Origin of the sequence: Streptomyces cinnamoneus (assembly GCF_014650495.1) — a bacterium.
Taxonomy (GTDB): domain Bacteria; phylum Actinomycetota; class Actinomycetes; order Streptomycetales; family Streptomycetaceae; genus Streptomyces; species Streptomyces cinnamoneus.
Genome location: NZ_BMVB01000003.1, coordinates 168,104 through 216,697, shown reverse-complemented (window position 1 = coordinate 216,697; position 48,594 = coordinate 168,104). Strand labels below are relative to the sequence as shown.

The following is a 48,594-nucleotide window of genomic DNA, read 5'->3' as shown; positions in this document are numbered from 1 at the left end:
GCTGTAACGGCCAGGGTTCGTGGTACAACCAACTGGCCCGTGACGGCGTATGGGCCTGCTCGGGCGCACCCATCCCGCCCGGCTACCGCACCACCAACCACGACCGTAACGGCTGCAACGGCCAGGGTGCGTGGTACCTCGTGCGCGCCTGACCGACGCTGATCGCGTCGGCCGGAGGCACCGTGCACCCCCGCGGCGCCTCCGGTGCGTGAACCGGGAAGCCACTGGGGGGGCGACGTCCCGCCGCGCCGCGCCCCACTCCCACATGCCGCGTATCTTGAGCCGGTGGATGCCGGGGGCGAGACCGGTGAAGGTCAGCTTGCCTTGGGCGTCGGTCTTGCCAGCGCCGGCTTCCTGGCCGGCCGCGTCGAGGAGGAATGCGGCGCCCGGGAGGACGGCGCCGGCCGGGTCCTTCTTGACGATGGAGACGCTGCCCGTGTCGGGCTCGGGCGTCTCGGTCGGAGCAGCGGAGGCGGAGGGCGTCGGCACGGGTGTCTGGGCCGTCGCGGCGCCGGGGCCCAGGCGAGGGGGGCGGTCACGGCCGCAGCACTCCAGCGGATCGCTGACGTCCCCGCCGCAGACGCCAAGCCCTGACTGAATACACCGGCCGACCACCCGCGTCCCGACCCACTCAAGGAGACGTGATGACAACCAACTCTGAGCCCCTGATCACGGACGAGGACGACGCATGCCCGTCCCGCCTCGGCGACCAGGTCGAGGACTGCGAAGCCTGCGGCGGCAGCGGAGACGACTGCATCATCTGCGGCGGTAACGGATGGACCGTCCCTGATCACTGCTGCGCGTGCGCCAGCTCCCCGTACTGCACCTGCTGCCCCACTGCTCCGCCACCTACATCGGCGCCTGCGAATGCCCCACCGAGGTGACCCTCGCCGACGGCACGACCAAGACCCTGCCGTCAGCGCAGGACATACCGGCCGACGCGTACCCAGCCGGGCGGCCAGTGCCGGCCGTGAGCGTTGACGAGGTCTCTGAATTGCTCGGCATCCGGCAGGTTGCCGAAGTTCTCGGTCCCGGTCCTGCGGTCGCGGCTCCCGCCCTCACGCCAGCGCACCTGAGAAAAACGGCGGGGCTGCCACAAGTGATGTGGCAGCCCCGCGTTGCATATTTCCGCTGGTCAGAGGCAGTGTGCCTGACTGACCGTCAGCAGGGGTGACAGGATTTGAACCTGCGACTAGCGGGTTTGGAGTCCGCTGCTCTGGCCGGGCTGAGCTACACCCCTTCGGCGTCGACAAGATCAGTTTGCCATGGCCGCGGGTGCCACGTCCACGGGATTTCCGCGACGGGTTCTTCCGCATCACGCGTCATGCGCCGCGCACCACGCGTCACGCGGAGTCTCGCCCCGGTGGCACCCGCGGGCCCGGTCCCGGATCGTGGGTGGCATGCGGGAGCGGGAGCGGCAGCGGTTCGACACGTGGGTGGCCGGGGACGCCTACGAGCGCTACATGGGCCGGTGGAGCCGCCTGGTGGCTCAGGAGTTCGTTCCGTGGCTCGGCTGCGGCGACGGGCTGCGGTGGCTGGACGTGGGCTGCGGTACGGGCGTGCTGACCGCGACGGTGGTCGCCCGGTGCCGGCCCCGGGCGGTGGTGGGCCTGGACCGTTCCGCCGGCTTCGTGGTCTCGGCCCGTGCCGCCGTCCGCGCACCGGCGTCCTTCGTGGTGGCCGACGCGCTGGCGCTGCCGGTGCGCGACGGCGGATGCGATGCGGCCGTCAGCGCGCTGGTGCTCAACTTCCTGCCGGCACCGGACGCGGCGACGGCCGAGGCGGTACGGGTGGTGCGACCGGGCGGGCTGGTCGCCGCGTACGTGTGGGACTACGCGCAGGGCATGCCGTTCCTGCGCCGTTTCTGGGATGCGGCGGCCGCCGTCGACCCGTCCGCCACCTCGCTGGACGAGGGCCGCCGGTTCCCGTTGTGCCGCCCGGGCCGGCTGCGGGCGCTGTGGGAGGGCGCGGGGCTCGCCGACGTGGTGGTCGCCCCGGTCGAGGTGCCCGCCGTCTTCGCCGGGTTCGCGGATCTGTGGGAGCCGTTCTTGTCCGGGCAGGGCCCGGCCCCCGGATACGTCGCCGCCCTCGCACCCGCCACCCGCGACCGTGTGCGGGACACGCTTCGCCAGATGCTGCCCGTGCAGCCGGACGGGTCGATCGCGCTGACCGCCCGCGCATGGGCGGTCAAGGGCAGGAGGCCGGCCCACCCGGACCCGGCTCTCTGACGCAGCCGTCCCGTCCACGGCATCAGCGGGGCCCTCGTCCTGTTCGCTCACCATGGTTCACGCCTTCGCGGGTGCCGGCGCTGCCGCCCTCGGGCCCCCTGCGGAGCCGTGCACCGGATCACCGCAGCGTGATCTCCTCGCCGACCGTCCGCTCGCGGGCGGCGGCGACGACCAAGGCCGCGGCCGCGGCGTCCTGCACGGCCACGCCGACCGACTTGTACAGGGTGATCTGCCCGGGCGAGGTGCGGCCGGGCTTCGTGCCGGAGACGAGTTCGCCCAGCTCGGCGTGGACGTGGTCGGCCGTGATGTGGCCGTCGCGGATCGGGACGAGCAGGTCGTTGCTGCCGGCGGGGAAGGGCGCGAGCGCGGCCTGTCGCGACTCGACGCAGACCAGGGCCTGGGCGATGGTGGCGTCGTCGATCTCGCGGCCGTCCGGGTTGTAGCCGACCGAAGTGACGTGCACTCCGGGAGTGAGCCAGGGGAGGCGGATGACGGGTTCGCGGCAGTGAGTGGTCGCGGCGGCGATGTCCGCGCCGTCGAGCGCCGCGGCGTAGGTGGGGGCCGCCCGTACGTCCGCGTCCAGGGCCTCGGACAGTTCGACGGCGAGGGCTGCGGCCTTGGCCGGGTCCCGGCCGGCCACGCGGATCTGCCGGATGGGGCGGACCCGGCTGATCGCGTGGGCGTGGGAGCGGGCCTGCGCGCCCGTGCCCAGGACCGCCAGCACGGTGGCGTCCTCGCGTGCCAGGAGCCGCGCGGACAGCGCCGAGCAGGCGGCGGTCCGCGCCGCGGTGATGGCCGTACCGTCCAGCAGGGCCGTGGGCTCGCCGGTGTCCGGGTCGAACACCATGATGACCGCCTGGTGGGTCGGCAGCGGGGTCCCGGCGTTGTGCGGGAAGAGGGAGACCAGCTTGCTCATGAGCACCGCGGCCGAGGGCACGTAGCCGGGCATGGCGGCCAGGAGCCCCTCCCGTTCGGGCACGAGCGCGGCGACGCGATCGGGAGCCGAGGCGCGGCCCGCGCTGAGGTCGGCCATCGCAGTGGCCAGGGCATCGATCAGCGCGTCCGTCTCAAGGAGGCCCTCGACCTGCGAGCGTCCGAGCACCAGCATCCGCCACACCCTTCTGGGAAGACTTCGTGAAGCGTCGCCCAGCGGCCTCGTTGCCCCGGTCGCGACACGCCGCCCCTCTTGGCACATCCATTCGTACACGACCCGGCGGATCAGCGTGAACGCCGGCGAGGGGACGCGGGGCCTGCCGGGCACACAAGCGGAACCGATGTACTGGACGATGAGGACTGGACGACGAGCCGCCTCCGGACGGGCTCACGGCGAGTCCGTCCGGCTGTACAGGGCCGCACCCACGGGGGAGGGGCCCCCGCTGACGTGCGCACGGACCGAGGCGAGGTAGTCGTCACGGATGACGTACCCGTCGCCGTCGGTGTCCAGCACGGCGAAAGCCGCTTCGATGTTGGTGACCGGATTACCCAGCGCCGTACGCAGGGCCGTGAACTCCGGCAGGTCCAGGGCGCCGTCCTCGTCGGTGTCGGCGAGGTCGAACAGCGCACTGAGCACGGGCCTGCAGACGGTGTCGAACGCCTCGGCGCCGGCCCATGCCGCGTACTCCTCGAAGGTCACTCCTCCGTCCCCGTTCGCGTCCATCGCCGCCCATGCCTTCTGCCCGGCCGCCCGTGCGCTGACGACGAGGGGATCGTCCTCGGCGCGTCCCGTCGCCAGGGCAACGCGTTCGGCGCGCGCGGAGTATTCCTCCTGCGAGATGACGCCGTCCCCGTCCGCGTCCAACATGGCGAAGACAAGTCGCTTTGCGGTGATGTCGTCCACCAGGGGTCCTTTCCATCGCGTTCGCAGGACCCATCGGGTCCGTCGGGTCCATCCGGTCCCTCGGGCCCCTCGGGTCCATCCGGTCCGTCGGGTTCGCGGCTGAGAGCCGTGTCCGCGCGTCCGGCTCTCCCTACCCGCGGTGCGCCCGGGCCCAAGGGGTGCCGGGACGGCTCGCGTTGCAGTGACGTGGTGCGCGGAGTGCGCCTCCCGCGCACACGTGGGATGCGCGCGGTCGGTCCGCTGCGAGAGCCGGGTGCCCGGGGAGGCGCCCGGGGTAGGCAGGGGCCGTGGCGGATCCGGACTGCTTGGAGGGCACATGATCGGCGGGCGCGGTGCGGCGGTGGCTCTGAGTTCCATGGCCTTGGTGGGAGCGTGCTGGGCGGGGGCTCCGGCCGGTCAGGCCGACGGGGGCAGGCAGAGAGACACCCCGGGCGTGCTGTGCGTGGGTGCCAGCGACAGCACCTACGACCCGCCCCTGACCCTCGTGCCCCGGCGGGCGCACATCACCGTGGACGCCCGCTACGTCTGCACCGTCGCTCCGGGCCGGACCCTGCCGGCCACCGGCTCGCTCGACGGGCAGTCCCCGGACGCGTCCTGCCTCACGCTGGGCGGAGCCCGCCTCACCGAGACCGTTCGCTATGCCGACGGCAAGAGATCACTGATCGTCTACGACAGCGGCACCACGCTCCGCGTCACCGACGTCCAGATCGTCAGGCTGACGGGCCACGTCACCGAGGGGCGCGGCAAGGGACAGCCGGCGCAGCGGACCGTTTTCGCGGGCTCCTCCCAGCTGCCCACGGAGTGTCTCTCCTCCGGTCTGCGCGGGAGCAGCGGCCGGGCGCAGCTGGAGGTCCACCCGTGACCGCGGCCTGCGTGGGAATCCCCACGGAGCCCATCGGCAGCATCCCCCGGCCCGCCGAGCTGCTCGACGCCACGGCGGCTCATGCAGCCGGCCGGATCGGCGACGACGAGCTGGCCGCCGCCCAGGACCGCGCGGTCCGCGACACCGTCCGCCGTCTGGAGGAGGTCGGTTCGCCGGTCGTCACCGACGGCGAGCAGTCCAAGCCCAGTTTCGCCACCTACCCGCTCGCCGGTGAGCTCCGGCTGGCACCCGACGGCGCCGTCATCCCCTTCGCCGACGGCCACCAGCGGCAGCTGCCCCGCCTGACGGCCGGACCGATGCGCTACGGCGTGCACGCCGACCGCTATCTGCGGGCCGCCCGTCGGCACGCGACCGTCCCCGTCAAGCAGGCCGTCATCGCCCCCTCGGCCCTCAGCCTGCTCTATCCGGCGGACGGCATCGACGGTTATCCCCGCGAAGCCTTCCTCGACGATCTCACCGCCGGCGCCGAGGCCGAGATCCGTGCTTGCCTGGATTCCGGCGCCCACGTGGTCCAGCTCGATTTCACCGAAGCCCGCCTCGCGCTGAAGCTGGACCCGTCAGGTGACCTGCTGGAGCAGTTCATCACGCTCAACAACCGCGTTCTGGAGCGCTTCACCGCCACCGAGCGGGCCAGGATCGGCGTGCACACCTGCCCGGGCGGCGACCAGGACTCCACCCACAGCCTCGACGTCGACTACGCCGGGCTGCTGCCCGGGTTGCTGCGGCTCGAAGCCGGGGCCTTCTACGTCCAGTTGGCCAGTGAGCCGGACCCGGAGAGGGTTCTCGGCATCCTCGCCGACCACCTGCCCGGGCAGGCCCGGGTCTTCGTCGGGGTCACCGACCCCCTCGACCCCCGCGTCGAGACCCCCGAAGAGGTCCGCGACCGGGTCCTGACCGCCGCCCGCCACCTGCCCCTGGACCGCCTGGGGACGTGCGACGACTGCGGCTTCTCGCCGTTCGCCGACGACACCTCCACCTCGCGCGACACCGCCTTCGCCAAGATCCGCGCCCGGATCGAGGGCACCGCCCTGGCTGCCCGGAAGCTGACCGGCTGACGGCACCGGTGCCGCGCACGCCGACGTCGCAGGGCGGTCCGGTTTCGCCGGGAGGCGACCGGACCGTCCCTGCCGGACCGGCGCGGGACGGGATCGCCGGGCCGGGATCGCCGGGGCGGGCCGGGCGGGGCGGCCACGTTCAGCAGAGCAGGGCCGGATTGGGCAGCAGCGCCCATTGGTCACCTCCCGGAGCCAGCCGCATCAAGGTGAGCGCCTTTGCCGGAAGCCGCTCCGTCATGAGGGCCCGCAGGTCGGGGGTCGGGGGCAGGCCCTGGGTGGCGGCCCGGAGGATCGTGCCCAGGGCCGAGGCGCTTCCGGCCAGCGGGCCCAGGGCGCCCGTGACCAGGCAGCCGAAGACCTTGCGGCGGAGAACGGCGGGATCGTCGTTGAGCAGTCGGCCGGTCAGCGGTGGCGGTGAGAGCGCGTGGCGGGCCAGCCGGACGGGGCTGATGCGGACGTCGGCGAGGTCGCGGTAGACGAGTCGCCGGGCCCGGCCCTCCCCGTCGAGGACGGCGAGGAGGTTCTGGCCGTGCGCCTCCAGGGCCACCCCCAGGCCGAGCAGGTCCAGGCAAACCTCCACGGCCAGGTGCGCGAACTCGATGATCCGGCTCTGCCGCTCGCCGGGCGCGAACGGGGCGAAGTACGCGGGCAGTTCCGCCACCGGCACCACCTGCTCCCTCGGCCCGGCGTGCACGTACGGAGACTGCCGTAACACCGCTGCCAAGTCCGGTGTGCCCGCTCCGGCCGCCGCCAGGGTCCGGGCGATGTGCAGCCGGCCACCGAGGCGTTCCGCGGCACGTTCGACGGCGTCGGAGGTGATCAGGGCGTTCTCCACCGAATAGGCGGAGATGTCCCGCACCGCGGAGGTGAGCTGGGTGCTCAACGCGGTTTTGACGTGCACGTTCCGGCCGAGGTCGAGCGTTCGCAGGGCCAGCAGCGGCTGGGCCTTGGGCCCGGGCAGCAGGGCCCGGCCGGTCAGGGTGTGCTCGGCCTGCCACGGGTGCACCGGAATCAGCGTGAGCCGGCCGTCGCGCAGGTCCGCCGGCCACGGGCCGCGCACCGTGGCGCCGGCCACCGGTGCCAGTCGCAGGCTCACCACCGGCCGGTGTTCCGGCGCGTACGCCAGCTGATCGGCGGCCGAGAAACCGGGCCGGGACCGGCAGGCGGGGTGATAGGGATGCCCGTCCGGCGACTGCTGTTCCCACTCCCATGGGGCCGCAGGCGGGCCCGCGGCACGAGGGGCGGTGCGGGAGAGCGCCATCGATGCGGTGCTGTGGTCGATCTCGGCGGCGACACGCTCGCCCCCCGGCACGGCCAGGGCCGTCAGCAACCGGGCCGGGTGATCGAACGGGCGGCCGTCCAGCTCGACGCAGGCGACCGCCGTCCCCGTCGCCCAGGGGTCCGACGGCGGACCGTGCAGGCACCGCCCGTCCGCCAACCGCAGCCTGACGCCGTCACGCCCGGCGAGACGGCTCACGACCCAGGGCAACGGCTCGTGAACGAGCCCCCGCCACAACCGCGCCAGCACCGCGGCCCGCGCCCCGGGCAGGCCGGCGACGTAGGCATCGGCCAACTCCGGGCGTATCTCGCCCAATTGCTCTGACAGCTCCCGTTCGGCGGCGGTACCGCACACGCGATTCCCCTCCATACGCCGGCACGTTCCGCACACACTCATGCCCGATACATACTGATGCCCGATGCATGACTTCGCCCGAGTCGCCGAACAACTGTCCATAACGCCTCTGCTCAACTGTCTGCTTCGCGAGGCCGCCGAACCGGCCTGGACCACGTCCACCGGCCACGCCGTCCACCGCCTGCGCGCCAGCGGCCGACTGCTCCGCGTGCGCACGGGCCACCGGCCCTCCTCGCCCGCACTGTGGAACGATGCGGCCTGGCACCTCCTGCATCACGCCGACCTCATCGACCTCACCGCCCAGGAGATGCGGGCCCTCACCGCGCGTTCCAACCCCGCCCTGGTCGCCGAGATGCTCGCCAGCCGCGAGGCCCTGGAGGCCATCCTGGCCGCCCGGGCCCACACCGCCCCACCCCACGACCTGTGGCTGCGCTCCGAACAGGCCCTCGTCATGGGCCACCCCTTCCACCCGGCCCCCAAGGCCCGCAGCGGCGGTGGCCCGCCCGCCGCCTGGCTGCGCTACGCCCCCGAGGCGTACGCCCGCTTCCCGCTCCTCCTGCTGGGCGTCCGGGAGGACACGGTGATCGACGCCGGAGACCCCCGTGCCCTCGACGCCCTGGGCCAGGCCCCGCCCGGCTACCGCCTGCTGCCCGCCCATCCCTGGCAGTTCGCTCTCACCCACCACCTGCCGGCCGTGCGGACCGCCTTCGCCGAGGGCCGGCTCGTCCGGCTGGGCACCACACCCTGGCAGGCCCGGGCGACCTCCTCGGTGCGCACGGTTCATGTCCCCGGCAGCCCCGAGCGCCCTGGATCGGCCGACCTGTTCCTGAAGTTCAGCCTGGAGGTGCAGATCACCAACGACGTCCGGCGGATGCGGCGGCACGAACTGCGCCAGGGGCGCCGCACCGACCCACTGGCCACTGCCGCCTTCGCCGCCATGGCAGGGCCCGCGGCCTGGTTGAGCGAACCCGGGCACCGCACGGCCCGCGGCCTTGAGGAGATCTTCCCGGTCCTGGTCCGCGACGGTCTGGACGGCCACCTGCTGCCGGGCGCCACCACGGTGCTGGCCGCCGCGCTCACCGAGGACTTCGACGGAAACCCCCTCGACCGCCTCAGCGACCCGCTGCACTGGTGGTCGGCCTACCTGGGCCGCGTCGTCCCACCCGTGCTGGAGGCGTACGCCCGGCACGGCGTGGCGGTCGAGTGCCACCTGCAGAACACCCTGATCGCCGTGGACGCGGACGGCAATCCCGTCCAGGCCGTCTTCCGTGACACCGAGGGCGCCAAAGTCATCCCCGGGACGCCGCGCGAGGCGGCCTGGCAGCGCTTGGTGTACTGCCTCGTCGTCAACAACCTCAGCGAGATCGCCAACGCCCTCACCCACCGTTTTCCCGGGGCTGCAGGTGCACTGTGGCCGGCCGCGCGGCTGGAGTTCGAGCGGTACGACAAAGAACGCGGCTTGCCCGAGACCGCCACCCTCCTCGCGATGTCCACCGTCCCGGCCAAGGCCAACCTCCTCTCCCGCTGGATCGCCGCGGACGGCACTCAACCCCGCTACCTGCCCGTCCCCAACCCGCTGGCCGTCCACCCCGATGCGGTGGGCGGTAGCCTCTGACGGGCCGGACGACTAGACCGGCACCCTCGACAGTCCCGCCTCCTGAGCGTCGATCAGCTCGTCCCAGTGCTCCCGGGTCCACTCGCACGCCGCGTCCAGGGGGCCCAGCAGCCCCCGGCCGAGCGGGGTCAGCGCGTACTCGACGCGCCGCTCCGGGGTCTCGTGCTCGGCCCGGACGACGAAGCCGTCGCGCTCCAGGCTGCGCAGGGACTGGGTCAGGGACTTCGAGGTGATGCCCCGCAGCGGGACCTTGAGCTCGGAGAACCGACGCGGGCCGTCTTCGAGGCAGCGCAGGATCAGTGAGGCCCACTTGTCCCCGACCCGGAACGGGACCAGCGGGGACGGGCAGACGGGGTCGAACATCTCCGGATCCAGGGGCGGGGGAGTGGGCTGCGGCGGGAGCTGGTTCATGATCCGTACGGTAGACCGGTATCCGATCGGTAACCACCTCTTTCCCTAGGGTCTGCCACATGACGAACCACAGAGGGATCAGCAAGGGCAGGGTCATCGTGCTCGGGGCCGGCGGCCGGGTCGGGCGGGCAGCCGTCGCGGAGGCACGGACACGCGGGTACGAGGTCACCGAGGCGGGCCGCGCGGACGGGGACGTCACCTCGGCGGCGGACGTGGCCCGGCTGGCGGCCGGTCACGACGCCGCGGTGGTCGCCGTCCACGACCAGACGGCGGCACCGGGCGTGTTCTTCCCCGCAATGGCCCGCGCCCTCGCGGCGGGCCTGCCGCAGGCGGGGGTCGGGCGGCTGGTGTCGGTCGGGCTCGCCTCCGTACTGCCGACGGGGGCCGGGACGCTGCTGATGGACACCCCCGGATATCCGCAGGAGTGGCGGGAGTTCTACGCCGGCCACGGCGCCGGGACCGAAGCGCTGCGGGAGGCAGCGCCGCAGGCGCTGGACTGGGTGGTGCTGAGCCCGGCCGGGGACTTCGACCACGCGGGCGGACCGGCCGGCGGTTACGCCGTCGCTCCGGCCGATGCCGGCTCCCGCATCACGCACGCGGACTTCGCCCGAGCTCTGCTCGACGAGATCGAGGTGCCGTCACTGCACGGTACGCACGCGGGGGTGACCGGGGCATGACCCTCACCGAATCCGTCGTGGACAGCCCGAACCCCTGGGTCGCCGAACACATCCGGCGCTTCGAGGAGACCGCCGGACAGCCGCGGCCCGGGATCTCGGATCTGCTGCTCACCACCCGGGGCCGCCGGTCCGGGCAACTGCGCCGCACGGCACTGGCCTACGTACGGGACGGTGACGTGTACGTCCTGACGGCCTCCAACGCGGGCGCGGACCGCCACCCGTCCTGGTATCTGAACCTGACGGCGGACCCTGTCGTCACGCTCCAGGTCGGCGCCGAGACCTTCCTGGCGACCGCCCGCCCCGCGAGCCCGGCCGAGGCGGAGCGCCTGTGGCCGGTGGTGGTGGCCGAGATGCCCTCGTACGCGGCTTATCGAGACGCGGCGCACCGGGAGATCCCCCTGATCCTCGTCACGCGTACGGGGTGAGGCCACCGCGGCGGGCCCGACGGTGGAGGGTCTCACGCTCTGCGCGTCGATCACGCAGGCCGACGGCGTGGCGGGGGCGGGCAGCCGGCCGCCGGGCCGCAGGTTGACCGGTTTCCAGCGGTAGGTCAGCCCAGAGTGGGGAATTTCGCGACTTTTGGCCTACATCATTCCTCTCGGGCGTCCCGTGTGGAGCGGCGCCGCGTGCACCGAGGTGGAGGAGTTGGGCATGGGGAAGGTGCTTCTCGAACGCGATGAAGCGGTATCGGCCGCGGCGAGGGCAGGAGAGTCCGCGCGGGCCGGCGAGGGACGATGGCTGGTGTTCGGTGCGGTGGCGGGGATGGGGCGTACTGCCCTGTTGAGGGAGGTGACGGGGCGCGAGGCGGCGGGCGGGACGATGAGCGTGCTGCACGCGGGCTGTTCGCCGGAGGAGTCGGGGTTTCCCTTCGCTCTCGTGCGCCAGCTCTTCCCCGAGGCCGGGGAGGTGCCCTTCGCGGACCTGCCGGCTGCCGAGGAGCAGCGGGTCTTCCACCGTCTTGTGTCCCGCTTGGCACGGGCCGCCGCTCGGCGGCCCGTGCTCCTGGCCGTCGATGACCTGCACGATGCCGACATGGCCTCACGTCGTTGGATCGGCTACCTGGCCCGTCGACTGGCGGGCTTACCCGTGCTGCTGGTCCTGACCGAGTGCTGGGAGGAGGGCGCCACCGTGCTGCCCGATGCGACGGGCACGTCCGTCGTGCTCCGCCCGCTGGGCCCGGAATCCGTAGCCCGCCTGGTGGCTGCCCGCGGACACGACGCCGACCGGGCCGCGTTGTGTGTCCGGGCGTGCGCCGGCAACCCGACGCTGGTGCACGCCCTCCTCGCCGACTTCCGCGAGGGTCCGCTGCCCCGCACGCTGTCCCAGCTCGGCGGAAGCTGCTACCGCGACGCGATCGTCCACTGGATGCAGGCCCGGGCGACTCCATGGTCGCGCCGTACCGCCTTGGCACTCGCCGTAGCCGGGGGCGGCGCCTCATCGCTCGGTGGCGCCCTGCTCCACGAGACTGCCGGCCCCTTCCCGGAACACCGTGCCACGCCGGTGAGCGCGTCCGTCCTCGGCCGCCTCTTCTCCCACCCGCTGGCACGCGAAGCCGCCCTCGCGGCGGTCGACCCGGCCGAACTGGGAGCACTGCGCGGCCGTATCGCCCGCCTGCTCGACGAGCGCGGTGCACCTGCGGCGAACGTCGCCGCCCAGCTGCTCCACCTCGACCGGCCCGGTGAGGAGTGGATGACGCAGTCCCTGGAGGACGCGGCCGAGGACGCCGTACGCGGCGGCCGGGTCGACCAGGCCATCGTCCTCCTCCGCCACGCCCTCACCGCTCCGCTCACCCCCGCCCGCCGCGCCGGGCTCACCCTGCGCCTCGGTGCCCTGGAGCTGCCCCACAGCGCGGATGCCGGCATCCGCAGGCTGCGCGCGGCGCTGGAGCTTCACGTCGACCGCCATGAACGCGCCGCTGTCGCACCCGCCCTCGGCGCGGCGCTCGTCGCCCGGGGCCGCACGGACACCGCCATGCGGGTCATGCGCCAAGTGGGCAGCTCCGTGGATGACGGCGAACTCGTCCGGGTGCTGCAGACCACCGCCGCCGTCATGGCCTCCCACGACGCGGTCGCATGGCGCAATGCCGTCGCCCACATGCGGGAACTGGCGGCGACGGCCCCCGCCGCCTTCGAGCCACTCGCCTGCGGCCTGGTCACCGAGTACGAGGTCGGGACCGGCCGGCTTTCGGCCACCGAGGCCCTCGACCGTGTTCTGCCACGGCTGGCCGCACCGGTGGACCCCCGGCTCCGCAGCGGCTGGCTGGGGAGCGCGGCCACCTTGCTGCAGTGGGCCGACCGGCTGGACGAGGCACGCGCCTTCACCGAAGAGGCCCTCCCCGCGCCGCCCGCGCTCCCGGACCTGACGGACATCGGCCGACAGTGCCTGATCAGCGTGCGCGCCGAAGCCGCCCTGTGGGCCGGAGACTTCCGGCGCGTGACCGCCGAGAACGCCCCGCTCCTCGACGCGTGCACCGGGCAGGGGATCCGCATGCCCCACCTGACCTCCATGGTGGCACTCGCCCACTACGAACTCGGCCACCGTGCCCAGGCCCGGCGGCTGCTGGCCACGTTCGACGAGGAGGGCGCCGACAGCTCCTGGGAATGGAACGAACTGCGCTATGCCAGGGCCTTTCTGCACAGGGACGAAGGCAACTGGCAGGCCGCCCTCGACGACTACCTCTCCTGCGGCCGTGGTCAGAGCGCCCGCGACTTCGTCAGCCCTGTGGCCACCCCCTGGCGCTCCGGCGCCGCCCTCGCGCTGGTCGGCCTCGGACAGCCGGCGCGAGCCCTGGACCTCGCCGAGGAGGAACTGCGCCACGCACGGACCTGGGGGACACCCCGCGTGGTCGGCCGAGCCCTGCGGGCCCACGCCGCGGCCGTCGGCGGCCGCCGGGGGCTCGATTCGCTGAGCGAGGCCGCAGCCTTGCTGAGGACCGCACCGGCCCCCGTCGAACTCATCGAGACCCTCCTCGACCTGGGCCACGCACGGATCGACGCCGGGAACAGCCGCAAGGGTCGCGAGGACCTGCACGAAGCCCACGCCCTGGCACTGCGCCTGCTGTCACCCGGCCCCGAACACCCGGACACCCCGGACGCGCCTGCCACGGCTCCCGCCACCGGACGCCTGCTCCGCGCCGCCGACAACGCCCTGCGAGCCAGCGGCGCCCGCAGGACCCGCCAGGGCACGACGGGCAGCGCCGCACTCACCCGGGCGGAGCGGCGCATCGTCGAGCTGGCGGCCCAGGGCCAGACGAACGCCCAGATCAGTGCGGCACTCCACCTGGCCCGCCGCACCGTGGAGACCCACCTCACCCACGCCTACCGCAAACTCGGCGTGACACGCCGCACCCAGCTCGCCAACCGTCTGACCGGGACAGGCGCGGCAGTCTCCTCCAGCACGCGGAGCGTCACCACACCCGCCTGACCCGCGCCGCCGCCCTCGCGACGTCGTGGTGTCCGTCCCCGGGTGCTCGCCGCGGCCGGGTTCGTCTGCGTCCGAGGTCGCCGGTACCGATGGTCACCTTGGTCGACGACATCACCTACCGGAGACAAGCTCGGCCAGATGGTGCAGCGAGTTGGTGAGATGCTCAGGGCCGAACGGCGGGAACTGGATGTACTCCCGGATGAACGGTGGCACCGCCGACCAGTCGTAGGTGAGCGTCACCTCGGTCTCGGACGGGCCGAGCGGTGCAAGGTCGTAACGCCAGATCCAGCCGCCGAACTCCAGGTGACCGTCGCCCTTCTCCTCACCTGTCAGCCAGCCGATGGCGCGCGGCGGGTCGAACACCTGGACCTTGTTGGCCACCTGGTAGTCACCGTTCGGATGGTTGGCGTGATACATGTCCATCCGGAAAATCTGCCCCACCTCGGTCAGCGGCGCCCGGTCGACGGCTTCCTGAACCCATCCGGTGCCATCGATCGCGGAATGGGTCGTCGGGTCCGCCAGCACCGCGAACACCCTCGCGGCGGGCACCGCGACCATCAGGGTGGCGCTCACGTTCTCCTGGTCCACGCTGTGCACGCTCCTCGTCACCTCATGCCGGGGGCCAAGTTTCGGGGGGCCGGGGAGGCGGTCTCCCCCTGCGCATCCTGCGACACGCCAACCGCGACCGGACCGTGATGGGCAACGTCACCCCGACGTACCCGGCTTTCGAAGACACGGCCAGCGCGCCGTGACGACTGCCTGATGCCAGAGGGCAGGTGTTCGATGGTCGACGGGTGCTGTGCCCCCGCCCCGAGCCGGCCGGCCAGAACACCGACCTGCTGCTACGGACGGCTTCGGGCTCACTCGGCAAGGCTCCAGGGAGAGGACCATGGACCGCAGCTTCTGCTTCGGCGGCGCCGTCGTCGGGGGCCGTTGGTTCGGGGAGGCTGGGCAGGAGCAGGCACAGCGGGACGGCGGCGGCGGTGAAGGCCACCGACCACCAGAAGGCGGTGCCGAAGCCGTCGGCCAGGGCGCTTGGGGTGTGGGCGTCGCCGGTGCTGTGCTGGAGGACGACAGCGAGGACGGCGACGCCCACTGCGCCGCCGATCTGCTGGGTGACGCGGGTGATGATGCTGGCGTCGGGGATCTCCTCGTGCTCCAGCCTCACGTAGGCGGCGCCCATGGGCGCGATCACGGCGGCACCCAAAGCGATGCCGCGGACGAACAGCGCGGCCATGAGCAGGACCTCGCTGGTGTCGGCGGTGACGAAGGCGAACGGCACGGTGGCTGCGGCGACAAAGGCGAATGCCGCGACGGCGACTCCGCGGGGGCCGATGCGATCGGTGTACTTGCCTGCCAGGCTGCGTGCGAGGAGCGCGCCGACACCCTGCGGGATGAGCAGCAGCCCGGCGCCGAGGGCGTTCTCGCCGCGGACCTGCTGAAGGTACAGGGGCAGCAGCATCATCGACCCGAACAGGGAGATGCCGCCCAGGAACAGCAGGGTGGAGGAGGAGGCCACCGCGCGGTGGCGGAACAGCCGCACGTTGACCAGGGCGCCGGTGGTGCGGGTCAGCGCCCAGGCGATGAAGCCCCCGACCAGGGTGAGTCCGCTGATCAGCGGGATGAGGACCTTGGCGCCGGCGAAGCCCGCGCCGCCCTCGGCCTGGGAGAGGCCATGGACGAGGGCGGCGAAGCCCGGGCAGAGCAGGAGCAGGCCGACGACGTCCAGGCGGGCGTGGGGGCGGTCGGGTGCGGGCCGGTCGTCGGGCAGATCGCGCCGGGCGAGCCAGCCGCCGACGACGCAGAAGGGAATGTTGACGAAGAACAGCCAGCGCCAGTCGGCCAGATGCAGGACGAGGCCGCCGAGGACCGGGCCGAGGACCGGGCCGAGTGCGGTGGGCACGGTGATGACGGCCATGAGCGCCCGTACGGTGCCGCCGGCCACATGAGCCAGCAACTGACCCCCCAGGCAGATGCCCAGGACCGGTGCCCCGGTCTCCAGCGCCTGGGCCACGAGTGCCCGCGTCCGCGCGAGCCAGGGCGCACGCCCGTCCTCGTCCGGCAGGTACCCGCCACCGAGGACGAGGAGGGCCCGGTGCTCCAGGCGTGCGGGGATCTCCGCCCCGTCGTAGGCCGCGATCACCTCCAGCTCCAGCCCGTCTTCGGTCAGCCAGTCACCGAGACGGCCCGCACCGGCACGCGGGTCGTTCTGTACCACCAGAAGCCGTGGCACGTACACACCTCCGTCCGGGAGTGCCGGTCTCACGAGCCGCCCACTGACCGGTCCCAAGAAGCCCTTGCCCGGTCACAACCCGGTCGCCACGCCCCCCACCTCCGTACGGACCAAGGGCGGCCTGCCGCGCCTCTGTACCGACCTCAAGGCCCGAAGGCTGACCTCAGCCGGTTGCCGCCTTCGCCATACGGTCCACGACCGGTGCCGACGGGGCCGTGCCGCTGGGCGCGGCTTCGTCCGCCCGTACCGCCACTCCCAGCAGATGGCCGTCCGCCGTGCGCAGCAGGGCCACCGACCACGCGTTCTTGTCCGTACGGGTCGTCAGCTGACCGGACGACAGTGCCGAACGCAGCTGGGCCGCTGTCTCCTGCTTGATCACCTGTCGGCCCGCCGCCGCGTAGCCCGCCGGCTTCTGCACACTGCCGTCGCCATGCACGATCCGGTCCACCAGTTGCGGGCCGATCTGCCTGCCGCCGTTTCCGATGACCGCCATCACCCTCGCCATCTGCAGCGGCGTCGCCGTCGTCTCCCCGTCGCCGTACGTGCTTTCCGCAACCTGCACCGGCATCTTCAGCTGCTCGTCGTTGAAGCCGAACGCCTCGGCCGTCGACCGCACCGCATCCGGGCCCACCTCCGCCGCCATGGCGGTGAAGACCTCGTCGCACCCGTTTCGCAGCGCCTGCCTGATCGAGGCGTTCTGGCAACCGCCGGTGCCGCCCGGCCCGTGTGCCGGCGTGTCCACCGACGCGTATAGCCCCTTCTCCAGCGCCGCTGCCGCCACCACCGCATGGAACGCCCCGCCCAGCGGAACCGCCTGCCTCAGGGCGCGATCGAGCAGGGGATGGTCCTGGTTCCCGGTCAGTTCCTCCCACGCCCCCTTGTCCGCGAACGTATTCCCGCTGAACGCCGACGGGTCGTACGAGGGCGCGCTCACCAGCGCCCGGACACGGCCCGTCTCCACATCGAGGGCCACCGCCGCGCCCTTTCGTCCCCGTAGGCCGTCCGCCGCCGCCCGCTGCAGCGCCGGGTCGACGGTGGTCTCCACGGTGCCTCGGACGTCCTTGTAGATGCCTTCCAGACCCGCCGCCCCGTACGCCAGCGACCGGTACCCCGTCACCGCCGAGTACAGCTCTCCGTCCGAGTAGGTGCGCTGGTAGGGGATTTTGGTGTTCCCCGACGGTTTCGTGCCCGTGACCGGCCGCCCCGCCACCAGGATGTCGGCCAGGCCCTCCTTCGCCTTGTGCGGCGGGGAGGATTGCGCCTTCGGCGCCTTCTCCTCCGCCCCTCCACCGGACGCGCACCCTGTAGCGCCGGCAGCGAACAACGTCATCAGAGCCGCCACGGGCAGGGCGGCCCGGCGTCGGTTTGTCGTAGGCATGATCAACATCGTACGGGTGCCCCGAGGCCGGCCGGACTTGCTCTCTTGGGGCCTGGCCTGCATCTTCTCCCATCGCGGGGTGGGCTTGCCGGGTCAGCTGAGTCTGCTTCCCGCGGTCCGGCTACGCCGGTGATGCCTCCGTGTCCAGAGGCGCGCCCGGCTCGTTCTCGTCGTGACGGTCCATCTTCCTGACGTCTGAAGGAGTCCCGATGCGACGAGCCCTCGCGACGGCAGCCATCGCCGCGGCCGCCCTGAGTGTGAGCACCCTGGGAATGAGCTCCACCGCTCATGCGGCCGACCGGCCGCAGGCTCCCGACCTGAGTGACGTGAGCGCCGGCGACCCCGCCAGCCTGAGCACGATGGTGGACGGGACCGCCAGGAAGACGACGGGACTGGCCGGCGACGCCGGGAGCAAGGCGGTCAAGAAATCGGTGCCCACGGCCGGCCGGACAGGCGGCACCGCGGTGAAGGAGTCGGTCTCCGCCGTCCAACGGGGCACGGGCACCACGGCAGGGTCGGCCGGCGAGCTCGTGGGCGAGACGGCAAAGGCGGCCACCGGGCAGGGCCTGCCGGTCGGCGGCCGGCCGGCGAAGGCACTGGGCCCCTTCCGCCTGCCCGGGGGCCGTTCCGTCTGAGTTCCGGCCGGGCGGTCTTCTCGTCTACTCGACGAGGGCGGCGAGGAGGCCCGTCGCGAGGATGAATACGGCGATGGCAGTGAGGTCGACGGCCAGCCGCAGCAGGCGGAACTTGTGGCGGGCGATCTGTGAGCGCCGCAGGAGGCGTTCCGCACGGCGGTCTGTTGCGAGGTCTTCGAGTACTTCCTCCGGGCTGGTACAGGCTGCCCAGTGCAGATAGGTGCCGGCAGGAGGGAGGGAGCCGCCGAACGTGGGCCGGATTGCCAGGAGCGAAGCCACCATGGCGATGACGAAGCCCATTGCCGCGAGCGCGACGAGGACGGCGGGGAGCACCGGCAGGCTGCGGCCCGGGGCGACGGCGACGATGACGGACAAGAGGATGCCCAGCGCGGTGACGAGCGCCGTGGCCTTGTTGTCGGCTCGGCCGATCTCGGTGGCCACGTAAGCCTGGGCTCGTAGGAGTTGTTCGTCCGTGGTGTGCGGTTCTGGTCGGGTCATGCTGCAGCGCCCGGTATGACAGTGGGCCCGATGCCCGTGAACCGCGCCGCAGGTTCGTGCGCCGGGCCGTGCGGCCGTCTGTCGCGTAGGCCGCGAGGTCTGGTCTTGACACGGACACTGACACTGCTGCGCATGAGGTCCTCCGTTGCTGTGGCGCATCCGGTGGTGCATCGGTGCGGGCGGAGACTTGCCGGTTGCCCCTCGCCCCAAACCTCGATCACGCCCTGGCCATCGCCGGGCGTCGGCCGTGGTGGCTGACGTCCCCTGAGCCCGGCGGAGCACATGGCGCGCTTCCATGGCGCCGCTGTCCGTGGAAGCGGGTGCCGACCGGGCACCACGTGCTCCCCGTCCCTGACGCCGGGGCCGGCGAAGACGATGGGGCAGATCCCGCTTGCGGGGCCCTACTTGTCCATGTTCAGCCCGATCGCCACCATCGCGCCGAGTACGACGATGACGAGGCCCACGATCCAGGCCAGGCAGCCGGCGGTCGTCTTCACCGTCTTCCGTGCTTCTGCCCGGCGGCCCAGTTCCTCCGGTGTCGCGGCCGGCCCGAAGGCCCGCCACAGCGCGCGGACGCACCAGTAGGGGCTCATGACGATTCCGTAGACCAGCAGGCAGAGGTAGTAGAGCAGCTCCAGGAACTGGGCGACGAACGCCACGGCGGCCAGGAAAGGAAGCAGCAGGATGCCGACCAGCAGGCCCTTGTCGTCGAGGACCCTGTCGAGCCGCGGCTTGGGTATGCGACGCCGAGGCCGGCGCAGACCAGCCCTTCCGTCAGTGGCTGAGGGGATGCCCGTGGGCGGTGTGGTGGCTGGTGGTGCCTGGTACATGTGCTGCTGATCCATAGCGCGCGAGCCTACCGGCCGCTCCACATGAACCTCCGCGGCTGCCGGCAGCGCGGTGCAGGGCGAGGCGGCCCCGGCGGTGTGCGTCGCGTATCCCGTCCCACGACCGCGTCATGGCGAACACTCGGCCCGTTCACACGTCGCGGCGCCTCACGACGAGCACGGCAAGCGCGACCGTGATCAGCGGCCAGAGTGCGTACACGATCCAGGAGCCGGTGACCGTGGCGGTGTAGCCCAGGGATCCGGGATCCGGCTCCCAGGTTTGGACCAGGCGATTCCATGCGGCCGACACCAGCGCGTGTTTGATGTCCGCCGACCAGCGGTTGCTCTCCGAGAACATGGTGGGCAGCATCAGCAGGGTGAAAACGCTGGTGACCATGGTCCCGGCGGCATGCCGGAGCAGAACGCCGAGGCCCAGACCGACCAGGGCACAGACCGGAGCCAGCAACGCGGATGCCACCAGCGCCCGGAACACTCCGGGGTGGGTGATCGGAACGCCGGCATGGTGCCCGTCCAGGATGGCCTGGGAGACCAGGAAGGAACCTGTGGAGGCGGCCGTGCCGACCGCGGTCCACAGCGCGGCGGTGACGGCCGCCTTGGCCAGCACCACCGAGCCGCGGGCCGGGACGGCCACGGTGGTGGTGCGGATCAGCCCGCTGCTGTACTCGCTTACGACGGTGAGGGCGCCCATGCTGCTGGCGACGAGTATCAGCGTCCAGTAGCCGGCCGCCGGGTAGGCGTCGTAGGGCAGGAAATCAGCAGATCCGGAGCGGGCGGCCTTGTCCGCGAGCGAGGCCACGGCGGCGGACCCGATGACGAACAGGACGGTGAGGGCGATCGTCCACGGGGTGGAGCGCAGGGACCGCAGCTTGATCCACTCGGAGGCGAGCAGGTCCCGGAAGCGGACGGGCGGGCCGGCGACGGGGGTGGTCAGGGGGACGGAGGCGAGTGTGGTCATCGGGACTGTCCTGCCTGGTATTCGACGCTGTCGGCGGTGAGTTCCATGAAGGCCGTCTCCAGTGAGGCGGTGCGGGTGGTCAGTTCGTCCACTCGGATACGGTTCTCGAAGGCGAGCGCTCCGATGCGGTCCGCCGGGAGCCCGGTCACGGCAAGCTTCTCGGCGCCCGCCGAGCCCTCCGGCTCGACCGAGGCGCCCGCCGCGGTCAGCACGGCTGCCAGCTCGGCGGCCTGCGGTGTCCCCACCAGGACGCTGCGACGGGTGCCGCGGGCTGCGAAGTCACCTACCGACTCGGCGGCGATGAGGCGGCCTCGGCCGATGACGACCAGCTGGTCGGCGGTGTTCTCCATCTCCGACATCAGGTGACTGGACAGGAAGACCGTGCGTCCCTCGGCGGCCAGGCGCCGGAAGAGCTGGCGTACCCAGAGCACGCCTTCCGGGTCCATGCCGTTGATCGGCTCGTCGAACATGAGCACGGGCGGGTCGCCGAGGAGGGCCGTGGCGATGCCCAGCCGCTGCTTCATGCCGAGGGAGAATCCGCCGATGCGGCGCTTCGCCACCTCGGCCAGCCCCACCTCCTGAAGAACCTCGCCCACGCGGCGCCGCGGGATGCCGTTGCTGCGGGCCAGGGCGGACAGGTGGGCCGCTGCGCTGCGTCCGCCGTGGACCTGGCCGGCGTCGAGGAGGGCGCCGACGTGCCGCAGTCCGCGCGGGTGGTGGCGGAAGGGGACGCCGCTGACGGTGGCGGTACCGGTGGTGGGAGCGTCCAGGCCGAGGATCATTCGCAGCGTGGTGGACTTGCCGGCTCCGTTGGGGCCGAGGAACCCGGTGACCTGGCCCGGCCGGACGGTGAAGGACAGATGGTCGACGGCTGTCTTGCTGCCGTAGTGCTTGGTGAGTTCGTTGACTTCGATCACGGCACCCACACTGCCGGGGGCACCCCTGCCCGGACATGGGGCCGTGGGCGGCAATCGTGTGGCCGGCCTTCGCCCGTGGGCGTACGTCCCCGGGCTGATGCCGCGCGGGTGGTGGCCGGTTAGTCTCGCGGCGTGAAACCGATAACGATCATTCCGTTGCCGGTGCGCGTTGCGCACCGCGACCTGCTTCCCACGACGGCACGCCGCCGATGACGACGACGAAGGCCGTGGCGTGGGCGGGGGGCGCCTCCTACCTCCTCGTGGTGGGCCTGCTGGTAGGGGGCGCGTCGCAGGCGTCGGGCACGGTTCACGGTGTCGGGGCACTGCTGGCCGTGAGCCTGCTCGCCGGCGTGGTGCCACGGATGCCGCTGCTGGCCTGGGCCATGGCACTCTTCGGATCCACCGCTGTGGTGGCGGGCACTCCGGGCTCCGTCCACGAGAGCCTGGCGGCGTCGTACCAGGGCCAGTTCCTGTCGTACCTGGCGGTGGACCTCCTCCTGGGCTTCATCGTCGCCACCCGCGCACGACGGGCTTCGATCGTCGCCGTGGCCGTTTCCTTCGCCGTGCAGCTCCTGGTGATCGGCGTCTTCGCGCACGGGGACAACCTGACCGTCAACGGGTTGATCGCTCTCCTGGCGATGGCCGCATCCTGCATAGCCGGTCTGCTCCGTCGCGAGCGTCGCGAGCACGCGGTGGCGCTGCGTTCGCAGGAGGTGGCCGAGGCCGTGACCGCCGAACGGCTGCGGATCGCACGGGAGCTGCACGACATGGTCGCGCACAGCATCGGCATCATCGCCATCCAGGCCGGTGTGGGCAGCCGGGTCATCCAGACCCAGCCGGCAGAGGCCCGCGAGGCCCTGCGCGCCATCGAGGCCACCAGCCGGGAGACCCTGTCGGGCCTTCGGCGCACGCTGGTCTCGCTCCGCCGGACCGAACGAGGCGTGACGGCCTCGGAGCAGTCATCGCTCGCTCCCGCGCCGGGGCTGGCGGACATCGAACGGCTGGCGGCGGCGACCGCGGACGCGGGGGTACGCGTCGACGTGCGCCGCAGCGGGAACCAGCGCCCGCTGCCCGCCGACATCGATCTGTCCGCCTACCGCATCGTGCAGGAGGCGCTGACCAACGTGGTCCGCCATGCCGGCACCGGGCGGTGCCGGGTGGCCATCGACTACGGGGACGAGGAGCTGTCCGTGGAGGTCGTCGACGACGGACGTGGTACCACGGTCGTCGACGACGGGCGTGGTACCACCGGGCACGGCTCGGCCAACGGATTCGGCATCATCGGCATGCGCGAGCGGGTCAGCCTGCTGGGCGGCCGCCTCAGCGTCGGCCCGCGTCCCGAGGGCGGCTTCCGGGTGGCGGCCCGGCTGCCGCTGCCCGCACCCCTGGGGGTTCCGGTGGAGGCCCGATGACCATCCGCATCCTGCTCGCCGACGACCAGCCGCTGGTACGGTCCGGCCTGCGCGTGATCATGGCCGACCACCCCGATCTGGACGTCGTCGGTGAGGCCGCCACCGGCACCGAAGCGGTCCGGCTCGTCGGCGAGCTCCGCCCCGACGTCGTGGTGATGGACATCCGGATGCCCGGCATGGACGGGATCGAGGCCACCCGCCTGATCACAGCTGGTCGGGCGACAACGTTTCCGACGACGCCGTCTCCGGTGACGACCCGCGTCCTCGTCCTGACCACCTTCGACGAGGACGAGCACGTGTACGGCGCGCTCCGGGCGGGCGCGAGCGGCTTCGTGGTCAAGGACATGGCGCTGGACGACATCCTCGCGGCGGTCCGCGTGGTCGCCGCCGGCGACGCCCTGATCGCGCCGGGCGTGACCCGCCGTCTGATCGCGGACTTCGTCGGGCGCCCCGAAGTGGCCCCGGAGCGCTCTCCACGGCCAGTCGAGGGCATTACCGAGCGGGAACGGGAAGTGCTGACCTTGGTCGGACGCGGCAGGTCAAACACCGAGATCGCAGAGGACCTCTTCATCACCGTGGCCACCGCCAAATCGCACGTGTCACGGCTGCTCACCAAACTGGGCGCCCGGGACCGGGTCCAGCTCGTGATCACCGCCTATGAGATGGGGCTCGTCACGCTGCCGCGCTGATGGCACCCCTGGGCGGCGGTCTCGGCGACCGGAACCCTGATGTGTCGGCCGGTCCCCGGCGGCCCGGTGCCGGACCGTCCGGGGCGGGAGCATGGCGACCGAGAGCCTGGGATAGCGTCCCCCTCGCTTGTCCGTAGTGAAAGGGACGTCGTGCAGATCCAGTTTCAGGCGCGTGGGCGGGGTGCCCGCCGGTGGCTCACGTTCGGGATGACCGCAATGGGGGCGTTGTCCTTGGTCGTCGGGCTGGTCCTTGCCGGGGTGTCGGTTTCCTTCCTGACGGATGCGGAAAGGGCCCAGGGCACAGTGGTGGCCCTGGACTGGCGAGAAGATCACGGCGGCGGATCCCGCAAGGTACGGGTCGACGACCAGTCTGTGGCGTACCCGGTGGTCGAGTTCACGTCGGCGGATGGCACGCCGAGGAAGTTCCGGGACTCTGCGGGTTCCAATCCACCGTCGTACGAGGTGGGTGAGCATGTCGAGGTGCTCTACCGCCCGGATTCCCCGGAGGACGCGCGGATCAAGGGGTTCATCTCGCTGTGGCTGGCGCCGCTGATCTTCGGTGGGATCGGGCTGTTGTTCATGGGGATCGGCACGGTCATCGCGTTGGTCACCCGGCGACGTCCCTAGGGCGGGTCCGAGGGGACTCTGTCCCGTCCGGCTTCGCGGCAGTCAACTGCCTCGCCGACTCGACGCGGCCGGATTGCAAACCAGCTCCGGCCAGGGGCGCGCGTCCGGAGAATCGGTTCCCCGGAACCCTCACTTCAGCGTGTACTCGCACATCTTGTCGGACTTGCCGCCCTGATTGTCCGCCACCTTCTTCCCGTCGACGGTGATGACGCAGGGCGCTGCGTGCAGCATGCCGTCGGGGCCGGGTACCGAGCCGGGAACGACGGACACCACGTGGCCGGCCTTCTTCTCGGCGTCCGTTGTCAAGGTGATGGTCGAGGTCTTCTTCCAGGGCAACTGCACCTGCTCCATCTTGTTGGTTTCCAGGTTGTAGTAAACCGACGACGTGCCGGTGCCGAGGACTTCCAGGGTGACCTCGTGCTTGACCTCGCCGCTCCCGCCTTCTGGCTTCGCCTTCGGTTGCGCGGACGTAGCGGGCTTATCGGCGGTCGCCGAGCTGTCGTCGCTGCCGCATCCCGTCAGCAGAGTCGCGGTCAGGGCCAGAGCCGCACCCATGATGATCTTGCGCATGTTTCTCCCCCTGGTGGACAAGTGAAAGATCTTAATGGTGATCACGGTGGCTGCCGTGCAGTAGCCGGTCGGTCACCTCCTTCCTCTGGTGAGCTGCATGCGCGGGCTCCTCGCCCATCACCAGGGCCGAGGCGTTCGCGGAGTACGACTCCCCGTCAGTCCGAGGACGGCGCGGGCGCCAGGCTCGCGGCTCCGAGCTTCTCCGCCCTCTCCGAATCGCCGGAGTGCCGGCGCAGCGTTGCGGTGGCGATGTCCAGGAAGTCCGCTACGGGACCCGCGCAGCTGCTCTCCGGCACCGCCAGGCAGGTTTCGATGGGCGGGGCGTCGGTGACCGTCCGGTAGACGAGATCGGGGCGGGAGTACGAGCCCGCGATGCTGACCGGGACGAGCGCGATGCCCTGCCCGGAGGCGATGAGCTCGAACTTCTCCTCCAACGAGGACGTCCGCCGCGCCCCTCGGTCGAGGATCGGCTCACCGTCGAGATCGGCCGACGTGAGGGCGTGGCAGCCGGCCAGCGGATGCGTCACCGGCAGGCACGCGACCTTGGTCTCGTGACCGATGGGGACGGTGTGCAGCCCCGAGTCGTCGAAGGGGCGTCGGAGGTATCCCACGTGCGCGCGGCCATCGCGCAGCGGCGCGTCCCGTTCCCACCAGCGCAGCGGAACCACATCGATCTCGACCTTCGGATGGCTCACCGTGAACGCCCGGATCGCGTGCGACACGTGCAGGCCGGGCGAGAAGGCGACGACGAGCCGTTGTTCGCCTCGCTGTGCCTCGTGCACGCGCCGCAGCGCCACGTCCACCACCGTGGTGATTCTTGACGCCTCGTCATACAGCTGCTTTCCGGCGGGGGTCAGCTCGACGCTGCGCGTGGACCGCGTGAACAGCTGGCATCCGAGCTCCTGCTCGAACGCGCGGATCTGGCGGCTGAGGACCGGTTGCGCGATGAACAGCGCCTGTGCCGCCCGGCCGAAGTGCCGATGCTCGGCCACCGCGACGAAATAGCGGAGCTTTCGCAGGTCCAGATCCATGCCGTAACGGTATCAATGCGGTCCGAAGGGTATTGGACCCCTGACCGAACCACTCGGAGACTTGCAGCGTGATCGCCACCATCACTCCGACGGTCGACATCGCCGGTCAATTCCCGCAATTCCCGTGCTCTCCGGCTGGAAAGCGCCCCGTCCTGCGATGCAGACATCAAGGTCATCGTGCGCGACTCCATCGAGCCTTCCTGCGACGACGGCCGTGAACGACGCTTCGCGACAGTCCTGACGTTTTTTCCATGAGAGGGATCACATGAACGACACCCGCAAGACCGCCGTCATCATCGGGGCCTCACGGGCCTTGGGTCTCGGGCTCGCCGCCGAGTTCCTCCGCCGCGGCTGGGACGTCATCGGCACGGTCCGCAGGAGTCGGCGCACCGGTCTCCACGACCTGGCCGACGCATCCGGAGGGCGGCTGACCGTCGAGTCGCTGGAGATGACCGAGCCGGTGCAGATCTCGGCACTGGGCGACCGACTGGCACGGCGCACTCTCGACCTGCTCTTCGTCAACGCTGCCATCGCGCGCGGCGATGTCCCGATCGGTGAAGTCCCGACGGACATGTTCACCGAAGTCATGATCACCAACGCACTCAGCCCGATGCGCGTCGTGGAGTCCCTCGGCCCGCTGGTCGCGCCGACCGGGACCATCGGCGTCATGTCCTCCGACCAGGGAAGCATCGCTCTGAACACCGAAGGCGGGCAGGACCTGTACCGAGCCAGCAAGTCCGCGCTGAACCAGTTGATGCGCAGCTACGCCGCCCGCCACGCCGAGGACACGCGGACGCTGCTGCTCATGGACCCGGGTTGGGTCCGCACCGAACTCGGCGGACCCGACGCCGACCTCAGTGTGGAGGAGAGCGTTCCCGGTGTGGCGGAGACGATCGAGCGCCACCAGGGGGAGCCTGGCCTCCACTTCCTTGATTACGAGGGGAAGGTCGTGCCCTGGTAGATCTGGGTCCGCTGCCCCCCTCGGCATTCTCGCTGTGGCGCAACAGGCCGGGTACGGCCCACACGGGCACCCCGTCTCCTTCCCTGCGCCGGGAGGGTCAGTGCCCCAGCGCGGCTTTGGCGGCCACGATGACCAGGCCGAGCAGCAGATTGACGACGCCCTCGCCCACCGCCATCCGGTGGGACGCGCCCGCCCGGATCGCACCGAGGGTCGCCCAGGCAACCTGCTGGGCCACCGCGACGGCCAGCGCCAGCCAGGCCGTGCCGGACGGATCGAGGCCGAGTACCGGGCTGAGCGCCACCGCCACCGCAGGCAGCACCGCGGCCTCCGCGATGGACCACTCGTGCCGGGCCACCCGCCGCAACTCCCGGCGGTCGATCGGCCGGCCGACGACCCGTTCGCCGGCGATCTGCGCGTACACGTGCGCCACCCAGAAGACCACGCCCGTGACCAGCAGCAGTGCGAGCAACTGGAGCCGCGGGAAGTCGCCGGCGGTACCGGCGGTGGCCACGACGGAGGCCGCGAGCAGGGAGCCGTAGACCGCACCCGCGTAGTCCGTCCGGCCGGGGTCGAGCCGCTCCTTGTGCACGCGGTGCCCCGTCGGAGCCGGAGAACTGGTCACCCGACCCAACATAGGGGCCTGAACCAGACATTCCGGTGAGCGGCACCGACCGGACGCCTTGGCGCGCCCGGCCCGGGTACCCGGAAGGCGTTCACCACGGGCTGCGGCGGCGCCTGCCCGTAACCGGAACCCGGATCGCATCGCTGCCGCCCATGTCCGTTTCCTTCCGGGTCCTGGCTACCTGTCTACCGCCAGCCCCGTAGTGTGGAGGAGCTCCGGCAGTTGACCGACGCCGCCGAGGCGGAGTGCCTCTCCGGCTACGGGTGTGACGGCGACGAGCATTGGACGCCGGCAGCGGTCCGGGAATGGTGGCGCGACCGAGGCCGGATCCGGGAGTATCTGGCGGACCGGCGCGGTGCATGGGAGGCCGACGACGAGAAGTCGGGCAGGGCACTGCCGCCGCCGCCCGCGACTACGCCACGTACCTCGACGGTGAGCTGGCCGCGCACCTCCGCGCTTATCTCTTCTGGCTCGACGAGCGGCATCCTCCGACGCCGACGGACCGGCTGCCACGGCTCTAGCCGTGGCCAGTGAAGCGTCAGTCGGGCGGCTCGCTCGTGGGCGGGGTCGCTTTGTCGGTCGCGTCGTCGGGGCGCCGGGATTTCTCCGTGTCGACGTCTTTGGTGGGGGCGGCTCCGGCCCCGCGCCGGTCACCGGCCTTCTTGCCGGTCTTCGGGGGCGCGCCTTTACGGTCGCCACTCGCCTGCTGGTCCTGCATGTCGCGGGGGATGCTGCCCCGGTGCCGGTGGGTCATGACGGCCGGTCCTTGCCGGTCCTGCCCTTGCCGGATCGCTTGCCCCCGGCGTCCTGGCCTCGTCCCTGTACGCCTCCGAGGGCATCGCCGCGTGCGGTGCCTCCTTCGTTCTGGTAGCCCTCTCGGGCGCTGGCCGTTCCTGGAACGGAGCGCTCACGCGGGCGGCTCTCCTGGCCCGAGTGCGCCCCGGGTTCCTCGTCGCTCCGCGCTCGTTCGTAGGGATCGGAACTGGCCTTCTTGCGCTTGTCCCGGGCCATTTCGCCCACCTCCCGTTCGTACGGTTCTTCCGCCGACCCGCCGAGGACACGACGGGGCCTGCTGAGTACCCCCATGCCGGACAAACATGTGCCCAGATTTGGCTGATGTCCCGGCGGGGACGAAGGTGAAGCCGCCTGCGTTGTCCTCGCCCGGATACCGCCTTCGGCCCCGTCGTGCACCGGCTGGGAGAGTGAGCCGCCGTGGCCAGGGACGCAACCGATCGTTTTCCAGATTGGCCAGGATTTTCTCCGTATTCCTCTCAACGAATGGGGTTCACCGTGTGGTGTATGTGTCCTCGGAACCGGTGGAATGCCGTGGTTGCCGGTGTCGCCACAATCGGCCTCGTGGGCCTGCTCACTACTCCGGCCGCCCCTGCGTCCCACGACCGCCGTGCGATCTCCGAATGCCTGGGAAAGGAGGACGGCTACGACCACGGGCTCCTGCAGAACAACAGGGAATGGGCGCGGTCCGAGAACCGCCACCTGGGGTACGCCAGGTATGCGACATGCCGTTTCGTCATCACGCACAGGTCCCGGTACGTGGACCTCGGCCAAAAAGCGGTGTCGGACACCTACGGCGCCTGTACCGGCCCCGCATGGAGTGTCGAACTGCTGGTCAACGAGTCCGTCGCCAGGTCGAAGGCGATGTCGCGGGAGAGGGAGAGGGTCAGGAAGCGGGAGCGGTCGATCGAAAGGAACGTCTCGGGCTTGATCTCGGCGGCCATCGCGGACGTGCTGGACATCAGCCTCCTGGGCGACGACGTCACCGTAGCCCGTCTGGAAGGCGAAGAACACGCACAGCGGCGCGGTGAGACCACGGAGTGGACCGACACCAGGACCGACGAGAAGAAGAACATCGTCAGCATCCCCGAGGGGAAGAGGGTCTATCTCCAGTCCGCCCCGTGGCTCCAGAGGAGCTCCGGCTACCTGGAGATGAGCTACTGGCACGGCGCGTCCGGCGGCCGCAGCAGGACCGTGAAGAAAATCGACCTGACGACCCACACCCCGGTCCTGAGAGCGAACAAAAAGCCGCGCATGGATTACCAGACCCGGTGGATGGAGTGCCCCAAGAAGAAGCAGGCGCAGGCTGCGCCGACGGCCGAACCGAGCGCAACCGCAAGTGCCTCCACCGCGCCATAGGGGAGGCCAGTACGCCTCGCGATCGCCGAACTCACCAGCCTGCTCGCCCCGGGCGACAGGCTGCGCTGAGGCCGGGCAGGGCGGATCGTCCGGCCGGATGCGGATCAGGGCAGAGTCCGGGTGAAGCGCTGCACGGCAACACCGAGCAGGTCACGGCCGCTTCTTGCGCGGCCGGGAGTGGTGGGAACACTCCAAGACCGGCTCGTGATCATTGTTCCTGGCAGGGCCTCTGCCTGAGTGCGTGCAGGCGCAGACTTGCAGGGCGCGGTGGCCCGGCTGGCCGCCGCCTTCCCGTCCCGGCCGACCCAAGGACTGCCATCGTGAACGAGCGCGTTCTCACTCCCCGCAATCGGGGCTTCCTCTTCCTCGACTCCCACCCGGCCGGGTGCGGACAGCTGGTGGCCGACATGTGGCAGGCATGCCCCGACCCTGTCGGTGTGCCGGAGGGCGACGGGCCGGTGGCGCTGGTCGTCGGTTCCTCTGCCGGATACGGTCTCGCGGCCACGCTCGCCGGACTCAAGCGCGCCGGTATCCGCGGTATCGGCGTGTGCTTCGAGAAGGCCCCCACCGCGCGGCGTACCGCGACGGCCGGCTGGTACCGCACCGCCGCCACCGCCGACATCGCCCGCACTGTCGGGCGGGACATGGTCTTCCTCAACGGCGACGCGTTCTCCGACTCGATGAAGGACCAGGTCGCCGACCTCATCGAGCAGCGTTTCGGCGGCCGGCTGGACTACCTGATCTACTCGGTGGCCGCGCCCCGGCGTACCGATCCCGCCACCGGCACCACGTACGCCTCGGTCCTCAAGCCGATCGGCCGGGCCAACCGCACCAAGACCCTTGTCTTCGACGACGAGGGTGTTCCCGAGGTCCGCGAGGTGGAGACTGAGCCGGCCGAGGGCGACGACGTGGAGCAGACCGTGGCCGTGATGGGCGGCGCGGACTGGGAACGCTGGATCGACCACCTCGCCGGGCGGGGACTGCTCGCCGACAAGTTCGCCACCGCCGCGCTGTCCTACATCGGCTCGTCGCTGACGGCGGCGATCTACCGGCAGGGCACCATCGGCGCGGCCAAGGCCCACCTGGAGGCCACCGCCCGCACCCTGAACGAGCGGCTCGACAAGATGGTGGGCGGGCGGGCCGTGACCTCCGTCAACGGTGCCGCCGTCACTCAGTCCTCCACCGCGATCCCCGGCATCGCCCTGTACACCGGCCTGCTGCGCGGCGTCCTCGGAGACGGCCTCGTCCAGCCGATCCACCAGCTCGCCGCCCTGTGGGACCAGCTCACCGGCGCCGCCCCGCTCGCCCTGGACGACGAGGGTCGTATCCGTCTGGACACCTTCGAAATGACCGACGACGTCCAGGCGGCCGTCGCCGAGCGCTGGGAGACCGTCACCACGGCGACCATCGCCGACCTGGCCGACCTCGACTGGTTCCGCGCCGAGGTCCGACGCCTCTACGGATTCTCCGTGCCCGGCATCGACTACACGGCGCCGGTCGCCACCGACGTCCCCTGGCCCGGCCACGCCTCCTGACACGCGGCTTTAACGGCTTACTGGCGGATCAGTTCGTGGAAGCGGGTCACCAGTGGGTTGGTCGTGTTGCGGCGCCAGACCAGGAAGTTGGAGGTGGTGGCGCCGGCGAGCGGCCGCGGGGTGACGCCGGTGCGGTGCAGCACCCGGTAGGAGTCGGCGAGCACGGCGGCGCCGAAGCCGGCGGCTGCCAGCGCCAGGAGCGTCTGCACCGTGCGGGCCTCGGCGGCGACTCGCGGGATGACCCCGGCCTGTCGGCACAGGGCGGCGATCTCGTCGTACGACAGCGGTGAGGCTTTCCGCGGCCACAGGACCAGGGGGACGTCGCCGAGTGCGGTGAGCGGCAGTTCGCCGTCGCCCGCGCCCAACGGGTGTGCGGCGGGAAGAAAGAGGGTGAGGGGCTCGCGCCACCACTCGCGTACGGCGAGTCTTTCGTCCTGCGCGGGCAGCCGCTGCACGGCGAGGTCGCAGCGGCCTTCCAGCACTTCGGCCGACATCTGGGCGTCGTCGAAGCTCTCCACCAGGCACAGCTCGACGTCGGGGAGCGTCTCGCGGACGGTGCGCAGGGTGGCGCCGAGCGGGCCGTTGATCCCGGAGCCGGCGAAGGTGATGGTCAGCCGTCCGCGCAGCCCCTGTGCGGCCAGTCGTACGTCCTCCCGTGCGGCCCGGGCTTCGGCGAGCATCACCCGGGCGCGGGCGAGCAGCGCCTCGCCCGCCGCCGTGGGGGTCATGCGACGGTTCTCGCGGTGGAAGAGCGGGGTGCCCAGGTGGCGTTCGAGGTCGCGCAGCTGGCGGCTGAGTGTCGGCTGGGTGAGGTGCAGGCGCTCGGCGGCGGCGACGAGGGTGCCGGTCTCGGCGACGGCTACGACGTAGCCGAGGACCCTGAGCTCCATGTATGCCTCCTGGGCAGGGATTTCCTGCTTAAGACTGCCTTGCAGGCAAAACAGTGCGCGGCCAGGGTGGATCACGTCAAGCAGTCGGCATCAGAGAAACGAGGACCCCATGACCACCTCCATCCGGCCCACCGCACTCGACACCGTCGAGGCGTACGTCGCGGCACTCGGCCGCGGCGACATGGAGGCGGTGTTCGCTCTGCTCGACCCGGAGGTGGAATGGTTCGTTCCCGGTGACGCCGCGCTGGTTCCCTGGGCGGGGCGGCGCACCGGGCACGCAGCGATGCGCGCGTGGTTCCCTCTGCTCGCCGGTGCGGGGGAGCGGAAGGACTTCGAGCTGTACGGGATGGCGGTGCTCGGTTCGGACCACGTCCTGGTGAACGGCCGGTTCGTCTTCCGTATGCACGCCACCGGGGCGGTCTACGACGACGAGTTCGTCATGCGCTTCACCGTCCGCGACGGGCGCATCACCGCATACCGCATCTACGAAGACTCCCTCGCGCTCGCCCACGCCTACCGGGGCTGAAAACCCGTCCTCCGGGGGAGTAGCGGAGGGCAGGGTTCGAAAATCATTCCTGCGGATATGTATGCGAATTTCGCTATGAATACGCATATGAACGTATTGTCGGCCCCATGGGTTCCGCCGCTACATTCTTCGTAGCAGCGAACCTCCCTGCACCAGGCGGGAGTTACGTCTGATGCAGGGCTGGTTCTCCCTCCCAGTAATGAGGAGAAGCTCATGAAGAAGGCGTACGAGGCTCCGACCCTGGTCCGGCGCGGCGACTTCCGGACCGAGACCGGTCTGCTGCAGTTCCGCGGCAACGACCGTCTCGTCCTCAGCAAGAACTGAGGCAGGGCAGCTGATCGCACGCCATGGCGTCATCGCCTGATCAGGCGAGGGCGGGCTGCGGTGGCGCGTACTTCACGGTCCTGCCGGACTGTGAGGGCGCGCGGGCCGCGGCCCGTTCTCTGCCCCGCCGCCCCGGAACGCGCACCCTCGACCACCCCTCCCGCAGGCCCTGGATCACCGGCCACTGGGCCGATGACGAGTGCATCGCCGTCACCACCCGGCGTACCGCCCTCGCCGTACTGGGCTGCTGCCCCGTCGACGCCGAGGTACTCCGGCGCCACGCCGACCGGTTGACCGACCTCGCCCAACTGGACGGCCTCGCCCGTACCCTGCCCGGCAGCTTCCATCTCGTGGCCTCCCTCGACGGCCGGGTCAGGATCCAGGGCACGGCCTCCGGCCTGCGCCTGGTCTTCCACACGTCGCTCGGGGGCCTGCAGGTCGCCGCCACCGACGCCCGGATCCTCGCCTGCGCCACCGGTGCCGATCCGGACCCACGCGAGGTGGCCGTCCGCCTGCTGTGGCCCGTTCCCCACCCCCTGTACGAGAGGTCCGTCTGGCAAGGCGTCAGCGCCGTGCCTCCCGGTGAGGCCCTGTACCTGTCGGCCGACGGACGTACCACCCGCACGTCCCGCTGGTGGACGCCGCCCGAACCGGTGCGCGCCCTCGCCGACGGCGCGCCGCTGGTCCGCCAGGCGCTCACGGACGCGGTCGGCGCCCGTACCCGGCAGGGCGGTGTCGTCAGCTGCGACCTCTCCGGGGGCCTGGACTCCACGTCCGTCTGCTTCCTGGCAGACCGTTCCCCTGCCCGCGTGGTGGCGAGCACATGGCCCGGCCGCGACCCGGCCGACGACGACCTGGACTGGGCCAAACGCGCCGCAGGACACCTGCCCGAGGTCGACCACGTCGTCTGGGACGCCCAAGCCTCGCCGCTCGTCTACACCGACCTTCTGGACATCGACGATCCCATGGACGAGCCGACCATCGGTGTGATGGACCGGGCCCGGGTACTGCACCACCTGCCCGGCCTGCGGGAGCGCGGCAGCAGGCTGCACCTGACCGGCATCGGCGGCGACCACATCGCCTGGTGCTCGGAGGCGTACTACCACCGGCTGCTGCGCCGCCGGCCGCTGTTCGCGCTGGGCCGGTTGCGCGGCTTCAAGGTCCTCTTCACCTGGCCGCTGTCCGGCATGGCGTGCGCCCTGGCCGACTCCCGGCCGTACGACCGCTGGCTCGCCCACGCCGCCGGTCGCCTGCGCGACCCCCTTCCCGGCCCGGTCAGCGGGACGCTGGGCTGGTCGGCGCCGCCCCGGTTGTTCGACTGGGTCAGCGACGACGCCGCCGCGCTCGTCCACGACGCATTGACCGACGCGGCGGCCGACGCCCGGCCGTTGCATCCCGACCGCGGACTGCACACCGACCTGGAGGCCATCCGCACCTGCACGCGCATCGTCCGCCAGTGGGACTCCATGACCTGCCGCGCGGGCCTGCCCATGGCCTCGCCCTTCTTCGACGACCGGGTCATCGAGGCGTCCCTGGCCGTCCGTCCCGCCGACCGCGTCACCCCGTGGGCGTACAAACCCCTGCTGACCGCGGCGATGCGCGGCATCGTCCCCGACGAGTGCCTGAGCCGCACCAGCAAGGCACAGGCGTCGATGGACGCCGCCGACGGGCTGCGCGAGCACCGCGGCGACCTGATGGCCCTGTGGGAGGACTCCCACCTGGCCCGGATGGGGCTGGTCGACCCCGCCCTCCTGCGCGCCCTGGCCCACCGCCCGAACGCCCCCGGCCTGAAGGACGCGATCCTCTACTCCACCATCGCCTGCGAGGTGTGGCTGCGGAGCCTGGCCCGCGGCACCAGCCACGATGCACCACAGCGACCGGCCTAGAAGAACTGCAGAGCACGTGGCACGAAGCACCGGCAGAGAAGCCCGAGAAAAGGGGTACGGCACATGGCACTGCGGCTCGGCGCCGACGTCTGCACCGCCACCACCGAGTACGGCACCATCCTGCTGGACCAGCGCAGCGGCGCGTACTGGGAGCTCAACCCGACCGGCACCCTCGTCGTGCGCACCCTGCTGGAAGGCGGCGACGAGGAGGACGCGGTGGGCGCCCTCGTCGCGGAGTTCGACATCGACCAGGACCAGGCGGCCCGGGACGTCGCCGCGCTGACCGGGCAACTGCGCACCAGCGGGCTGGTCTCGTGAGCACACCCGGCGCCCTGGCCCGCCCGGCCGGCGTACCACTCGGGCACCGCCTGGCCGCCCGCGCCGTTCTGCTGCCCGCCCTGATGCTGGCCCGGCTGAGCCCCCACCGCATCCGTGCCCTGCTGACCGTCCTGAGCCGGGGCGCCACACCGGCCGGCCGCGACCGGGCGCAGGCCGCCCGGGACGCGGTGTGCGCGGTCAGCCTGTACTGCGCCGGCCCGCGGGGATGTCTGCCGCGCTCGGTGGCCGCCGCGCTGGTGTGCCGTCTGTGGGGCGTGTGGCCGACCTGGTGCGCAGGGGTCCGGGTCGTGCCGCCCTTCGCCGCTCACGCCTGGATCGAGGCCGGAGGACGGCCGGTGGGCGAGGGCGTACCCGACGACTACTTCAGCCGCCTGCTGACCGTGGCGCCCCTCGGGCGGAACGCGCCGTGACGAAGCAGCTCACCACAGAGGCCGGACCTCGCCCCGTCGAACCGGGCACCCCCGTGCCGGACCCCGCGGCGGGCGACCGCCACGCGACCCCCCGCGCGCTGGCCACCATGGTGCGCCTGACCGCCGGGCACCGGCCCGCCATCGCCGTCGCCTGCGCGCTCAGCCTGGTCGCCTCGGCCATGGGACTGGCCCAGCCACTGCTGGCCCGGCAGGTCGTCGACGCCGCGGGCCACGGCCCCGTCGCCTGGCCCCTCCTGCTCCTGGCCGGGCTGTTCGTGGCCGAAGCCGTGACCGGCGCGGTCGGCCGCTTCCTGCTGGAACGCATGGGCGAACGCGTCATCCGCACCCTGCGCCACGGCCTGGTCGCCCACCTGCTCCGCCTCGACATGCGCGAGTACGGCCGGCACCGCAGCGGCGACCTGATCTCCCGCGTCACCGCCGACACCACGGTCATCCGTGAGGCAACCGCCCAGGCCCTGGTCGACCTGGTGACCGGGCTGCTCGTCTCGGCCGGGGCCCTGGCGCTGATGGCCTGGCTCGACCCCGTCCTGCTCCTGCTGGTCGCCGCCACCGTGGCCGCAGCAGCCGTCCTCGTCACCTCACTGCTGTCCGGCATCCGCGGCGCCGCCGAACGCACCCAGGGGGCCATCGGCGGCATCGCCGCCGACCTCGAACGGGCCCTCGGCGCCCTGCCCATGGTGCGGGTCACCTGCGCCGAGGACCGCGAGGCGGCCAGGATCGGCACCCGCGTCGACAGCGCGTACCACGCCGGAGTGGACACGGCCAAGCTGGCCTCCTTCATGAGCTCCGCCGTCGAACTCGCCGTCCAGGGCTCCTTCCTCGTGGTCCTGGTCATCGGCGGCATGCGCGTGGGCGACGCCGACTCGCTCGGCGAACTGCTGGCGTTCCTGCTCTACGCCTCCTACCTCGTCGTCCCCCTCTCGTCCGTCTTCCGGGCCGTCGGCCTCCTCCAGCGGGGCATGGGCGCCTACCACCGCGTCGAACAAGCGCTGTCCCTGCCCCGAGAGACCACCGGAACGGGCGGAACCGCTGGCACGGGCGGAACTATCGGAACGGGCGGAGCCACCGGAACCGCCGGCACTGCCGGCGCCCGGCGCAACGCCCCGGCCACGACCGGACCTCCTGACGCCCTCACGCTGCGCGACGTCCACTTCGGCTACCGCCCCGGCCGGCCCGTGCTGCGCGGGGTATCGCTCTGCGTACCGCACCGCGGCCAGGTCGCGCTCGTGGGCCGCTCCGGGGCCGGCAAGACCACGATCTTCTCCCTCGCCGCCCGCTTCTACGACACCCAGGCCGGCGTCGTGCTCTTCGACGGAAGGCCCGCATCGGAGCTGACCCGCCGGCAGTGCCGCGAGCGCATCGCGCTGGTGGACCAGAACACCCACGTCCTCCACGGCACCCTCTGGGACAACATCACCTACGCGGTGCCGGACGCCGGCGTGGCACAGGTCGACCGCGTGGTGCGGCTGGCCAACCTCACCGACGTCGTCGAGCGCCTCCCCGGCGGCCTGGCGTGCGTCCTGGGCGAACGCGGGACGACCCTCTCAGGGGGCGAGCGCCAGCGCGTGGCCTTGGCCCGCGCCCTGCTCACCCGGCCGTCGCTGCTCCTGCTGGACGAGCCGACCTCCCACCTGGACGCGATCAACGAGGCTGCTCTCAGCCAGGTGATGCGGGACATCTCGCGGGAGTGCGCGCTGCTGGTCATCGCCCACCGCCTCTCCACCGTGCAGAACGCCGACCGCATCTACGTCCTCGACGCCGGATGCGTGATCGCCTCCGGCACGCACGACGAACTGTTGCTGAGCAGCACCGCCTATCGTGAGCTGGCCATCGCACAGACGCTGCGGGAGGCAGACGAAAAGGGCGGCACGCGGTAGCAAGGGGCGGCCGGGTGCTCAGGTGGGCGCTGGTTGCATGGCGAGGCCGGCGATCGGGTCGGGGGTGGTCACCGGCCCGCTTCCGGTTGCCCGGCGGCCGGCTCGTCGTCGGCGAGTTCGGCGAGGGCCAGGACGGTGGCGTGCTGCTCGGCGCTGAGACCGAGCGGTTGCTCGCCCCGTTCCTCGGATGCGATGTAGAGGTGACGCTGGCCTTCAGCCCAGGCCCGTAGCAACTGGCGGCCCTCGTCCGGGGTGACGTCGAGGGCGGCGGCGGCCTGGTTCCAGGTGGCGCCGAGCTGCAGGGCGTCGCGGATGTGGGCGCCACGGCCGTACTCCATCTCGCGGCGGACGGCCTCGCGCAGCGCGAGCACCGCGAGGGCGTCGTCAGCGGTGCCCCGTTCGGCCTCTTGCTGGAATTCGGCGGGGAGCAGGCGATTGGTCAGCCGGTCGGTGTGCGTCTGGTGCTTCTCGGCCAGCCACATCAGCGGTGTGGCCGGCGGGACGTCGCCGGGCCGACACACCTGGAGTTCCCGCCAGTGCTTGTACGCATCGGCGCTCATGCGCCCTCCTTGGCGCTCGCAGGGAGCCAGTGCTGAGTCCGGGGTATTGGCCAGTACCGGCAATACCCCGGACTCAACACACACGATCGGTGATGGTTACGCCCGGTTCACCCGTACGACCGGCCTGGGCGCCTCGGGAAGCAGAGCTCGGGGTCGGGCAGCGGCAAGATCACCTTTAGGGTGTTCCGCATGCAGTTTCCTGTACATGCCCTTGCCCACCGGCCATTGACAGCCAGGTCCGTTGCCGAACTAGTGGGTCTGCCGGCCGCGTCCCCCATCTCCGACGACTTCGACGCGGTCGAAGCCGAAGCACAGCGGCGGGGGTGGTGCTGGGAGGAAAGCCTGGTCTGTGAGTCCTTCCGCACCGCGGACCAGCATGTGCTGTGTTCCGACTCTGCCAGCCCGTTCGGGAACCCGGACGCACGGACCTTCCTGGTCTTCGGAGAGCTGTACCCCGTCGACCCGCACGACGAACGCATGGCCAACGGATCGTGGCTGTACGGCCTCATGGACCGCTGGCAGGAGCAGCCCGGCTGGAGCGGCCGCAGGCCATCCACAGCCCAGGACTGTGAAGCCGTACTCGCGCAGGCAGCGCAGGCGGTGAGCGAACACCTCGGCGCGCCCCCTGAGCGAACGATTTCGTCCTCCGAGACGGTGGCGGCCGGGCCCGCACTGACGCACCGCATCTGGCGGACCCGCACGCACGCTCTGATACTCGGGCCGGCAGCCGACAATGGCCCCTACGGCTACCTCACCCACTTGCAGCTGTCCTGCACCCCCCTCACCTGTGGCCCCGATCTGCCCCCCACAGACGACGAGGACGGCCTGGAGAGCTGGATCACCGCACACATCGACTGGTGACGCCGCCGGCCCGGGGCCGACCGGGATCCGACGCCGGACGCCAGCTCGACACACCCTGGAGAAACACGATGGAGTTCACCAAACAGCAGTCCACCAGCAAGGCTCCGGCCGACTGGTTCACCGGCGACGTCTGGTGGGACGTCATCCACGCCGGTCAGGAACCGTCCCGGATGCGCGTCAACATGGTCCGTTTCGCGCCCGGCGCCCGTACCAACTGGCACACCCACGCCCTCGGACAGGCCCTGCACGTCGTCTCCGGGATCGCCCTCGTCGGCACCCGCGATGGCACCGTCTTCGAGGCTTGCCCCGGCCAGACCATCACCTGCCCGCCCGGCGAGGAGCATTGGCACGGAGCCGCCCCCGACCGCTTCATGGAGCACCTCGCCATGTGGGAAGCTCTGGAGGACGGCAGCCCCGAGACCACCTGGGCCGAGCCGGTCAGCGACGAGCAGTACAGTCGCCCCCGCACCACCAACCGCCCCTGAGCGCCGCCTCCCTCTGTCACCGGACCTGTCACCGGGCTGCCGTGAGGATCGAGACGATCACCGAGGGGGCGGGAGGGCCGTCGAGGCAGTGGCGTAGTTCCGCCACTGCCTCGCGCTGTTGTGCCGGTGTGAGGGAGAGGTACTGCTCGATGCGTGCGTTGAACGTGCTGCGGAATCGCGCGTACAGGTCGTCGTCCCGGCGGACCCGGCCGGCGACTGCCATGAGGGCCCCGGTGCCGGCGTAGTCGTCTTCGGGCAGCGTGTGACCGGGCAGGACGTCCGCGAATCGGCCGGCCAGGTGTCCGAAGAGTGTGTCTGCCAGATTTCGGACGGTGAAGGTGTGGGCGTAGTGCTGTTCGTGGAGCGCCAAGGGCAGCCGGCCCAGGAGCGTGGCCTCGTTGAGCGCCGACAGGCCGGGGGCGAGGAGGGAGTGCGGTGTTCTTGCCACCTGCCGCAGCAGTTCGCGCTGGGGCAGGAACCAGCGGTCGACCCGTCGTCCGGATGTCCGGTGGGTGCCGCCGCGGGCTCCGGCGTACGGGCCGCCGCAGAGCAGGACGTGCGTGAACCGGGGCCAGTCGGCGAGGAGGTCCGGGATCCAGCGGTCGATGAGCCGGAGGTAGTCGTTGTTGGCCTCGAAGTCCAGGAGGAAGTTCTTGAAGCCGCCGGTGTTGATCAGCAGGTCGTAGTGGGCTCCGTCGGTCGCCGGCCCGTCTTCCCGCGCCTGCTGCAGACCTTCCAGGTCGACGAGCGGACCGGTCAGGTGCAGCGCGCACTGTGCGTCGGCGTCGGTGAACTCGGCCATGCGCCGCGGGACACCGGGGAAGTTCTGGACCACACTGTGGTCGGCCAGCAGGTGGGCGGCGAGGACGCGTTCGTGCGGTGAGAGGCAGGCCAGGTGGCGGCGTGCCGCCTGGAACGAGGCGTGGGGAACGGCCGCGCACAGCTCACGGATCCGCTCCAGGGAGTGCCGGTGCTGCCAAAAGCCGAACAGGCAGTCCACCAGGACCACCGGACGGCGTGCCACGACGGCACGCAGGACGAGGTCGGCGTCCATGACGGAGACGACCTGGTCGCTCTCCTCCAGCAATCGGTCGGGGAGCACCTCTCCCATCCCGCGTGGCTGGTCGAACTCGTGGATGCTGGTGAAGGCGGTGGAGTTGCGGCGGGCGAAGTCCGCCGCGACACCGTCCCCCACGAACACCCGCTCGTGCCCGGGGAGCAGCCGGGCGACGGCGACGAGGACGGAGGCCGGGCCGAAGCCGCAGTTCTGGGCGCCCATCAGGATGCGCATGGCGCGTCAGCCACGCGAGGGCAGTACGCCGGCCAGGATTCCCGCGAGCTGCGCGGCGAAGGGTTCGGGGTGCTTGGCGTAGCCGGCGTGACCACCGGGGAACTCCACCAGTTCCCGGTCGAGCTGCTGTGCCAGGACAGCCACCGGGCGCTGCACGTCGTAGGTGCGTGACTCCCGGCCGCCGGCCATGACGACGCGGTCCGCCACGGCCGCCAGCGCGGTGACGTCGGGCACGCAGCGGGTGGAGGGCAGCATCACGTGGGAGAGGAAGAACTCGCTGTTGTCGGTCGCCTCGGGGAGCGAGGGGGCGGGCCTGCCCCCGAAGACGGCCCGGAGCTTGTCCAGGGCGGCAGGGACGCCTTCCTGGTTGAACGTCGCGTGCACCTCGTCGAAGAATGCGACGTGTCGTGCCGAGTCCGGCAGCAGCCCCATGGCGGGTGGCTCATGGGCGACGGTCAGCCGGATTCGCTGCGGATCGCGGAGCATGAGCTCCAGGGCGGTCAAGGCGCCCGCGCAACTGCCGAACACCCGCACTGGTTCGCCGGCCGGGACGAGGTGGTCGAGCAGCCGGGCGGCGTCGTCGGTCTGGGCGTCGAGCCACGAGGGGGGCGGCGGTCCGTCGAGGAGGCTGCGGGAGATGCCGCGTGGGTCGTAGGTGACGACACGGTGGCGGGCGGCGAGCTCGTCGGCCAGGTCCCGGAAGACCTCCGCGTCGGAGGCACCGCCCGGGATGAGCAGCAACAGCGGCCCGACGCCGCGTACTTCGAAGTACAGCCTTGCGCCGGGCACGGCCAGCGTGCCGCTCTCCAGCGTGTCCATCTCTCTCCATCTCTCTCCAGCCTCGCTCCGGCGCAGGGCCCTGGGGGAGGTCGAAGGGGGCGGCACGAGACTACGCGCGGGACGTCCCGCGCGGGTAGGCGTGCGCGCCAGGCCGCGCGCGGTTCACCCGGACCGAGAACCTGTGGTTGCTCCGGTGCGCCCGGCTGCAGGACGTACGAACGGGGCAGGGACTCTTCCATGGTGCTCAGTGTGAAGAGAACCGCGGTGACGGTCGGTGGGAAGCGGATGCGTGCGGTCGCCCTGGCGGCCGCCGTGCTGTTCGGCGCGGCCGCACCGGTGCCGGCGTCCGCCCACCCCCGGCACTCCGGGCCGTTGCAGTGCCAGGGCACCGAGTCCGTCACCTACCACCCGGGGGTCACCCTCCAGGCACGACGCATCCACGTCACGGTCGACGGGCGCTTCGCCTCCTGCATCGGCGGTGACGGCGCGGTGAAGAGCGGTGGCTACCACGAGGAGTTCACGCTCACCACGGGCTGCAACAACGTCCTCGAAGGGTTCCGGGGCCGCCGGACCTACGTCTGGAACACCGGTGACTCCAGCACTGCCGAGATCAGCGGCAGCAGCACGGCCGCGGTCGGCCAGGTGGTCACCCCGGTCACCGGCACCGTCACCCACGGTCGCTTCCAGGGCCGGAACCTGCTCCAGCTCATCCCCTTGCCCCAGCCGAGCGCCCTGCAATGCCTGGGGGGCGGTCTCACCAGCGCGACAGGGGCGACAACCTTGACGATCCTCTAGGGGCTGCTGGGGGCTGCGCCCCCGACGCGTTCGCCGAATTGCCCGGTGCGCTGGTGGAGCGGCTACTGCGACGGTCATCAGCCGATCCCCGTGATCATCGACACCAAGGACAGGAGCAAGGCACCCAGCGCCCCCACAGCACCGTAGAGCCGCACCTCGCCCCGGGCGTCCAGTCGGCGGACATACCGCGTGGTGGCCGCGGCGAAAGCCAGACCGCCGACGATGAACCACGGTCCCCACAGGCAGAGGTACCAGCGCGTCAGCCCGGCCAGGTCAGGCGCGACAGAGCGGGCCCCGACCTCGACCAGCGCTCCATGGGCGACGAAAAGGCAACCGTGCCAGACAAGCAGCACCGTCGCGCCGCCGCCACAGAACACCAAGAGACGGCCGATCCGTCTGCCGCGTCGGTGCGTCAGGCCGATACCGATCAGTGCCCCGAAGATCTTCAGAAGGCCGGTCACCCACAAGACGGCCACGAACCACGCCACTCGATCGTCAGCGAGCTTCACCAGGGACGGCGCCACCGTCGTCCGTGCGCCGAAGGTCACCCCCATCGCCCAGGCGAAACTGGGTACCGCAAACAGAAGCCCCCATACCGCAGCAGCGAGACCCGGCCACGCCCCCGGCCGAAGGCGGAGTGCGCGGCGCCGGGTCGGACGCGCTGCATCGTGCGCAAAGAGCCTGATCACCATGACTCCATCGTGGCCGGACCACGACGACGAGAGGTCATCCGCACGGATGATCAACCTCCACCGCAGGAGCTACCTCGCGCCATCCCTGTGACCGAGGCACAGGGCTCAGCGCCAGCGGCCTTACGGGCAGGGGGGGAAGGCAGACCCGGTGCCCGGTCGCGGTCGCGATGTGTGCCAAGAGTTCCCCGACGGGATGTTCACCTGGGGTGAGCAGTACTGCCGGCCAGGTGTGCGAGCCGGTGACGGGCAGAACTCCGTGGGCCAGCGCCGGTAGCAGACCCGCCCGCAGAAGTGACGATTTCCCCGCTCCCGAGGGGCCCATGACCATTAAGGGGCCTGCTGTCCTGAGTCGCTCGGTGAGGTGTGAGACGACGCCGGCGGTGGCTTTGTCGCGACCGAAGAACCAACGGGCGTCCTCGGCCTCGAACGGGGAGAGCCCGCGGTACGGACATGCCCCTTCGTCACGTAACGGCGGTCCGTCGCGATCGGCAGGGGGAACAGAGACGAGCCGCTCGAGTTCACCGCCGGTGTCCAGGGCCTGATCGCAGGATCGGGCGAGTTCCAGAGTCAGCGGTTTCTCGCCGTTCTCGACTTTGCTCAGGTATCCCTTGCTGTAGAAGGCCAAGCGGGACAGTTCGGCCAGTGACATGCCGCGGCCGCGCCGTAATCGGCGTAGCTCCTCGCCTGCCCTCTCCGATCCGGAGGACGGAGTCTCGGCGGTTGGGCTGCCGGAGTCATGGCTTGGCCCTTCCACTGACTTCTCCATCCCTGTCCCGGGTCGGGGAACCGTCAGGCTCGCCGGAAAGGTTGCCGACCAACACCCCCGGAAGATCCTTTCAATGCGGGAAGACGGGATCAACAGCGCTTCAGGTCGCGATGCGACGCTCAAGGGCGCGCGCCCATGACGGAGACTGCGGCGGCGCAGGCAGCGCCGCTACAGGCTGGAACGATCCGGATCCCTGGCCATCGGCGCATTTCTCACCTTTGACGGCACGTCATCCGAGTGCGAACGACGCCCGTTCCTGCCACTTCTTGCCGTCGTACACCATGAGCTCGACCGACGTGACGTGGGACGTGAGCGGGAGCCCGCCGGCGAGGCCGGCCTCGACCTCCTCCAGGGCCGCATCGTCCCCGCCTTGGGCAACGGTCAGGTGCGGCACGATTTCGGTGTACCGGCCGCCATAGGGCGGGGCCTCGGGCCAACGCTCAGCGATCGCCTCAGTGAGCCTCCGCAATGGGGTGTCGGGTTCCGGAACGAGGTACAGCACCTCCGGTAGCCGGCCACATCGCTCGAACTGCAGGTCGAAGGCCGGGTGACTGCCCAGCACGCCCGCGAGAGCCGAGCAGACGGACGCATCTGTCCGGCTCTCGTCGAGGAAGGGGAAGAGCACGGTGACATGGGCTGAAACCCGGCCCGGGCCGAGGGGTCGAGCCGTTCACGCCACTTGCGGACGGCCGGCTCTGCCTCCGGGATCCGGACGATGAGACCCGTTTGACCCGCCTGGAAAGCACTTCCGCTGTCGTCTGTCATGACACCGCATGGTGGCACCTCTACCGCAGACGTCATACGGCTCTTTCCGCGAAGCCGACGCCGGACCGGGCGTTCTGGCTGACCCATCGGACACGCCCTGGGCCGATTCCGGCGGGGGAGGAGTCGCTTCGGCTCCTCGTGCTCAGTGTGCGGGGACGAGGCGGTGGCCATTGGCCTCGGCGACGACGAATCCTGCGGTCGGGGGCGGGAAGTGGCTGCCCAGCAGCAGGACGTCCGTCCCGGCGAGTGCGGTGAGGAGGTCGCGGCGGCTGCGCACGGCCTGGGCGGGGTCGATGTCGACGCAGCTGGTGATGTCGGGGTGTGCGAGCTGCACGGGGTGGTGGACGCAGTCGCCGGTGATCACTGCCGCCTGTCCCGCGCTGTGGAGTTCCACGGCGATCTGGCCCGGTGTGTGCCCGGGGGTGGGGAGCAGTCGGAGGCCGGGGGCGATGTCCGTGGGCTCGTGCCGTACGTCGACCAGGTCGAAGAGCCCGGCGTCGTGGACCGGGTGGACGGAGTCGAGGAACATCTGCCGGCGGCCGTCCTCCATGTGCTCGGCAATGCCGGCCCAGTAGTCCCATTCGCTGCGGGAGGTCAGGTAGCGGGCGTTGGGGAAGGTGGGCATCCAGGAGCCGTCGTCCGCGCGGCGGGTGTTCCAGCCGACGTGGTCGGTGTGGAGGTGGGTCAGGACGACCAGGTCGATGGTCTCGGGCGGGAAGCCTGCGTCGGTGAGTCGCCGGAGGTAGTCGGTGTCGAGGTGGTTCCACGCGGGGTTGGCGCGGGTTTTGTGGTTGCCGATGCCGGTGTCGACGAGGACCCGGAGGCCGTCCACCTCGAAGGCGAAGCTGTGGCTGGCCAGGTGGAGGGTTCCGTCGGGGGCGGCGAAATCGGGCTGCAGCCAGGGCTGCCCGGTGACGACCTCCGGGGTGGCGGCGGGCAGCAGCCAGGCACCGGTCTGCGGCGCGAGTGCGGTCTCGTCGATGCGATGGACGACGATTCCGCCGACCCTCCAGGTCTGGCCGGGCGGCTGGGGAGGCTGAACGGGCCGGTCCATGGGGAGGTCCCTCCGTGAGAGCTAAAAGCATCTTCTTTGCGTTAGTCGCCACCGTAGCCCGCATCTGCCGCTAACGCAAAGACTCTGCTTTTAGCGAGGAGGGGCGGACCTGCTCATGACCACCCCGGACTCCGGTCCATCCAGATGAGGTGGCCTGCTGGGCCCGCCGGGGCCAAGAGCTACCGAGCTGCGGTCCGTGCAATGAATTCGCGTTAAGGTGGGTGTCATGAGTCCCAGACCAGCGGTCCGCCCCGGCGGACGAAGCGCCCGTGTCCAGGAATCGGTGCACCAGGCCGTGCGCGCATTGCAGGCCGAGCAGGCCGCTCTCACCGTGCCGCTCGTCGCAGCGCGGGCGGGAGTGACGCCGTCGACCGTCTACCGCCGCTGGGGCGATCTGAAGGAGCTGCTCTCGGACGTCGCGGTGGAGCGGCTGCGGCCCGAGGCCCCGCCGGCCGACCACGGGAGCCTGCGCGCGGACCTGGAGCACTGGGCCGCCGGCTTCCTGGAGGAGATGTCGTCCGGGCCCGGCCGCTCCTATGTCCGGGACACCCTCGCAGGCGACCCGGACGGATCCAACGCCGGCCAGTGCTCCGCGTACGCGCGCGAGCAGGTCGAGACGGTCCTCGCCCGGGCCGTGCAGCGCGGCGAACACGTACCGGACGTCGACACCGTCATGGACCACGTCGTGGCCCCGATGATGTACCGCGCCCTGTTCCGCCCGGGACCACTCGACGCAGGGCACGCCCGCGACCTGGTCGCCACGGTCCTCTACCGGCTCATGCCGTTGCCGTGAGGGCGGGCATCGAGCCGAAGGGACTTCGGCGCCACTTTGAGGACACTCCTTGGCGCCCGGCCGGACCGGGTGGCCGCGGACGGTGCACTGTCCGCGCCGTCCACGGCCGTCGCCCGGCGGGGTGGCCCTAGACCAGAACGTCCTTGTAGAAGAGGTTGGAGCGGCGGTCGCCCGGGTCGCCCGAGGCGAAGCCGAGGAAGAGGCGGACGTCGCCGGCGACCGTCTGATAGACGGCCAGACCCTCTGGCTCGCGGAAGTCGAGGGTGGAGCCGGCCTTGGTCAGGACGGGACCCTGTTTGATGGTGCCGGTGTTCATGTCGATGCTGGTGATCTCGGAATCGACGATCCAGTTGCCGTCGGCATCCTTGCCGTTGGTCTCGTAGTCGTCGCCCGTCATGACGTAGAGGTATTGGCCGTAGGCGGCGTAACCCTGGAACTTGGGCGACAGGGTGGGCAGCGTGGGCTGTTTGAAGTCGGCCAGCGGGTGGCTGAAGTCGCCGTTCGTGGCGGCGGCGAGGTCGTAGACGGCTATGTGCTTGCCGTCGCTGAGGTGGTAGCGGACGACGAGGCGGTTGTTCACCGGGTCGATGGAGCAGGTGTGCTCGGAGGCCGCGGCGACGGGCGTGTACTTGACCAGCGCGGAGGACGTGCTCGACAGCGTCGTGCCACTGCTGAACTTGAAACGGGCCAGGCGCCGGCCGTAGCCGCCGTCGGAGTCCACCTCCGTCCACAGATAGGTGGAGCTGCCCACGCCCTGCGCGCCGAAGGCGACGCCGTGGCCGAAGCCGGTCAGGTGCATGGACCCGACGTAGTTCCCCGCGAAGTCGAGCTGGGTGACGCACAGGTCTCCGGCCGATTCCGCCGACCCGTTGCGCCGCTGTGCCACGAACAGGCGCCGGTTGACGTTGTCGAAGGCGAATCCCTGCTGGACCGTCACGTCGTGCAGCGGCTTGCCGCGGTACAGGTCGGTGGACGCCTGGGTCAGGTCGAAGCGCTGCGAGGCGGGGACGGCCGCGGAGGCGGGGTGCGCGGCCGTGCCCAGGCCGAGCGCGGCCAGGCCCAGTCCGGAACCGGCGCGGAGCAGGGAGCGGCGGCTCAGGCCAGTGGTGCGGGTCATGTGTCTCCTTCTTCTACCGGGATGCCGGGGGGAAGGGGGCCCCTGGCCGACGCTCAGGCTCGGACGGGAAGCGGTCCCGTCCGAGGAGAGCGCGGCGGCCGGTGGGGCACGATCCTCCCGCAGCCCCAGGTCAGAGGCGGTGCCAGGGGGCGAGTGGGAGGACCTTACGGCATGGACCCGATCACCGCACGTCCCAGGGGCAGCGGAGGACCGGTTACGCGCACATTGCCCGAATGCCCCGGCCGACGGTGCGCTCGCTCCGCCCTGGCGTGGGCAGTTGTGAGGTCGTGCCTGCCACGGCGGCCCAGCCCGTCGACGGTGGCGGACATGGCGTCAGCATCGCCCTCGCGGCAGGCGGCGCGGTGCCCGTGGCTGCCGCCGTACCAGCCGACCGTGACCCGGTCGCCGACCTGCCGGCCCGTGAGCCTCACCTGAGTCGAGACGGGCCGCATCTCCTGGAGAGTCTGCATTGATATGTCATGATTTCATGCTCAGGAGTGGTTTACGGTCTTCTCCGAATGACTGTGTGGCGTGGTGCGCGCGTTTGGGTATTGCTGTTCGGAGGTGTACCCGACACCTCACGAAGGGCAGAGCCATATGGCCGCAGAACCCTCAGCGCCAGGGGTCTACGTCAAGGAAGTCCCCAGCGGATTACGGATCATCACCGGAGCGGGCACGTCCACGCCCGCGTTCCTCGGCTACTCGGTCACCCGGCCGGACGCCGGTTCACCACAGGCCGTGCGGAGTTGGAACGAGTTCGTGGACACGTTCCACTTCCGCTCCGCCCTCACGCTGGAGCAGGCGACGAAGGCGTTAGAGCCTCTGGAGCGGCTCCGATCCACGTTCACGACCGCGGACAACACCCTCAAGGGCCAGGCCGTCGCGGCGGGAGTCGCCGAAGACGACTACCGGCGATTCGGCACGGTGGAGGAGGCCCTGGGGGCCGGCCGTGACGTGTCCGAAGAGGACAAGCAGTTCGCCGATGGAATCAGGGCGAAGGTCAAGGACCTCGCGGGCTACGGGGCATGGGAGACGGCGGGCAAGCCCTGGTGGCCCGTCGCCGCGCGCCACCACGAGCTCACCGACCTCAAGGCCAAGCTGACCGACGGGCGGAAGTACGCGCTCGCCGAAGCCGTCTACGGTTTCTTCGCCAACGGCGGCACCAAGTGCTACGTCGTCCCGCTCAACTTTGGGAACGCTCTCGGGACGGAGGTCGGCGCCGGACTGACCGGGCTGGAGACCGTCCCGGACGTCCACATGGTCGCCGTCCCGGACCTCTGGACGAAGAGCCAGGACGCGACGTCCGTCCGGCCGGTCATCGAATCCGTTGTGGGGCACTGCGCGAAGATGCGCAACCGGCTGGCGATCGTGGAACCCCCGCCCGGCAAGAAGCCCTCCGAGGCCATCGCCTTCGCCGAGGCGTTGGCGTCCCCCGACACGGACGACGCCGCGTTCACGGCCGTGTACTACCCCTGGCTCACCGTCCCCGGGCTCGACGGAACGACCCGCACCGTGCCGCCGTGCGGCCACCTCGCCGG

Annotated in this window: 51 protein-coding genes and 1 tRNA gene (1 of these 52 running past the window's edge); 26 read left to right on the top strand and 26 right to left on the bottom strand. The window is 71.2% G+C overall.

Going from position 1 to position 48,594, the window contains the following annotated elements; all coding sequences use genetic code 11:
• Together IE182_RS32715 and IE182_RS05970 are read right to left on the bottom strand one after the other, a co-directional pair.
• The coding region (locus IE182_RS32715) for an MSCRAMM family protein (RefSeq protein ID WP_373303509.1) at positions 1–489 on the bottom strand (489 nt) is incomplete at its 3' end.
• Between the two features lie 676 nt (positions 490–1,165).
• Positions 1,166–1,240, bottom strand: a tRNA-Trp gene (locus IE182_RS05970).
• 160 nt (positions 1,241–1,400) lie between these two features.
• Between IE182_RS05970 and IE182_RS05965 the strand changes: the two genes are divergently transcribed.
• On the top strand, positions 1,401–2,228 hold the full coding sequence (locus IE182_RS05965; protein WP_190108566.1) for a class I SAM-dependent methyltransferase: 828 nt from the start codon (positions 1,401–1,403) through the stop codon (positions 2,226–2,228).
• Positions 2,229–2,346: 118 nt separating this feature from the next.
• Here the strand turns inward: IE182_RS05965 and IE182_RS05960 are convergent, their stop codons facing one another.
• Together IE182_RS05960 and IE182_RS05955 are read right to left on the bottom strand one after the other, a co-directional pair.
• On the bottom strand, positions 2,347–3,336 hold the full coding sequence (locus IE182_RS05960; RefSeq protein ID WP_190108565.1) for an ornithine cyclodeaminase family protein: 990 nt from the start codon (positions 3,334–3,336) through the stop codon (positions 2,347–2,349).
• Positions 3,337–3,549: 213 nt separating this feature from the next.
• The gene (locus tag IE182_RS05955; protein ID WP_190108564.1) at positions 3,550–4,065 is read right to left on the bottom strand and encodes an EF-hand domain-containing protein; all 516 of its coding nucleotides are present in this window, start codon (positions 4,063–4,065) and stop codon (positions 3,550–3,552) included.
• Positions 4,066–4,507: 442 nt separating this feature from the next.
• On the opposite strand from IE182_RS05955, the gene IE182_RS05950 reads away from it, so the two are divergent.
• Together IE182_RS05950 and IE182_RS05945 are read left to right on the top strand one after the other, a co-directional pair.
• Positions 4,508–4,927: a hypothetical protein gene (locus IE182_RS05950; RefSeq protein WP_190108563.1), complete on the top strand. Its 420-nt coding sequence runs from the start codon at positions 4,508–4,510 to the stop codon at positions 4,925–4,927.
• 11 nt (positions 4,928–4,938) lie between these two features.
• Positions 4,939–6,003, top strand: a complete 1,065-nt coding sequence (locus IE182_RS05945; RefSeq protein ID WP_190108562.1) for a cobalamin-independent methionine synthase II family protein — start codon at positions 4,939–4,941, stop codon at positions 6,001–6,003.
• Between the two features lie 139 nt (positions 6,004–6,142).
• On the opposite strand, the gene IE182_RS05940 is transcribed toward IE182_RS05945, so the two are convergent.
• Positions 6,143–7,651 carry an IucA/IucC family protein gene (locus IE182_RS05940; protein ID WP_190108561.1) on the bottom strand — a complete coding sequence of 503 codons (1,509 nt, stop codon included), beginning with the start codon at positions 7,649–7,651 and terminating at the stop codon, positions 6,143–6,145.
• A gap of 49 nt (positions 7,652–7,700) precedes the next feature.
• On the opposite strand from IE182_RS05940, the gene IE182_RS05935 reads away from it, so the two are divergent.
• Positions 7,701–9,251, top strand: a complete 1,551-nt coding sequence (locus IE182_RS05935; protein ID WP_190108560.1) for an IucA/IucC family protein — start codon at positions 7,701–7,703, stop codon at positions 9,249–9,251.
• Positions 9,252–9,263: 12 nt separating this feature from the next.
• Here the strand turns inward: IE182_RS05935 and IE182_RS05930 are convergent, their stop codons facing one another.
• On the bottom strand, positions 9,264–9,662 hold the full coding sequence (locus IE182_RS05930; protein ID WP_190108559.1) for a winged helix-turn-helix transcriptional regulator: 399 nt from the start codon (positions 9,660–9,662) through the stop codon (positions 9,264–9,266).
• Positions 9,663–9,721: 59 nt separating this feature from the next.
• Here IE182_RS05930 and IE182_RS05925 point away from each other — a divergent pair, with 59 nt between their 5' ends.
• The 3 genes from IE182_RS05925 (at position 9,722) to IE182_RS05915 (ending at position 13,762) form a co-directional block, all read left to right on the top strand.
• A complete protein-coding gene (locus tag IE182_RS05925) occupies positions 9,722–10,339 on the top strand; it encodes an NAD(P)-dependent oxidoreductase (RefSeq protein WP_190108558.1) in 618 nt (205 codons plus the stop codon).
• Positions 10,336–10,764 (top strand): nitroreductase family deazaflavin-dependent oxidoreductase, encoded by a 429-nt coding sequence (locus tag IE182_RS05920; RefSeq protein ID WP_190108557.1) that lies wholly within the window; start codon positions 10,336–10,338, stop codon positions 10,762–10,764. Before IE182_RS05925 ends, IE182_RS05920 begins: the two co-directional genes overlap by 4 nt.
• A gap of 226 nt (positions 10,765–10,990) precedes the next feature.
• Entirely contained in the window at positions 10,991–13,762 is a 2,772-nt protein-coding gene (locus IE182_RS05915) for a LuxR C-terminal-related transcriptional regulator (protein ID WP_190108556.1), read from the top strand.
• Between the two features lie 111 nt (positions 13,763–13,873).
• Here IE182_RS05915 and IE182_RS05910 read toward each other — a convergent pair whose 3' ends face one another.
• The 3 genes from IE182_RS05910 to IE182_RS05900 form a co-directional block, all read right to left on the bottom strand.
• Positions 13,874–14,350 carry an SRPBCC family protein gene (locus IE182_RS05910; RefSeq protein ID WP_229844608.1) on the bottom strand — a complete coding sequence of 159 codons (477 nt, stop codon included), beginning with the start codon at positions 14,348–14,350 and terminating at the stop codon, positions 13,874–13,876.
• A gap of 22 nt (positions 14,351–14,372) precedes the next feature.
• Positions 14,373–15,995: an MFS transporter gene (locus tag IE182_RS05905; RefSeq protein WP_229844607.1), complete on the bottom strand. Its 1,623-nt coding sequence runs from the start codon at positions 15,993–15,995 to the stop codon at positions 14,373–14,375.
• A 163-nt stretch (positions 15,996–16,158) separates the two neighbouring features.
• Positions 16,159–17,373, bottom strand: a complete 1,215-nt coding sequence (locus IE182_RS05900) for a penicillin-binding transpeptidase domain-containing protein (protein ID WP_190108553.1) — start codon at positions 17,371–17,373, stop codon at positions 16,159–16,161.
• A gap of 209 nt (positions 17,374–17,582) precedes the next feature.
• Between IE182_RS05900 and IE182_RS05895 the strand changes: the two genes are divergently transcribed.
• Entirely contained in the window at positions 17,583–18,008 is a 426-nt protein-coding gene (locus IE182_RS05895; protein ID WP_190108552.1) for an ATP-binding protein, read from the top strand.
• Positions 18,009–18,032: 24 nt separating this feature from the next.
• On the opposite strand, the gene IE182_RS05890 is transcribed toward IE182_RS05895, so the two are convergent.
• From IE182_RS05890 to IE182_RS05875, 4 genes are all read right to left on the bottom strand, one after another.
• The gene (locus tag IE182_RS05890; RefSeq protein WP_190108551.1) at positions 18,033–18,506 is read right to left on the bottom strand and encodes a Pycsar system effector family protein; all 474 of its coding nucleotides are present in this window, start codon (positions 18,504–18,506) and stop codon (positions 18,033–18,035) included.
• 401 nt (positions 18,507–18,907) lie between these two features.
• Positions 18,908–19,351: a hypothetical protein gene (locus IE182_RS05885; RefSeq protein ID WP_190108550.1), complete on the bottom strand. Its 444-nt coding sequence runs from the start codon at positions 19,349–19,351 to the stop codon at positions 18,908–18,910.
• Positions 19,352–19,484: 133 nt separating this feature from the next.
• Positions 19,485–20,309: an ABC transporter permease gene (locus IE182_RS05880; protein ID WP_190108549.1), complete on the bottom strand. Its 825-nt coding sequence runs from the start codon at positions 20,307–20,309 to the stop codon at positions 19,485–19,487.
• The gene (locus IE182_RS05875) at positions 20,306–21,226 is read right to left on the bottom strand and encodes an ATP-binding cassette domain-containing protein (protein ID WP_190108548.1); all 921 of its coding nucleotides are present in this window, start codon (positions 21,224–21,226) and stop codon (positions 20,306–20,308) included. The genes IE182_RS05880 and IE182_RS05875 overlap by 4 nt, the downstream gene beginning before the upstream one ends.
• Before the next feature lie 209 nt (positions 21,227–21,435).
• Here IE182_RS05875 and IE182_RS05870 point away from each other — a divergent pair, with 209 nt between their 5' ends.
• The 3 genes from IE182_RS05870 (at position 21,436) to IE182_RS05860 (ending at position 23,954) form a co-directional block, all read left to right on the top strand.
• Positions 21,436–22,638 carry a sensor histidine kinase gene (locus IE182_RS05870; RefSeq protein WP_190108547.1) on the top strand — a complete coding sequence of 401 codons (1,203 nt, stop codon included), beginning with the start codon at positions 21,436–21,438 and terminating at the stop codon, positions 22,636–22,638.
• On the top strand, positions 22,635–23,327 hold the full coding sequence (locus tag IE182_RS05865) for a response regulator (protein ID WP_190108546.1): 693 nt from the start codon (positions 22,635–22,637) through the stop codon (positions 23,325–23,327). Before IE182_RS05870 ends, IE182_RS05865 begins: the two co-directional genes overlap by 4 nt.
• 150 nt (positions 23,328–23,477) lie before the next feature.
• Positions 23,478–23,954, top strand: coding sequence for a DUF3592 domain-containing protein (locus tag IE182_RS05860; RefSeq protein ID WP_229844606.1), 477 nt, complete (start codon positions 23,478–23,480; stop codon positions 23,952–23,954).
• 129 nt (positions 23,955–24,083) lie between these two features.
• Here IE182_RS05860 and IE182_RS05855 read toward each other — a convergent pair whose 3' ends face one another.
• Complete coding sequence (locus IE182_RS05855) at positions 24,084–24,524, bottom strand: hypothetical protein (RefSeq protein ID WP_190108545.1); 441 nt, start codon at positions 24,522–24,524, stop codon at positions 24,084–24,086.
• A 155-nt stretch (positions 24,525–24,679) separates the two neighbouring features.
• A complete protein-coding gene (locus tag IE182_RS05850) occupies positions 24,680–25,555 on the bottom strand; it encodes a LysR family transcriptional regulator (RefSeq protein WP_190108544.1) in 876 nt (291 codons plus the stop codon).
• Between the two features lie 265 nt (positions 25,556–25,820).
• On the opposite strand from IE182_RS05850, the gene IE182_RS05845 reads away from it, so the two are divergent.
• Complete coding sequence (locus IE182_RS05845; RefSeq protein ID WP_190108543.1) at positions 25,821–26,516, top strand: SDR family oxidoreductase; 696 nt, start codon at positions 25,821–25,823, stop codon at positions 26,514–26,516.
• Between the two features lie 97 nt (positions 26,517–26,613).
• On the opposite strand, the gene IE182_RS05840 is transcribed toward IE182_RS05845, so the two are convergent.
• Positions 26,614–27,138, bottom strand: a complete 525-nt coding sequence (locus IE182_RS05840) for a hypothetical protein (RefSeq protein WP_373303507.1) — start codon at positions 27,136–27,138, stop codon at positions 26,614–26,616.
• Between the two features lie 359 nt (positions 27,139–27,497).
• On the opposite strand from IE182_RS05840, the gene IE182_RS31895 reads away from it, so the two are divergent.
• On the top strand, positions 27,498–27,659 hold the full coding sequence (locus IE182_RS31895) for a hypothetical protein (RefSeq protein ID WP_229844605.1): 162 nt from the start codon (positions 27,498–27,500) through the stop codon (positions 27,657–27,659).
• Positions 27,660–27,676: 17 nt separating this feature from the next.
• Here IE182_RS31895 and IE182_RS05830 read toward each other — a convergent pair whose 3' ends face one another.
• Positions 27,677–27,892 (bottom strand): hypothetical protein, encoded by a 216-nt coding sequence (locus IE182_RS05830; protein WP_190108542.1) that lies wholly within the window; start codon positions 27,890–27,892, stop codon positions 27,677–27,679.
• A gap of 602 nt (positions 27,893–28,494) precedes the next feature.
• Between IE182_RS05830 and IE182_RS05825 the strand changes: the two genes are divergently transcribed.
• Positions 28,495–29,289, top strand: coding sequence for a hypothetical protein (locus IE182_RS05825; protein ID WP_190108541.1), 795 nt, complete (start codon positions 28,495–28,497; stop codon positions 29,287–29,289).
• A gap of 320 nt (positions 29,290–29,609) precedes the next feature.
• Positions 29,610–30,824: an enoyl-[acyl-carrier-protein] reductase FabV gene (fabV, locus tag IE182_RS05820; protein ID WP_190108540.1), complete on the top strand. Its 1,215-nt coding sequence runs from the start codon at positions 29,610–29,612 to the stop codon at positions 30,822–30,824.
• Between the two features lie 17 nt (positions 30,825–30,841).
• On the opposite strand, the gene IE182_RS05815 is transcribed toward fabV, so the two are convergent.
• Complete coding sequence (locus IE182_RS05815; protein WP_190108539.1) at positions 30,842–31,714, bottom strand: LysR family transcriptional regulator; 873 nt, start codon at positions 31,712–31,714, stop codon at positions 30,842–30,844.
• Positions 31,715–31,823: 109 nt separating this feature from the next.
• On the opposite strand from IE182_RS05815, the gene IE182_RS05810 reads away from it, so the two are divergent.
• From IE182_RS05810 to IE182_RS05785, 6 genes are all read left to right on the top strand, one after another.
• Complete coding sequence (locus tag IE182_RS05810; protein WP_190108538.1) at positions 31,824–32,240, top strand: nuclear transport factor 2 family protein; 417 nt, start codon at positions 31,824–31,826, stop codon at positions 32,238–32,240.
• Positions 32,241–32,453: 213 nt separating this feature from the next.
• Positions 32,454–32,564 (top strand): keywimysin-related RiPP, encoded by a 111-nt coding sequence (locus IE182_RS05805; protein WP_190108537.1) that lies wholly within the window; start codon positions 32,454–32,456, stop codon positions 32,562–32,564.
• Positions 32,565–32,587: 23 nt separating this feature from the next.
• Positions 32,588–34,450: a lasso peptide isopeptide bond-forming cyclase gene (locus IE182_RS05800; protein WP_190108536.1), complete on the top strand. Its 1,863-nt coding sequence runs from the start codon at positions 32,588–32,590 to the stop codon at positions 34,448–34,450.
• Between the two features lie 63 nt (positions 34,451–34,513).
• Positions 34,514–34,768 carry a lasso peptide biosynthesis PqqD family chaperone gene (locus IE182_RS05795; RefSeq protein ID WP_190108535.1) on the top strand — a complete coding sequence of 85 codons (255 nt, stop codon included), beginning with the start codon at positions 34,514–34,516 and terminating at the stop codon, positions 34,766–34,768.
• Positions 34,765–35,199: a lasso peptide biosynthesis B2 protein gene (locus IE182_RS05790; protein WP_190108534.1), complete on the top strand. Its 435-nt coding sequence runs from the start codon at positions 34,765–34,767 to the stop codon at positions 35,197–35,199. Before IE182_RS05795 ends, IE182_RS05790 begins: the two co-directional genes overlap by 4 nt.
• 107 nt (positions 35,200–35,306) lie before the next feature.
• A complete protein-coding gene (locus tag IE182_RS05785; RefSeq protein WP_190108770.1) occupies positions 35,307–37,097 on the top strand; it encodes an ABC transporter ATP-binding protein in 1,791 nt (596 codons plus the stop codon).
• 68 nt (positions 37,098–37,165) lie between these two features.
• On the opposite strand, the gene IE182_RS05780 is transcribed toward IE182_RS05785, so the two are convergent.
• Complete coding sequence (locus tag IE182_RS05780) at positions 37,166–37,657, bottom strand: hypothetical protein (RefSeq protein WP_190108533.1); 492 nt, start codon at positions 37,655–37,657, stop codon at positions 37,166–37,168.
• Between the two features lie 225 nt (positions 37,658–37,882).
• Between IE182_RS05780 and IE182_RS31890 the strand changes: the two genes are divergently transcribed.
• Positions 37,883–38,518: a hypothetical protein gene (locus IE182_RS31890; RefSeq protein WP_229844604.1), complete on the top strand. Its 636-nt coding sequence runs from the start codon at positions 37,883–37,885 to the stop codon at positions 38,516–38,518.
• Between the two features lie 68 nt (positions 38,519–38,586).
• Positions 38,587–39,003 (top strand): (R)-mandelonitrile lyase, encoded by a 417-nt coding sequence (locus IE182_RS05770; protein ID WP_190108532.1) that lies wholly within the window; start codon positions 38,587–38,589, stop codon positions 39,001–39,003.
• A gap of 28 nt (positions 39,004–39,031) precedes the next feature.
• On the opposite strand, the gene IE182_RS05765 is transcribed toward IE182_RS05770, so the two are convergent.
• Positions 39,032–40,294, bottom strand: coding sequence for a hypothetical protein (locus IE182_RS05765; RefSeq protein ID WP_190108531.1), 1,263 nt, complete (start codon positions 40,292–40,294; stop codon positions 39,032–39,034).
• A 6-nt stretch (positions 40,295–40,300) separates the two neighbouring features.
• The gene (locus IE182_RS05760) at positions 40,301–41,113 is read right to left on the bottom strand and encodes an alpha/beta fold hydrolase (RefSeq protein WP_190108530.1); all 813 of its coding nucleotides are present in this window, start codon (positions 41,111–41,113) and stop codon (positions 40,301–40,303) included.
• A gap of 210 nt (positions 41,114–41,323) precedes the next feature.
• On the opposite strand from IE182_RS05760, the gene IE182_RS05755 reads away from it, so the two are divergent.
• Positions 41,324–41,869 carry a hypothetical protein gene (locus IE182_RS05755; protein WP_190108529.1) on the top strand — a complete coding sequence of 182 codons (546 nt, stop codon included), beginning with the start codon at positions 41,324–41,326 and terminating at the stop codon, positions 41,867–41,869.
• A 77-nt stretch (positions 41,870–41,946) separates the two neighbouring features.
• On the opposite strand, the gene IE182_RS05750 is transcribed toward IE182_RS05755, so the two are convergent.
• From IE182_RS05750 to IE182_RS05735, 4 genes are all read right to left on the bottom strand, one after another.
• Positions 41,947–42,561, bottom strand: a complete 615-nt coding sequence (locus tag IE182_RS05750; RefSeq protein ID WP_190108528.1) for a DUF3995 domain-containing protein — start codon at positions 42,559–42,561, stop codon at positions 41,947–41,949.
• 34 nt (positions 42,562–42,595) lie between these two features.
• Positions 42,596–43,327, bottom strand: a complete 732-nt coding sequence (locus IE182_RS32710; protein ID WP_373303505.1) for an nSTAND1 domain-containing NTPase — start codon at positions 43,325–43,327, stop codon at positions 42,596–42,598.
• A gap of 229 nt (positions 43,328–43,556) precedes the next feature.
• On the bottom strand, positions 43,557–43,952 hold the full coding sequence (locus IE182_RS05740) for a 2'-5' RNA ligase family protein (RefSeq protein ID WP_229844603.1): 396 nt from the start codon (positions 43,950–43,952) through the stop codon (positions 43,557–43,559).
• A gap of 282 nt (positions 43,953–44,234) precedes the next feature.
• Positions 44,235–45,146: an MBL fold metallo-hydrolase gene (locus IE182_RS05735; protein WP_190108526.1), complete on the bottom strand. Its 912-nt coding sequence runs from the start codon at positions 45,144–45,146 to the stop codon at positions 44,235–44,237.
• Between the two features lie 226 nt (positions 45,147–45,372).
• Here IE182_RS05735 and IE182_RS05730 point away from each other — a divergent pair, with 226 nt between their 5' ends.
• Entirely contained in the window at positions 45,373–45,939 is a 567-nt protein-coding gene (locus IE182_RS05730; protein ID WP_190108525.1) for a TetR/AcrR family transcriptional regulator, read from the top strand.
• Positions 45,940–46,066: 127 nt separating this feature from the next.
• On the opposite strand, the gene IE182_RS05725 is transcribed toward IE182_RS05730, so the two are convergent.
• Positions 46,067–47,056: a phage baseplate protein gene (locus IE182_RS05725; protein WP_190108524.1), complete on the bottom strand. Its 990-nt coding sequence runs from the start codon at positions 47,054–47,056 to the stop codon at positions 46,067–46,069.
• A gap of 597 nt (positions 47,057–47,653) precedes the next feature.
• Between IE182_RS05725 and IE182_RS05720 the strand changes: the two genes are divergently transcribed.
• Positions 47,654–48,594 carry the 5' portion of a phage tail sheath family protein gene (locus IE182_RS05720; protein ID WP_190108523.1) on the top strand. The gene runs 541 nt beyond the window's last position, so 941 of the gene's 1,482 nt are visible here — the first part of the coding sequence; it begins with the start codon at positions 47,654–47,656; its stop codon lies beyond the right edge, outside the window.

What these genes read in the sequence shown, in the direction of transcription:
- IE182_RS32710 (WP_373303505.1), bottom strand. Translation starts at nt 43,327, where the DNA reads ATGGAGAAGTCAGTGGAAGGGCCAAGCCATGACTCCGGCAGCCCAACC.
- IE182_RS05845 (WP_190108543.1), top strand. Translation starts at nt 25,821, where the DNA reads ATGAACGACACCCGCAAGACCGCCGTCATCATCGGGGCCTCACGGGCC.
- IE182_RS05805 (WP_190108537.1), top strand. Translation starts at nt 32,454, where the DNA reads ATGAAGAAGGCGTACGAGGCTCCGACCCTGGTCCGGCGCGGCGACTTC.
- IE182_RS05900 (WP_190108553.1), bottom strand. Translation starts at nt 17,373, where the DNA reads ATGCCTACGACAAACCGACGCCGGGCCGCCCTGCCCGTGGCGGCTCTG.
- IE182_RS05880 (WP_190108549.1), bottom strand. Translation starts at nt 20,309, where the DNA reads ATGACCACACTCGCCTCCGTCCCCCTGACCACCCCCGTCGCCGGCCCG.
- IE182_RS05960 (WP_190108565.1), bottom strand. Translation starts at nt 3,336, where the DNA reads ATGCTGGTGCTCGGACGCTCGCAGGTCGAGGGCCTCCTTGAGACGGAC.
- IE182_RS05735 (WP_190108526.1), bottom strand. Translation starts at nt 45,146, where the DNA reads ATGGACCGGCCCGTTCAGCCTCCCCAGCCGCCCGGCCAGACCTGGAGG.
- IE182_RS05965 (WP_190108566.1), top strand. Translation starts at nt 1,401, where the DNA reads ATGCGGGAGCGGGAGCGGCAGCGGTTCGACACGTGGGTGGCCGGGGAC.
- IE182_RS05725 (WP_190108524.1), bottom strand. Translation starts at nt 47,056, where the DNA reads ATGACCCGCACCACTGGCCTGAGCCGCCGCTCCCTGCTCCGCGCCGGT.
- IE182_RS05770 (WP_190108532.1), top strand. Translation starts at nt 38,587, where the DNA reads ATGGAGTTCACCAAACAGCAGTCCACCAGCAAGGCTCCGGCCGACTGG.
- IE182_RS05850 (WP_190108544.1), bottom strand. Translation starts at nt 25,555, where the DNA reads ATGGATCTGGACCTGCGAAAGCTCCGCTATTTCGTCGCGGTGGCCGAG.
- IE182_RS31895 (WP_229844605.1), top strand. Translation starts at nt 27,498, where the DNA reads ATGGGAGGCCGACGACGAGAAGTCGGGCAGGGCACTGCCGCCGCCGCC.
- IE182_RS05800 (WP_190108536.1), top strand. Translation starts at nt 32,588, where the DNA reads ATGGCGTCATCGCCTGATCAGGCGAGGGCGGGCTGCGGTGGCGCGTAC.
- IE182_RS05855 (WP_190108545.1), bottom strand. Translation starts at nt 24,524, where the DNA reads ATGCGCAAGATCATCATGGGTGCGGCTCTGGCCCTGACCGCGACTCTG.
- IE182_RS05780 (WP_190108533.1), bottom strand. Translation starts at nt 37,657, where the DNA reads ATGAGCGCCGATGCGTACAAGCACTGGCGGGAACTCCAGGTGTGTCGG.
- IE182_RS05925 (WP_190108558.1), top strand. Translation starts at nt 9,722, where the DNA reads ATGACGAACCACAGAGGGATCAGCAAGGGCAGGGTCATCGTGCTCGGG.
- IE182_RS05935 (WP_190108560.1), top strand. Translation starts at nt 7,701, where the DNA reads ATGCATGACTTCGCCCGAGTCGCCGAACAACTGTCCATAACGCCTCTG.
- IE182_RS05895 (WP_190108552.1), top strand. Translation starts at nt 17,583, where the DNA reads ATGCGACGAGCCCTCGCGACGGCAGCCATCGCCGCGGCCGCCCTGAGT.
- IE182_RS05920 (WP_190108557.1), top strand. Translation starts at nt 10,336, where the DNA reads ATGACCCTCACCGAATCCGTCGTGGACAGCCCGAACCCCTGGGTCGCC.
- IE182_RS05750 (WP_190108528.1), bottom strand. Translation starts at nt 42,561, where the DNA reads ATGGTGATCAGGCTCTTTGCGCACGATGCAGCGCGTCCGACCCGGCGC.
- IE182_RS05795 (WP_190108535.1), top strand. Translation starts at nt 34,514, where the DNA reads ATGGCACTGCGGCTCGGCGCCGACGTCTGCACCGCCACCACCGAGTAC.
- IE182_RS05830 (WP_190108542.1), bottom strand. Translation starts at nt 27,892, where the DNA reads ATGACCCACCGGCACCGGGGCAGCATCCCCCGCGACATGCAGGACCAG.
- IE182_RS05870 (WP_190108547.1), top strand. Translation starts at nt 21,436, where the DNA reads ATGACGACGACGAAGGCCGTGGCGTGGGCGGGGGGCGCCTCCTACCTC.
- IE182_RS05815 (WP_190108539.1), bottom strand. Translation starts at nt 31,714, where the DNA reads ATGGAGCTCAGGGTCCTCGGCTACGTCGTAGCCGTCGCCGAGACCGGC.
- IE182_RS05765 (WP_190108531.1), bottom strand. Translation starts at nt 40,294, where the DNA reads ATGCGCATCCTGATGGGCGCCCAGAACTGCGGCTTCGGCCCGGCCTCC.
- IE182_RS05930 (WP_190108559.1), bottom strand. Translation starts at nt 9,662, where the DNA reads ATGAACCAGCTCCCGCCGCAGCCCACTCCCCCGCCCCTGGATCCGGAG.
- IE182_RS05810 (WP_190108538.1), top strand. Translation starts at nt 31,824, where the DNA reads ATGACCACCTCCATCCGGCCCACCGCACTCGACACCGTCGAGGCGTAC.
- IE182_RS05760 (WP_190108530.1), bottom strand. Translation starts at nt 41,113, where the DNA reads ATGGACACGCTGGAGAGCGGCACGCTGGCCGTGCCCGGCGCAAGGCTG.
- IE182_RS05785 (WP_190108770.1), top strand. Translation starts at nt 35,307, where the DNA reads ATGGTGCGCCTGACCGCCGGGCACCGGCCCGCCATCGCCGTCGCCTGC.
- IE182_RS05885 (WP_190108550.1), bottom strand. Translation starts at nt 19,351, where the DNA reads ATGGATCAGCAGCACATGTACCAGGCACCACCAGCCACCACACCGCCC.
- IE182_RS05940 (WP_190108561.1), bottom strand. Translation starts at nt 7,651, where the DNA reads ATGGAGGGGAATCGCGTGTGCGGTACCGCCGCCGAACGGGAGCTGTCA.
- IE182_RS05890 (WP_190108551.1), bottom strand. Translation starts at nt 18,506, where the DNA reads ATGACCCGACCAGAACCGCACACCACGGACGAACAACTCCTACGAGCC.
- IE182_RS05915 (WP_190108556.1), top strand. Translation starts at nt 10,991, where the DNA reads ATGGGGAAGGTGCTTCTCGAACGCGATGAAGCGGTATCGGCCGCGGCG.
- IE182_RS05730 (WP_190108525.1), top strand. Translation starts at nt 45,373, where the DNA reads ATGAGTCCCAGACCAGCGGTCCGCCCCGGCGGACGAAGCGCCCGTGTC.
- IE182_RS05865 (WP_190108546.1), top strand. Translation starts at nt 22,635, where the DNA reads ATGACCATCCGCATCCTGCTCGCCGACGACCAGCCGCTGGTACGGTCC.